Below are 57,671 nucleotides of genomic sequence, written 5' to 3'. Positions count from 1 at the left end.
ATGGCAGCAAGTCCATCAACATTTTTGCCACCAAAGAAACGATCGTCCCTTTTCCTGCTTCAAGATCTTTTGCCATTTCTACAGCATCAAAGCGCTCATACAAACGAACACTCATTCCAAGTCGCAGTGAACGCAAGAGAATTGATAATCCACTGATATGGTACAGCGGAACTGCACAAAGCCAACAATCCTCACTAGTGATCGTTAAGTTCTTTTGAGTCGCTTCGGCACTTGCTAGATGATTCCCAAAGGTTTGCGGCACACCCTTTGGATTGCCAGTCGTACCGGATGTATACATAATCGAAGCTACCTGTTCTGCTTGATAGATTGCTTTATTAGGAACAAACGAAGGATCAAAAGAACTGGCAAGAGCCTTCGCCTGCTCCATCGCTTGTCCAAAGGTCATGCTGCGAACACCTGGGACTGCAGCTTGATCTGCCGTGATCAGCCAGTCGCAGTGGGCATCTTGCAATTGGAAGGTGATTTCAGCGGCTGTCAATCGCGTATTCAACAGCTGGACTTCGATCCCCAACTCCCACAACGCAAGGATCGTAAAAACCATTTCAGGGGAGTTATTGCTAAAAAGGGCTACCCGGTTTGGCTGATCAACGAACTGGGCTTGATAATAAGCAGCGTAAGCATAAACCTCTTTTTGCAAGGCAGCAAACGACCAGCTTTTTTCATGCCAATAAAAAGCTGGTCGTTCTGGATGAAGTTGTGCTTGCCTTTGCAGCCAACTCCCAGTCATTATGGGAATTTAGGGAATTGGTCGAAGTTTGGTTGACGTTTTTCTTTAAACGCGTCACGACCTTCTTTGGCTTCATCCATCGTGTAATACAATAAGGTCGCATCGCCGGCTAATTGCTGAATACCAGCTAATCCGTCCGTATCGGCGTTCATAGATGCTTTGATCATGCGTAGCGCCAACGGGCTCTTTTGCAGCATCGTTTCTGCCCATTCCATCGTTTCATCTTCTACTTGATCAAGAGGAACGACTGTATTGATCCAGTTCATCGCCAATGCTTCTTCAGCAGTATATTGTTTTGTCATGAACCAAACTTCCTTGGCTTTTTTATGTCCGATCGTCCGTGCAAGATAGCCCGAACCATAGCCACCATCAAAACTGCCGACATTTGGTCCTGTTTGACCAAATTTAGCATTGTCAGCGGCGATCGTTAAATCACAAACCAATTGTAAAACATTTCCGCCGCCGATCGACCAGCCTTTGACCATGGCGATCACCGGTTTTGGCAACGTGCGGATCAAGCGTTGCAGATCCAATACGTTTAAGCGAGGAACCTGATCTTCCCCAACATAGCCACCGTGACCACGGACTTTTTGGTCTCCGCCTGAACAAAAGGCTTTGTCGCCGGCGCCTGTCAAAATAATCACGCCGATGCCTGGTTCATCGCGACTGATTGAAAACGCATCAATCATTTCAAACACCGTTTTTGGTGTAAACGCATTGTGGACTTCTGGGCGGTTGATCGTGATTTTCGCCACTTTTCCATGTTGTTCAAATAAAATTTCATCGTACTCTTTTAAGGTTTTCCATTCTCTCATTACTTGTTCCTCCTCAATTCACATAGCTCTATTATACACATATCTAGTCGCTTTTCGTTAGAAATTGCTTTGTTTAAGGGAATTTCTTAAGACTTCTCCACCTGTTGCTGTCTTTCTTAGAACTTCGGCTATTTCTACCAAAACTCGTGCTATAATCATGGTAACTTTCTTAGAAAAAGGAGCAAAAAATGAACTTACTAGAAGCTTTAGAAATCGAAGTAGAAGCAGCAACAGCCGATTTTGTTCGTTTACGAATGCCCATCAAAGAACAGCACAAACAGCCTTTTGGTCTCGTTCACGGTGGCATTAACGGCGTTTTGATCGAGACTGCCTGCAGCATCGGTGCCAATCAAGCTTTGGCTCAAGAAGAAGCCTTCGCCGCCGGCATTGACCTACAAGTCAACCATCTAGCCGCCGCCCAAGAAGGAACCCTGATCGTAGAAGCTAGTCCTGATCGCATCGGCGCCCGTATCCAAACTTGGCAAGCCACTATTTGGTTAGCTAGCGGGTTAAAAACTGCCGTTGGTCGCTGTACCTTGACAACAGTGCGCAAATAATTCTTTTCGCTCCTGTGTTGTAAACACGGGAGCATTTTTGGCCTGCTTTATAAGAAGAGTTTCACCAGACAACTCCTTATGGAAGAGCTTCTTTCAGTAAAGAGGATTCTAAAAGCGCGACAGTGTTTTTTCGAAAGATACGTTGTTTTTTTACAGAATAGAGGTCTTTCGTTATAATGTAGCTAAGAAAGCGAGGCTTATTATGAAAAATAACCGATTGATCCACTTTTTAGGCGGCAAAACAAGCTATTATGTCTTAGGACTGATTATCTTGTCGGCAGTTGCTGTCTTTTTGCTAAATCAGATTTCTTTTTTATTTACACCCTTTTCAGCCATACTTACAGCTATTATCCCACCCTTTTTATTTGGGCTGATCCTTTACTATCTGTTTAACCCGGTGGTCGATAAATTGGAATCGAAAAAATTCCCCGCAGTGTTTCGATTGCTGGGATCTATCTTTTGATTCTTTTGTTGATCGTCTTTGCTGGTTTCCAGCTTTACCCGATTTTGGAGCAGCAAACCACCGATCTGATCAACAGTTTACCGAGTTTGGTCAGTGACTTTGAGAAAAACGCGACCGCCTTTTTAGAAAATACCCCGTTTCAAGATGAGATGGCACAAATTACAGACACATTGCAAAATATCACCAACAACATCATGAGTTTTATTGGGGACTATTGGGAAACTGGTGCTGCTGGGCTCAGCAGTTTGTTTTCAACGATTTCGACCTTGTTCATTGCTTTATTCACTGGACCGATCATTGCCTTTTTCTTATTGCGCAACCCCAACAAGTTTTATTTTTCGGTCCTCTCATTAGTGCCACCGCGTTTTCGCAAAGACTTTAATGAAATCGTCAAGATCTCTGACATACAAGTCGGTGCCTTTTTGAAAGGACAAATCATTTCTTCCTTGATTTTAGGGGCGATCTATTGGGTCGTTTTCCTATTGATTGGCTTAGAGTATGCCAGTATTCTGGCGATCGCCGCTGGTCTGCTTTGCATCATCCCCTATATTGGTCCTTTTATCGTCTTTTTCCCAGGACTTTTCATTGCCGCACAAGACTCCACCGGGATGTTGGTTAAATTTTTGATTGCTTGGTTTGCTGTACAGTTGCTTCATGGGGATTTAGTCGTGCCCCGTGTGATGGGTGACCGATTAAAAATTCATCCTATTACGATTCTGGTTGTTTTATTAGTGATGGGTGATTTGATGGGGATCGTTGGGGTGATTTTCGGGATCCCAATTTATTGTCTGCTAAAAGTTCTTGTCGTTTACGTGTTCCGCAAATTCAAGCAGCGCTATAACCGCTATTACGGTCAAGAGGGCAAATACTTCCACAGTGCCTTCACTAGCAAAGATTACCTAGGTGACGAAGACAAAGACACCAAGAAAAAAGCCTAAAAAACTGTCGCGAATCGTTGGTTCGCGGCAGTTTTTTTGTCTATTTTATTTCAGCTCATGTTCCAAAAAGAAATGATAGAGCGCCCCTAATAAATTGGCGTCATTTTGAAATTTGCAGGCTTGGATTTCCGGCTTCGTCAAGGTCTGCTGCAAAATCGGTAAACTAGCCAGCAGTTGCTGATACTGACGGTCGATTTCTTCCACCACGATGGCTTGGGCACTGATGCCACCACCAATCACGAAGCGCTCTAAGTCAATCACGGCTTGAACATTGAGTATGACACACGCGATTTCTCGGCAATACGCTGTAAACAGCGCCCAGACCTGTGGCTCTTTTTGATTGATCGCGTCAAAAACTGCTTCACCATCCGCAAGATCAGCTAAGCCTAGCAGTTGGGCGCTACGGCGAATCATGGCGACCGCTGAACCGCTAAAACCTGCCAATTGCTGCAGGGTCAATCCCTGATTAGCTGGTTGCTCAGCGTTTTCTGGAGCATCGCTTCTCTTAGTGGCATTTAGTAGAAAACTTAACTCCCCGGCTTGAAAATGTGCACCTTGGATCAGTTTTCCCTCAACGATTACGCCACCGCCCAAACCAGTACCTAATGTTATGGCAGCCCCATTTTTAATCCCTTTAAGGTTTCCTAGCCACCATTCAGCTAATGCGGCTGCCTTGCCATCGTTGGTCACAGCAAGCGGCACTTGATACTTTGCCAGCAGCTGTTTTAAGGAGACCCCATCTAAAAAAGGCAATGCCCCGCCAAACGAGATCGTCCCTGTCTCTGGGTTGACTTTTCCTGGGGTACTAACCGCAATGCCCCGAATGCTTCCATGGACGTCCTCAACGATCGTTTCAATCCCCGTCAAAAATTCCGCAAGATTTTTTGGCGTATCCATCCGTCCTCGTGTCAGAATATTCCCCGAGCGATCAATGACAGCCGATTTGATTTTCGTGCCACCGATGTCGATGCTTAAATAGTTTTTATTCACTGAATCCCACCCTCTGCTTCTACTGCCCATCGCAGGACGGTTTTGGCTTTATCTGGTGAAACTTTTCGCGGATCAGACAAATAGATTTCTCGATGCTGGAACGTGTCCATCGTTGGACGGATCACTAACTGTTCTTGTTTTAACAGCTCCTTCATTTGCGCAAAGGTTTCCGCTTCAGTGTCAAAAGAGCCTGTATGCATCGCTTGCAGACACAATCCTTCTTCATAGCGCTCAAAGATGAGCTTTTCTAGATTTGGATTGTCTTTCTTCTCTTTGACTGCCAAGAGCTGTTCTTGAAACAGTGTTTCCGTAACGGGCTCTGGTTGGCGAATCATGATTTTGTAGATCAATTCTTCTTTGTTGACGGCACCGTCTGGCTTTGTCAGCGAGGTCCATACGCCTTCCAAAGGAAAGACCGTGTATTCAAAGGGTTCATTGCCAAAAGCCCCTTTTTTCAATCCCATCCTGAGTGAATAAGAAATCGTATATAAAGCGGCGATCTCTTCGCTAAATTCAGGACGATTCGGATTGCCGCTGCCGCTCAAACTAATAAATTGATACGTTGGCACCTCGATCACTGTTGGTTTTTTGGGAAGATAAAGCTCTTTTTCTAGTTTGCGCCATTCATACTTCATAAAAGACCCTCCTCGATTTGCTTTTCTTTATTTTACCATGAAAAAGAAGGGACATCGCAAAAACAGTTATCCCCTCAACTGCAAAGGGACAACTGTTTTTTTCTTATAGGGATAATGTAGATACTTGATTTTTTCCCAACTGCTCGTTTTATGCAGCTTCTTGTTCTTCTTTCAGCAATTTTGTGTCATAAAACTTCGCAAATGGAAAATAGATCAAGAAAGAAACAACTGCACAGACAATGGCAACGACACCTGCACGCCAGTCTCCACCGGTGCCAATAAAGCCACCAAGTCCAACGGGTGTTGGGAAAGGAATATTGGCGATCATGGGACGAATCAATTCCATCCTTGTGGCAAAATACGCGATCGTGGCGGATGCCATCGGTGCTAACAAGAAAGGAATTGCTAAATAAGGATTATAGATGATTGGCACCCCGAAAATAATCGGTTCATTGATATTGAAAATCGACGGGACGATGGCAGCTCTTCCTAATACTTTCATCTGTTTCGATTTAGCAATGTAGATCATAAATAAGGTAAAACCAAGGGTTGCTCCCGAACCACCTAACGTCACGTACCCGTTGGTAAATTGGCCTGCTAACGGGAAACTCGCTCCTTCAACATTGGCAGCTAAATTAGCTAACATGATCGGGGTGATCAGTGGACTAATGATATTGAATCCATGAATCCCTACCAACCACAAGGCATGCGCGAGGAAGTAAATCACCATGATTCCCAACCAACTATCCGTAAGGTGGGTAACAAACCCAAACGGAATTGCCACTAGTTGAAAAATATCCGTCCCCAAAACAACTAAAATCCCATTGATGGTCAGAACCACGACTGCCACTACAAAGGCTGGTATCAGTGCCGTAAAACTACGAGCCACACCTTCAGGCACTTCTTCGGGCATTTTGATGACCCAGTTGTTTTTTACACAGAGACGATACAACTGAACAGCAACGACTGCCATCACGATACCGGTGAAAATACCAACAGTTCCTAGACGTGCGACTCCATCGGCACCAATCAACCAGCCATTGATCAGCCCTTCTTCCACATCATTAATCCTTGTCATTTTTCCGCCGTCAAAAACAAGCTGAGGAATCGACATTAATGTAGCAAAAACACCTAACAATGCCCCATTGATCGGCGTCAGGTCGAGATTCTCCTCGACTTGAATGATCTTGGAATACTCATAGCCCAGAACGATACAAAAATATAATGCCAATAACCCCATGGTTGTACTATTTGCTAACATATACAAATCACTGAAATTCAAAAAAGTCGCTTCAAAAAAGTCAGCTAAAAACGGAAACGTGATTGGTAAAATGTTGAATACTAAAAACATTGAGCCTACGATCGTAAAAGGAATCGATGCCATCCCTGCCGCCATGATGCTACGAACGATTTTATATTGAGAAATCTTTCCCATCGGACCCATTACTGCTTTTTCCAAAAGTTGAAATAGTTTATTGTTCGATTCTGTCAATTCAATCACCCTTTCTTTCTATCTCTTCAAATTCGCGTATCCATTGCCAATGTTTATCTTTATTGCGAAAAATTTTCTTCAATTTTCTGACACCACTCCAAGCAAAGACGCCACTTATCCAGAGAACTATGCGAACATACTCCGTACTTTGCGAGGTAAAATAGGGGAAAATAACTTCTGTCACTCCAAAAAATGTCAATAAAAAAAGAATGATCATTGTCCCCGTTTGAAGGCGTAAATACCAAGTTGTAAAAAAGAGTTGCTTGGGGTCGATGGTTGCGTGGTGTCCATATAAGCGAATAAATTCACTGACCGGTCCCATTGAAAACAGCAACAGGCTCAGTGGAACCACACGCAGCCATTGCCCTGCCAAAGAAGCAGCCAACAACCAATATAGGTTAAAAAAGAAAAAGAATGCAACTAAGTACCGCAAAAGTAACAGACGTTGAAAATAGAGATTTTTCTTCGTCAGTTTTTGCGATGCATCTCTTTGCGCGACTTTTGCTTGCTTACTCGCCATCTGCACTCCAGCATTGGATCGCTTCTTCAAGGCGATTCATCTTTTGATAAATCCCTAGCATTTCTAGTGCAACTTCTCTGAGGGTCATGGTTGTCATCAAATGATCTTGTGCATGGATCAACAAGATATCACAGGTAAATGAAGTCCCTGAAGCATATTCTTGCAGCATTTTTGACTGGATGCGGTGGGCTTTGACTAATGAATCATTGGCTGTGTCCAACAACTCTTGCGCTTCTTGACAACTGCTGATTCGCATCTGTTCAAAGGCTTGATGAATCATCGTGCGGGCATCACCGCTTGCTAAAATAAGTTCAAAGGATATTTCTTGAATTTTTTCACTATCCATAGCCTACCTCCATTTATTTCGCACTTTTTTCTAATGCAATGCTTTCTTTGACTAGCTGTGCTAATTTCTCGATCCCGATCGGTATCGGAATATATGCTTGCGGGGGAATATTCACGATTGGTTTGCCGTATTTTTCGGCGCTTTTCTTTAAATTGGCAAAATGCATTTTCGTTTGCGGACTGACTAGATATAAATCGTACTTGTCCTTAGCGATCGTAGCGATCCCCTCTGAAGCAGAGATGGCATCGATCCTCACTGACCACCCTTCTGTTGTTAAAAAGCTTGTTCCTTTTTTAGCGATCAACGATGAAGACATGCCCGCTGCACAAATTATCAATACTTTTTTCATTTCGCTTCCTCCTTCTATGAAACGCTTCCATTTTGGTGTATCTGTTTCTTTCTTCTACCCTCCTTCGTGCTAAAAAAATCCTTGAGAACGATTCACTACCTGCTGATTCTTACAAGTAGTAATCCTTCCACATATAAATAGTATTACATAACGAGTACTTTGTAAATGTAATAAAACTCTATTAGTGATATAAAACATTAATTTCTTTCTGCTTCTATCGTGTCATAGTAGAATAATTTTGTGGAGGGGATTTCATGTTTAAAGATCGTTTAAGACAGTTGCGGAAAACGCGATCTGGTTTAACACAAGCAAAAATGGCAAAATATTTAGGAATCGCCAAAACAACCTATGCTTCATATGAGCAAGGCAATCGGATGCCCGATATTGAGATCCAAAAAGAACTTGCTGATTACTTCAATGTCAGTCTCGATTATTTACATGGACGTCCGAATGATTTGGAAGCCCTCTCTATGAAACAGATTCGTGTGGCTTCAAGAATCAACGAAGACTTTACTGAATATCAACTATCTGAAATCATTACCTTTATTGAATTTGTAAAAAATCGCCCAGAGTAAACGGTACTATTCTGACTTTTTTCTCTGGCTAACTTGTGGTGCTGCTTCGTTACCTAAAGAAAAAACTGCTGTCAATGTCTCGCAAGGAAACATTGACAGCAGCTGAAGAGCCTCGGCTCTTTTTTTATTGTCTTACGGTCTCATTAGCGGCAAAGCGTTTTGAAAAATGTTGTTCTAATCGCTTTTGCCCGGCTTCAATCAAAATGCACAACAGCCAATAGATGATGGCAACTAGCACATACATGGACATGTAATCAAAGGTTCGTCCACCAACGATCTTGGCTTTTTGAAAAATATCAGGAATCGTGATCATTGCTGCCAAGGACGTCCCTTTCAACAAATCCATTGCCACATTACTCAATGCCGGTACAGAAATACGAAAGGCTTGCGGCAAAATAATCAGACGCATCGTTTTCGTAAAGGATAACCCTAACGCATAGGCAGCATCAAATTGCCCACGATCCACACCAGCAATTGATCCTCGGTAGATTTCCCCGATAAATGCGCTGCTGGTCAATGTAAAACAGATGATCGCAGCACTAAGCGCCGACAATTGATAAGGCAAGCCAAAATACAGTAGGAACAACAAGACCAGCGCTGGGACGCCTCTTAGAAATGAGAGGTAGCCCCGCACGAACCCTCTAATGATGGGGTTTTCCAACATCCCTAAGAAGGTGAGCATGATCCCTAAGAGGTTGCCACCTAGAAACGAAACGACAGCAATGCCGACCGTATAGGACAAGCCCGACAGCAAATAGGGCAATGAGTCCCACATCAACGGCAAATCAAGGGTTGGAATATACATTAGTCTGTTTCAACCGTTTGAACCGCTTGATCAGATTTTACTGAAATATCGGTTTGAAAATACGTTTCCGCAAGTTCTTTTAAACGGCCGTCTTCTTTCATTTCTGCTAAAACAGCATCCACTTTTTCCTGCAATGCTTTATGATCTTTCACAAATAAGAAGCCCGTTTCATTCGGATTAAAGTAAACATCTTCTAAAATTTTCACAGGGATATCTGGCAAAGCAGCGACTGCCATTTTTGTAAATAGTAATCATTCAAGATCACATCCGTTCGACCATTCGCAACATCTGTCAAATACTGATCATTCGTTGCGTTGTCGTAAGTCACTAATTCTGCCCCATAAGATTCGGCTAAGCGCATGTAGCTGGTATTCGGTTCACCAGCAGCTTTTTTGCCATCCAAATCTTCTAAAGAAGCAATCCCAGAGTCATCACTTTTACGCACGATCATACTATCGAACGAGTATTTGATAGGCGTTGAGAGACTGAATTTTTCCGCTCGTTCATCCGTCAAACCAAAATCGTTGGCAGCAAAATCGGCTTCTCCACGTGTTAAAGAAGAAACTTGTCCATCGACATTGTACTCTTTAAATGTGATCTCTACGCCTAATCGTTTGGCGACTTCTTTTGCCACATCGACATCATAGCCCACTAATTCATTTTCATCGTTATAGTAAGACGATGGATACAAGGTTCCCGAAGTAGCAACAACCAATGTTTTGGCTTCTTCCACCTTGCTTAAACTGGTGTCTTCTTCCGTTGGCTTGCTGCAGGCACTTAACAAGACTCCCGCAAATAAACCTAAAAAGCCAACCATTGCAACGATTTTCCCTTTTCTAACTTGTTTCATAATATCCTCCTCTTAGTTTCCTTGTTTTGGCAACAGAAATCGTTGCTGTGTTTCAAATAAATAGCCGACTTGGAAAAGTAGATCTTCTCTGCCTTTAGACGCCATAAATTGGATCCCTAGCGGCAACCCTTCCTCACTAAGAGCAGTTGGCAAGCTGATGGCTGGCTGCCCGGTTAAATTGGCTAATTGAGTGTACGGTGTCAGAGCATAGCTCTTGGCAAACATTTCTTCGATCAACTCACCCGCAGCACTTTTTCCAAGCGTCTCGATCTCATGCAGTCTTTGGCGAATGCTATCGCTTTGTAAGTCTTCCTCAATCAAAGGGGCTGGAAAAGCCGTCGTCGGTGTTAAAAAGAGATCATAGGTCGAAAAGACTTCTTCCATTTTTTCTGCCAGCTGATCCCACCACTGCAAGGCAAGGACGTAATCGGCGGCAGGCAGTTTTTTGCCATATTGGTAAAGTGCCCAGGTCATCAATTCCATCTCTTCCCGTCTGACCGGTTCTTGACGAGCAGCATTGATTTCAGCAAACATCGCAGCTGTTTCGCCGCCATTCATGGCGTAATAGGTGGTCATCATTTGCTGACCATCCACTGGATAGCCCACTTCAACGACTTCGTGCCCCTGCTTTTCTAAAAATGCGGCTGCACTTCGGACTGCTTGGATGGCAGTTTCAGACACTTGGCCACCGGTCGGCGATGCGGTAGTAAAAGCAACCTTCAACCGCGGTTTTTGACTCGCTTGCTGATGATGCCATTCTACTTGCGGTGCCTGATAAGGGGCAGTCGGCTGTGACGTTCGCAACGCATAAAACAACTGTTCCGTATCACGCATAGAAAGCGTCAACGCAAAGTTGATGGAAGCGCCTTGCCAGCTGCGCCACTCACTAGGACCCACTGGCATCGTGCCACGGGTTGGCTTCAAACCAATCAATCCGCTAAAGGATGCTGGAATGCGGATCGATCCGCCGCCATCACTGGCACCCGCAATCGGAAACATCCCCGAAGCCACTGCCGCTGCCGCACCACCACTGGAACCACCAGCTGAATAGGCAGGATTCCACGGATTACGTGTAGGCCCATACAATGTTGGATCAGTGATATTTTTGAATCCAAATTCTGGTGCATTGGTTTGCCCTAACGGCACAAAGCCCACCTCTTCTAAACGAGAAACAAAGTGAGCCGTGCGGCTGGCTCGTGCTTTTGCAAACAGTTTGGCTCCTGACGTTGCTGGCCACCCTGCTTTGGTTTGGCCGAGTATTTTTAATGGCATGGGTTGTCCACCAAAAACCGTTTTTTGAAGATGCTGCTCGTAATGCTGGATCGCTGCTTGCGGATCAAATGTTACAAGCGCATTCAAAAGCGGATTTTGTTGATTGACTTTTTCTTCGATCATCAGCACCCGCTCGGCAAAGCTAATTTGTCCTTGCCGCAATTGTTCCGCCCAATAGGTCGCATCTCGCATGCTTGTCCCTCCTTTTTCTCAAAACCTCAAACAATTATCTAAACTGTAACACATGAAAAATTCTTCTTTATATAGACTACAATATACCAAACACTAGGAAATCTTTCAACAAAAATAGAACAGTTTCCAAACCTGTATCATATCGTTCTCAAATGTTCCCATCTTTTTACTACCAGCTGTCGACCAGCGCTTCTTCTTAGCTGCCCTCATCATTGCCTAACAAAAACGGCACATCGCCAAACGATGTGCCGTTTTGATTTACTTGTATTTTTCTTCCAGCTTGCTCATCCAAAGACCTAACCAAGCCCCCAAGACAAACAAGATAATTCCGATGACGGCCGTTATCCAAGTAAAGCCGCTATAGTTTGCCACAGGAGGAATCACGATCAAACCCGTTGAGGCAATAACGATCCCTAAAATGAAGTGATAGACTTTTGAATGATAATGGGTCAATAGCCACTCCATCAATTTCGAAAACAACAGCATCACTGCCAAACCGCCAATGGCGATCGGTAGAAAGACACCCATGATGTCAAAGCTCTTAAAGCCTTTCAACATCGGATCATAAAGGCCCAGAACGAGCAAAAGGTTTGAAGGACTCAAGCCGGGAACCAAAACACCTAACGCGATCAGACCGCCGGCGATCACAAAACCTATGAAATTGGCAGGGATCGTTCCTAAGATATCGCCCATAAAATAGAGGAACAAGAAGCCGATGACCATACTGCCGAAGAACCAAATCAAATCACCGGTTGTTCGTTTGCTTTTTAAAGTCGATTCTTTGGCAAGTGCCGGTAATGTCCCAATAATTGCCCCCGCAAAGCCCCACAAAACGATGATTTGATAATTTTGCAGCAGCCACTCTAATGGCTTCGATAAAAGACCGATCCCTACGATTCCCCCAATCCCTACTGGTAGGAAAAAGAGGAAATTCTCTTTAAAATTCTTCGTCAGATGTGCCATAAAGCGCAGCATCCGCTCATAAATGCCTAAGATGGCTGCCAATACGCCTCCTGAAACACCAGGCAAGATAAAGCCCAAGGCAATCACCACGCCTTTAAAAAAACGTGACAAAATACTTTCGTTTCTCTGTTTTTCCATTTACAATTGCTCTCCTTAGCGATGGTTTTCACCAATCGTTCTTTTTTCATCAATCCCTTTAACTATACTTGATTGCAAAAAAATGAAGTAATTTCTAATTCCTCATAAAAGCAGATTTCAAAGTTCTTTCAGCATCAAGAAATCCGTCTGCTCATCATCCCCCATAAAAAAGGAATGACTACCAACTCTTTCAAAGCCCATCGTTTGATAAAAAGCCAACGCATTGTCGTTAAATTCCCAAACGCCTAACCAGATCGACTTTTTCTGCAGCTCTTTGGCGGTCTCTTGAGCAAACAGCAGCAGTGTTTTGCCATAGCCTCTGCGCTTATGTTCTTTTTTGATATAGATTCGTTCAATTTCCAACCCCTCTGGGGCGATCGCTTCCGTCTGCGCCTCCCCCCAGTTAAGTTTGATATACCCTACGGTTTGATCATTTTCTTGCAAAAAATAAAACGCCGATTGCGGATTTTCTAACTCTCGGGTCAGTTTCGGCAGATTGTAGGCTTCTTCTAGATAGATGCGGGTATTTTCCTCCGTATTGAAAGGAGCAAATGTATCGTAATAGGTGGATACGCTGATTTCTCCCAATTCTTCTAAATCTGCCAAAGTACATCGTTTGATAGCCATCAAAACGCCTCCTCATTTTTTCAAGCTATTCTATCACATCTCCATCATCCCTTGCAAAAGCAAAAAGGACCGACAGCTTTTTCCGCTGTCCATCCTTTTCGAGACTTACTCTTTTATAACCAAGAACCAGAAAACTGATGGATCACCATCGTACTCGGATCTTCCTCGACCTCACCAGTGATATAGCTTTTTGGTGAAAACGTCATTTGCGGGAAGATTTCTACGCCCTTAACGGTTTGTCGTTGATTATTCAATTCTAATCCGTGGTTTTGCAGCAGTTCCGTCACTCGGATCACATTGGTGACGACATCTTCCGTTTTTTCTGCCCGGACAAATTTTCGGTCATCGTAATCGTGGTACCATTCTTCCATAAAGGGATGATGCGGCACCGCCCCAATGATCCCAGTAGAAATCTTGGTTTCGATCTCAAAGCCCATAAATGCCTCCAGTGTCAAGAGCTCATCTAAAGGTTTGACCACCTCGATATCGGTATCCATATAAATACCGCCTTCTGTCACTAACGCATACAAACGAACCACATCTGACACAAATGCCCATTCTTCTTGGTCATAGGCCTCTTTTAGATAAGGACCGAATTTTGAAAGGTCGATCGTTGATTCATCCCAACGTTTGATCTCATAATCCGGACAATATTTTTTCCAGGTATCCATGTATTTCTTTTCTTGTTCACCTAATGGATTGCCGCCAAACCAGCAATAATGAATAATTTTTGGAATCATCAATCTCTCTCCTTTAGTTTATTGGTCTCTTTTAAGTGTAGCGGATTTTGCAATTGTTTCAAAATCATATACACTTTTTACGGCGAAAAGAACTGTTTCCTCTGCTCTTCAGGATCAGAAAGGATCATTGAAAAAGCACCTGAGTCAACGACTCGAGTGCTTTTTGAGGGATTGCTTATAAATAACGATTGTCCCGTAAAACGGCTTTTTTGATATCTGCCACCGTTTGCGTCCCCGCAAGCTGCATGACCATCTCCAATTCTTTTTTGAAGAAATCAAAGACTTGTTGAACACCGGTAGCACCACCTAGAGCCAACCCATAGATCACTGGGCGGCCGATCGCCACTAGATCTGCTCCGCAAGCGATCGCTTTAAAGACATGCTGTCCACGCCGTACACCGCTATCAAAGACGATCGGCGCCCGACCTGCCACTGCTTCAGCCACGATCTGTAAGGAATCAAAGGAAGCTGGACCACCATCCAATTGGCGTCCCCCGTGATTTGAGACCCAAATCCCTTGTGCACCTGCCCCTAAAGCTCGTTCCACATCTTCTTCTGATTGCACCCCTTTGACATAAACTGGCAAGTCAGATTCTTTGGCGATAAAAGCGACATCCTGGGGACTTAATTTTTGTTTTGAGGAGCCGTAAACGGCATCCATCGTTTGTCCGATCCCTGATTGATAGGCCTGAACGATCGGCATTGCCAACGGAAAGGTGAAGCCATTGCGGCGATCCGTTTCTCGATTGCCCCCAACAGTTGCATCTGCGGTCAAAACGATCGCTTTGGCGCCATTGCGTTTTGCCATCGCCAAGATGTCTTTATTGATGCCATCGTCTTTACTCATATAAAATTGGAACCACTGCGGCGCTTCTTGGCCACCAGCTGCTCGGATTTCTTCCAACGTACAAGAGGCATACGAACTCGCCGTATAGATCGTGCCAAAACGTGAAACACCTTTGGCTGACGCTTGTTCTGCCGCAACATTTGCTAAGCCGTGGGCGGCAACAGGCGCCATAATGATTGGCGCTGACAACGTATCGCCGCCAAAGGACAACGTTGTGTCCGGTAATTCAATGTCCTTTAAGACATGAGGAATGATCAATTTGTGATTGAAGGCGCGTTCATTTTCTTGATAGGTAAAAATATCCCCCGCACCACTGCTGATATAGCCATACCCACCTTTAGGAATCACTTCCTCTGCCGCGATCTCCAAATCGCGCATATTGATAAAATCGATTGCTCCTTCTGCGGTACTTGCTTGATAAATTTTTTCCATGCCTTTCCCTACTCTCCAATAAGATAACGTTTACATTTTCATCCTACCCCTGATTGCAGGATCACGCAACTCATTCGCTCACTCTGTCAAATAGGCTTCTTTTACTTTCCCACTCAAGACAGCCCTCCATTGAGCTGGCTGAATTATTATTTTGCTCGTTTAACATATTCTGCCAATAACAACGGCTGAATCGTTGGATATGTCCAGCTGGTAGGCGGCTCTGCCATTACATAGATTGCTTCGATCTCTGAGGTCAATTCATCCTGTAAGGCTGTGATCTGGGCTTCGAACACCAAGCCGTAATCAGTCTCCCCGTTTTTTTCTACACCATAGATAAATAACGGTTCTAGAGTAAAGTGCTTGGCGCCTGTTTCTTCTTTTAATTCACGGGCGGCACACGCTGTGATGCTTTCTCCTAGTTCTCGCTTACCTCCGGGTATTTCTAATGTGTCTCGTTCTTTGTGTTTGACATAGACGAGCTTTTCTTGATACTTGCTGATGATCACCGCAAAAACTAGCTGCTCTTCTGCGATCTTTTCAAGCTCGAATATCGTTACGTTACTCATTTTTCTCATTCCTTTCAAAAAAGCAGACATGCTTCTAAAATAAACAGTCGTTAAATCAAAAAAAGTGCTGATCCCTTATGGAAAGGGTCAGCACTTGCAGCTTATTACTCTTCTTCTTCCGCCATGAATGTGTTGAAGACTTCTTCAATCATATCCCATTCTGCTTCTGTTTCGATCTGTTCTAATTCACCTTCAGAACCGTCTTCGTTTTCAATATAAGCGTACGCTTGTAATTCAACGTCTTCTTCTTCTGGTACGCCTGCTGGATAAAGCAAGACGTAGTTGCGGCCGAATTCTTCCGTACCGTCAACCGTTAATAGAATTTCGTATAAGGTTTCATTTCCTTGATCATCGATTAAAGTAATGTGTTCATGTCCTTCATGATCGTGATCGTGGTTATGATCGTGTGTATGTTCTGACATTTATTTTCCTCTTTTCTGTAAATTAAAACAGCTGTTTCCCAGCACCATCTAAATAATTCTGCAAAATCATTACTGCTGCTAATTTATCAATCACTTTTTTTCGTTTGGCACGCGATGTATTCGCCTGTTCTACCAGCATTCGTTCTGCTTGAACGGTCGTCAGACGTTCGTCTTGGTAAACGACCGGCAAACCGAATTGCTGTTCGATCGCTGCGCCGTAAGCCATAGAAGCTTCCGCTCTAGGTCCGATCGTATTATTCATATTTTTAGGTAGTCCTACCACAAAACGTGAGACTTCATATTCTTTCACCAATTCAGCAAGTCGATCATAACCGAAATTGCCTTCATCTTCATTGATGCGAATGATCTCAATCCCTTGTGCTGTCCAGCCCATTGGGTCACTGACCGCCACGCCGACTGTCCGCGAACCAACATCCAATCCCATGATTCTCATTATAGGTTGATCCCGTGATTGCCTAAATAATAACGGATCAGAACTTCCATGATCTCATCCCGTTCGTGACGACGAATCAAATTCCGGGCATCCCGATAACGAGGAATGTAAGCCGGGTCGCCAGAAAGGAGATAACCGACGATTTGATTGATCGGATTGTATCCTTTTTCCTCTAATGCTCGGTAGACGATAGCTAATGTTTCGCTGACTTCTTTTTTACGGCTATCATCAAAATCAAAGCGAACTGTTTCATCTGTAAAACCCATTTCACGACACCTCTCTTTTGTATAGATTTTAGCATATGTTCCTACTATATTGTACTAAACGTTTGATAAAACTACAAACATATGCTTAGATTTTCTCCATTATAACAAAGGTTTATGATGTTTTTATGAACTTTCTTAAAAAAAGCTAGAAAGCGCGATAGACATACTGATTTTCTGGTGCTTCAATCGTCTTCTCTTGGTCTGCTACCACCATCGGCAAGTCCCGTTTGAAGGGTTGATAGTACTTCGATTGGATCGTCCCTTCCACGTGGAGCCACTGGTTATTTTCTGCCGTTGTTTGTTGAGGTAATTCCACTCGCAAGCCAAAAACGCCTGAATCAGCCACACAATGGATAATGCCAAAACGAAACAAAAAGATTTCATTGGCATCATCTTGATCTGCATGGTACACAAATCCATCATAGGTGATTTTCTTACCAATGAATTCACTCGGGTACGTATAGATCAACTCCATGACTTCCAAGTAATTTTCTTCCGTTACCGCAATCGTCTCATCTTTGGCGTAACGTGCCAATGCGGCATCCATCTGAGTGTCATAATCTTCTTTGTTAAAATAAAGACTTGTATCGGGTTTCAGATATTGGGTCGTCATTTCTGGATCCCCTACAGATTCTTCACTTAGGGGGAAATTAAACCCTTTTGCTTCAACGATCGTCGTATCCAAGCTAACGGTGGGGAAAAAGAAACCCACGATGATCGGTAAGGCTAATAGAAAATACGCAATCACTCGTTGGTGTTTTTTCTCTAATCCATGCTGGTGCTCGTCGTCATGATGATGCTCGGGCTCTTGTTTGACCCAAAAGTACAGCTGGACCAAAGCCAACAATAAAGAAATGATCATAGATAAAATAGCGAGATAGCGATAATGAATGTTGATAAACTGATTGAGTTTACCCGTCACTTGCAAATACATCATCAATTCAAAATAGCCTGATAAGATCAAAAAACGAACCATTCTTTACACCACCCATGCATAAATTGAAACGACGATTGCGACTAAACCAACTAAAGAAGCGATAAAACGCCCCGAAAAGTACCGCTTCATCATCAACAAGTTTTTAATATCTACCATTGGACCAAAAACCAGGAAACCGACGACTGGTCCAGTGCCGAATAAACTCAACAACGAAGAGCCGATAAAGGCATCTGCTTCGGAACATAGGGATAACGTTAATGCTAACAGCAGCATGACAAAGACCGCTAGCAGCTTCGTGGAACCTAATGTCAGCATCAAGCCAGTTGGCAGATAGGTCTGCATCGCTGAGGCGATCAACGCACCAATGATCAAATAACGCCCAGTATCGAAAAACTCATCCAAACTATGCTGCAGCAAATGACGAATCTGCCGAAGGAGCGGATGACTGGTCTTTTCTGTTTGATGATGGGCGTGATCATGCCCATGATGGTGTGAATGAACTGACTGCTCATTCCCGCCACTTAATTGATTGGCAAGCCGTGTTTTTAAGACCTCTTGTTTGTTAAAATACGCCAGCCAGATCCCCACGACCATTGCGACCAATAAGCTGCCCAGTACACGCAAAAAGGCGAACTTCGCGGAATTTCCAAAGGCAATGAATGTAGAAAAAATCACGATAGGATTGATGATCGGCGCAGTCAGCATAAAGGCAAACGCCGTGTACACTGGCACGTCTTTTTTTTACGAACTGATTGACGATCGGTACGATCCCGCATTCGCAGGAAGGAAAAAAGACCCCCAGACCACAACCAACTGTGATCGATGCCAATTTGTTTTTTGGTAAGAGTCTCGTGACTCTTTCTGGCGTCAAGAAGACTTGTAAAGCACCTGATATCAAGCAGCCCAATAGGACAAAGGGCAAGGCTTCAATGACGATAGATAAAAAAATAACACTCATTTGCAGGACAGAATTCGGTAATGCCTGAAACATAACTTTAACCTTCTTTATCAATAAATTCGAAACGCTGGAATTACTATACGTTTTTTCCTTTTTTTATACAACGTTTTTTTTAAAGCAGTCTGTTTTTTTAATCGTTGCTTTAGATTTTCCTTATCTTTAAATCCTTCTTGTTCACCTAAATGATCAGCAACTAGCAGATATTTTGACTTTTCCTCAAGAACAGCGTACATTTTCCATGGAGGAATGACTTATGCAAAAAAATCAACCGATCCAAGAGAGGCTCGCCCAACATCCGTTGGCACTACTCTATCTCTCTCAACCAAATTGCAGTATTTGTGTTGCGGACAAACCACGCATCCAAACACTGGCACAAACCCAACAACTCCCACTATTTACCATCAACACGCTGGCAGAGCCAGAAGCAGTCAGTTTATTTTCGGTCTTGACGGTTCCCGTCGTCCTCTTGTTCGCAAATGGGAAAGAAGTGCATCGCGAAGCCCGCATCATCGATTTCACACGTTTGACTCAACAAATCTTGCGGTATCAAGAAGCACTCACAAGCGTTGAAGAGCAAGATTCCTACGAATCACTTTTTGACCAGTTAGACGAGTAAGTTCAGTGAATGAAAGCAAAAAACAGCTGTCAGATCCTTGTATATACTACGATCTGGCAGCTGTTTTTCTGGTTCCTATTTATGTGATGCGATTATTCGCTTAGTGATGGTTCTTCTACTGGTTCTTCATGTGACAAGACGTTGCCTGAATGCAAGAAATAAATCAATGTTTGCAATTCATTGGTTAAGTCAACGTTTTGAATCAGCACGCCTTTTGGTGCAGTGATCCGTGCAGGTGTAAAGTTCAAGATTCCTTTAATGCCAGCTTTCACAAGCTCGTTCACTAAATCTTGTGAATGTTGTGCGGGAACCGTCAAAATAGCCACATCGATCTGTTGGATCTTCACTTGTTCCTTCATGTCATCCATTGGATAGACCGGCACACCATCTACGATTCGACCAACTAGATCTTCGTTGACATCAAATGCGGCACTGATCCGAATGCTGTTGCTTTGGTGAAATTTGTATTTCAACAAGGCGCTCCCCAAGTTTCCGACACCGACTAAAGCTACATTCGTCATGTGGTCTTCGTTCAATGTCTTCGCAAAGAACTGCATCAAGCTTTCAACATCATAGCCGTAGCCGCGTTTTCCTAATTCACCAAAGTAGGAAAAGTCGCGGCGGATCGTCGCACTATCAACTTGAACAGCTTCACTTAGTTCGGTCGAAGAAACTTTTAATTTGCCTGCTTGGTGCAAAATACGCAAGTAACGATAATATAAAGGCAATCGCTTCGCTGTTGCCTTTGGAATTTGATGATCTTTCAAAGAATACTCCCCCATTGTGAAAAATTCACTTGTGATGAAGCTATCATAACAAATACATTGTTCAAAAATCAATTTGAATGCTCATAATTTGAAATATAAATTTTATAATGGTAAAATCAAACTTTTTCCCAATCGCCGTTTCCCCTAAAATATGATAGACTTGTAGTATTGCAACCTTGATACAGACAAGTTTCTTAAAGATAGGAATGACATACACATGATTTTATTACAAGCCAACCAAATCGCCCGTCTTTTCGGAGCCGAGGTTTTATTTGAAAATATCCAATTAGAGATTGCCAGCAATTCCCGAATCGCGCTTGTTGGGCGCAACGGTGCTGGTAAATCAACGCTACTGAAAATTATTGCTGGACTCGAAAGTCCTGATAAAGGAACGATCGCTAAAAACAAAACCGCTACGATGGGCTACTTAGCTCAAGATACCGGACTTGCTAGTCAGGCCACCGTTTGGGAAGAAATGCTGGGGGCTTTTGCAACGGTTCGGCAGATGGAGCAGCGCATGCGTACCTTAGAGATCGCCATCTCCGAAGCAGATCCTACTGCTGACTCTGGCAATCTCCTGAAAGAATACGACCAATTGCAGCATGAATTTGCAGAAAAAAATGGCTATGGCTATGAAAATGAGATTCGCTCCGTCTTGCACGGTTTTCAGTTTGATCCTTCTTTTTACACGCAAGCAATCAATACCCTTTCTGGTGGTCAAAAAACCCGCTTGGCATTAGCAAAAATGCTACTGCAAAAACCTGATATCTTGATCCTCGATGAACCGACCAACCATTTAGACATCGAAACGTTATCTTGGTTGGAAAACTATCTGCAAGGATATGCCGGTGCGTTGCTGATCGTTTCCCATGACCGTTACTTCTTAGACAAAGTCGTCAACGACGTCTACGAACTGAGTCGCCAAAAAATGCGCCACTACAAAGGCAATTACAGCCGCTATTTGACCCTGAAAGCGGAACAGCTGCAAAGTGAATGGAAAGCCTTTGAAAAGCAGCAAGAAGAAATCAATAAACTGGAAGACTTTGTTGCCCGCAACCTTGTCCGTGCGTCTACCACCAAACGCGCGCAAAGCCGCCGTAAGCAATTAGAGAAAATGGATCGGCTGGATCGCCCGCAAGGAGATGAAAAATCCGCCCACTTCCTTTTTTCCATTGAAAAGCCTTCAGGAAATGTTGTGATGCAAGTAGAAAATGCCGCTATCGGTTATTCTGAAGAAGAAGTCTTATCGGCGCCCATCGACTTAGATGTTCGGCGCAAAGATGCGATCGCTTTAGTAGGACCGAATGGGATCGGCAAATCAACCTTACTGAAATCGCTGATTCATAAAATCCCCTTTATTCAAGGAAAGGTCCATTTTGGCGCCAATGTCTCAATCGGGTACTATGACCAAACCCAATCCGATCTGCATTCAACCAAAACGATCCTTAATGAGCTTTGGGATGACCACAGCACCACACCTGAAGTCGAGATTCGCAATATATTAGGCAGCTTCTTATTTTCTGGAGAAGATGTTGAAAAGCCGATCACGCTGTTAAGCGGTGGCGAAAAAGCCCGTGTCGCTTTGGCAAAATTAGCCATGGACCATGACAATTTCTTGATTTTGGATGAGCCAACCAACCATTTAGACATCGACAGCAAAGAAGTCTTAGAAAATGCGCTGATCGATTATGAAGGCACTTTGTTCTTCGTATCTCACGACCGCTACTTTATCAATCGAATCGCCACCAAGGTCGTAGAACTGTCTGAAAACGGCAGCAAGCTCTATCTAGGCGATTACGATTATTATTTAGAAAAGAAACAAGAAGAAGCTGAGATCGCAGCGATGTTGGAAGCAAAAACAACCGAAACCACCCTCTCAGCGGGCAAACAAACCTTTGTCCAAAGCAAAGAACAGCAAAAAGCCGTTAGAACCTTACAGCGAAAAGTCGCCCAAATCGAAGAAGAGCTTGCCACGATAGAAGAAACGATCCAGCAACTGGAACAAGACATGACCGCACCAGAAGCGTTGAATGATCATGTAAAATTGACCGCGTTGAATCAGGCGTTAGAACAAGCCCGCACTGAACAAGAAGCCCTATTAGAAGCATGGGAAAATACTAGCTTAGAACTAGAGGCATTTGAAAGTTGATCGTGTCATCGGTCTGTAGGCCGATGACAATCGCCCCCTCCTTTGTTTTACTTAAAAGAACAGGATGAATACGTACAATTCGTAAAACAAGGAGGGAAAAATGCAAAAACAGACAGATGTTTATCGAAAGCGTCGGCCAATGGTTGTTTTGGCAGGATTGGTGTTGATTTGGATAGGGTTCAATCGAATCTCTCATCACGTGTTGTACGGAGAGTTGTCCGAACACGTGTCTACCGTCGTTGCCTATGATGAGAGTTATGACGACGAATATGTTTATTCTCAGGCTATCTTTAGTGATGACATCAATGCTTATTTATGGGAAATGGACATCACAACACCGATTTTCTTGCAGACGAACGAAGATTGGGCCGATAGATCCTATGGCAATGACGGCAGCCAAACCTTAGCAGAAAACGGCTGTGCGATTGCTTCTCTTGCGATGGTTCAATCCTATCTTGAAGGCTATCCCATTTCGCCACTAGAAGTCCTCGATTGGGCAGGAGATCATTATTACGTTGACGGCCAAGGAACGGACTGGCGGATTTTTTCTGACTTTGCCGATGCAAACGGCTACAACTATTATGATCTTGGCACAGATCTAGCCAGCGTTGAAGCTTACTTGCAACAAAATCATCCCGTCATCGTTTCTGTGACTCCAGGGGAATTTACAGATGGCGGCCATATTATGGTCTTAGGTGGAATGATGGACGATCAAGTGTTTGTCTTAGATCCCAATGATGATCCAGAAAAATCCCATTACGCTATCTATTACACACTAGATGAAATCGCTGATCAAAGCTTGCGCTTTTGGACCTTCAGCTGATTGATCGAAAAAAGTCCCATTGGGGGCTTTTTTCTTTGTCGTCCCGAAAGCAGCAACTGGATCTTACTTTTTTAATAAAAAAACCATTCTTTCTCCCCTTAGGAATCCGCTTTCTATTATAATGGAAGAAAGAAAGGTGTGAAGTCTATGAAAATCGGTATCCCCAAAGAAATCAAGAACAATGAAAATCGTGTGGCATTGCCGCCCTCCGGAGTCTATGAGTTAGTCCAAGACGGACACGAAGTCTTCGTTGAACAAGGCGCTGGTGCAGGATCAACCTTTTCTGATCAAGCGTATCAGGAAGTCGGCGCTACGATTGCTACCGTTGAAGAGGTTTGGGCCTCTGAATTGGTTATGAAAGTCAAAGAACCTTTACCAGAAGAATACCCCTTTTTGCATGAGGGACTGGTTTTATTCACCTATTTCCACGTAGCCGCCAATCAACAGCTTGCTCAAGCGTTGATCGACAGCAAAGTGATCGCTGTTGCTTATGAGAACGTCCAGCTGGCGAACGGCACCCTGCCTCTGCTATCACCCATGAGTGAGATCGCTGGAAGAATGTCTGTTCAAATTGGCGCGCAATTTCTCGAAAAAATATATGGTGGAAAAGGGATACTGCTTTCAGGTGTTCCCGGCGTCCGTCAAGGTCGGGTAACAATCATTGGTGGTGGCGTTGCCGGTGAGAATGCCGCGAGAGTCGCTGTAGGTCTAGGCGCACAAGTGACGATTTTAGACGTTTCGATCCCACGCTTACAAGAGCTGGATCGCCAATTTTCTGGTCAAGTCCAAACCTTGTATTCCAATCGCTTGAATATCGAACGAACGATCCAATCCGCGGACTTGGTGGTAGGAGCCGTCTTATTGCCAGGACAAAAAGCCCCGTGCTTAGTGACCCGCAACATGGTGAAACAGATGCCTGAAAAATCCGTGATCGTCGATATTGCCATTGACCAAGGCGGAATTTTTGAGACCGAAGACAAAGTCACCACCCACGACGAGCCAACCTATATCCGGGAAGAAGTTATTCACTATGCAGTGGCGAATATGCCAGGTGCTGTGCCGCAAACGGCAACCATCGCATTGAGCATTGCCACCTTACCGTATGCCCAGCAGCTAGCGAAGGATCCTTTAACAGCGTTGCGAGAAAACGAGGCCCTTGCCAAAGGGGTCATCGCCTATGAGGGCGCATTTACTTCAAAAGAAGCTGCTCACGATCTATCATTGCCTTTTACCGATCTATCGGAATTGATTTGAGCCACTCTCCCACAATAAAACCAGCAGCCGCACAAGTAATTCGCGGCTGCTGGTTTGCTTTCTATGAGAATTTCCTTTTTTGGGTAGCATGGGCTTTGGAAGTATGCTATATTCATACTTAAAAAAAATTCGACCTAGACAGGAGGAACACTGTGCTTACTCAACAACAAATCCAAGCATTTCCCAAAGTAGAACTTCACTGCCATCTCGACGGTTCCATTCGTCCAGAAACATTGATCACCATCGCCAATCAGCAAGAACTACCGATCGAGCAAGACGTAGAAGCTGTGAAAGCACAGATGCAAGCCCCCAAAGATTGTCATGACCTGAGGGATTATCTTCGCTGCTTTGATTTCGTTCGGCCGTATCTGCAAACACAAGAAGCGTTAGCAGCTGCCGCCTATGATGTGATGGAACAAGCTGCTCAAGATGGGGTCGCTTATATTGAGATCCGCTTTGCTCCCAGCTTATCGATGGACAAAGGACTTACTTGCAGCCAGACCATCCAAGCCGTGATCGAAGGCATCGCACGAGCAGAAGAACGCTACCCAATCAAAGGCAATGTTTTGGTCATTGGGATGCGTCAAGAAGACCTACCAGCTATTACGGCGATTTTTGATGAAGCGATCGCTCTTACCGATGAAAAAGTCGTCGGTATTGATCTGGCAGGTCCAGAAGAAGACGGGTACGTCCCTGATTTAGCTGCTAGCTATCAAGTGTTCCTCAAGAACCAAAGTGTCCAGCTGACCTTACATGCAGGCGAATGCGGCTGTGTGCAAAACATTTATCAAGCCATCGAAAGCGGTGCGCAGCGGATTGGCCACGGCATCGCCTTAAAAGGAGATCCTACTGCTCAAGCATTTGTTCGAGAACAAAATCGCTGTATCGAAGGCTGTCCTACCAGCAATGTTCATACGCGTGCGATTCCCACATACTCGGCATACCCATTAAGAGAATGGCTGGAAGCCAAGGTCTCTTTTTGTTTGAATACCGATAACCGAACGGTCTCAAACACGACATTGACCAATGAATACCTGCAAATGGCTCATCATTGCGACATGACCGAATCAGAGATGCGCTTCTTAAACGAAACCGCCGCTCAGCATTCCTTTGCGGAAGCTTCCGACAAAGCGGTACTCTTGAAAAAAATCCAAGAATGGCAATTCTAATAAACATGGACGCTAGTGATCCCCACTGGCGTCCATGTTTATTTCCAAAACGATCAACTTTCTTTCCTTTATGCAAAGAAGAGCCGATCGATCCGTGTTAATTCCACCTTACCTCCCATTTTCTATTTTTATGAAAATAAAAAAGCTGTTTAGATGAAATCTCATCATAAACAACTTTTCTATGCTAGATAAAAATTTGTATTCAATGTCAACGTTTTTGAAGAAAACAAGAAAACCATTCCCATGTTCTCTTACACAATCATTTACACAAGTACCCAGCTAATTTTTTAAATCTAAGCCTTCAATCAACGCCACCGCACGATCGATCCCAGCGTCTTTTGTTTCTTCTAGCACCACGTAACAGTATGGCTTGTGTTTGATCAGAAGCTGTAAAATTTCTGGATACCGTATTTGTCCTTCACCTAACGGGACAGGGATCACTTCTTCTCCCGAGAGTTGAAAGTCCTTTAGGTGCAAGCAGACGATTTTCTCTCCGAAAAGAGTAAATGCTTCTTCTACCAATGCGACTTGATCAGCAGCCGTTTTTGCGGTGATCAAATTCGTTGGATCGTAAATGATCCCTAAATAATCAGAAGGAACACGTTCAATCAGCTCGACGATGCGCTGATTCGAATACAGCGGATGATTCAGTCCAGCTTCGATCCCTACCATGATTTGATGTTTTTCTCCCACTCGAACGAGTCGCTGGATCACATGGATCAAGTCTTCAAAAACCTCATCCGAAAAATTCTCTTCGCTATATCCCAGCGCGGCAATGACTGAGCCTGTTTCTGAAGCCACCATGCTGGCACCAAAATAACGGGCATGGAATAAATAGCGCTCAAATTTCTGTAAGATTTTTTCTCGTTCCCCTGGTTCGGGATGAATCAAGTTACTATAACAACTTAACAAAGCGATTTGAACGCCTTGTTTTTGGAATTCATTCTTGAAGAAGGTCCCCATACCTGGATTCATCTTTTCAGGAGCACTTAGGTCTGGAAAAGACGCATTCAAGGCAAACTGAACGTTTTTTATTTTCTTTGCACCTACCGCTTGTGCTAGCTGCTTGGGTGTATATTCTCCTGAAAGGTCATGCCCTCGGATGGCTAAATGAATCATCTGACTCCTCGCTTTCTACTGTTTTTTCCCATTCAATAATCAAATTTTCATAAGGTTTTAGCCTATGGTTACCGCGCGTCAGCGCTTCCCCTGACAAACGTTCGAATCCGGGGAGAGGTAAGGTAAAGTCAGCTGTCGTCATACCTAAGTTACTGATCCAAAGTTGGACATGGGTCGCTGACTCTCTGCGATACTTCATCACACCTTCCGAACATTTGATCAACTGGCGATCTGATTCATAAGAGAAAAGTTCTTTGCGACAAAACGACTGCCATATCAAACTGTCTGTTAAATTGCTAGGTAGCGCACCTAAATAGATGATCTCTCCTTGAGCCAGTTGTTTCTTAGCTAGTAGCGTTTGGTCATTCCCTCGTCCTATCGTTTCCCAATCTTCTGGGCAGTGAAAAACTGTGACCAAATGATCTAAAGGTTCTTCTAGGCCATCATAGGTTAGCTGATAAGCCAGTCCTTTCACCGTAAACTGCTGGATTTGGTCAAACCCGAGCCATTCTCCTAAACGATCTAAACCATTCGTCGCTGGCCACGCCAGCTCTTTGGTCCGATCCCCCGTCATCGGGCCTAAAATCAGCTTGCCTCCTGCTTCGGTAAAGGCGGCAAATTTTTTCAGCAAAGTAGGACTGATCCAACGAACAAATGGGGCAAGAACAACATCATACTCTTCTAACGGACTATTTTCTTGAATGATTTCTACACGAATCCCTTGGCGAATCAGACTGCCGTAAAATTCGGTAAACAGGCTGCGATAATCATAAACACCCCCATGATCGATCGTGTAAAAGCGTTTCGAGTAATCCGAGTAGATAATGGCTATTTTTGCTGATACATACTTCGTTTCCGCTAAAAGTGGTGCGATCTGTTGTCTTAGTTCGCCAATCCGAACTACCTCTTCATACCCACGATCTGGCTCTCCCCAAGCAGTTAACACGGCACTATGGGGTTGCTCCACACCATAGCGATGTCCACGAAAATGCCAAAAGCAGAAGGATTTCAAATTACCTGCATAGCCAATGAACGCTTCACTTGTGACAAACCCATGAGGACGAGGTGCTGCATAGTTTTCAATATGACCAGCATTGGCAGTACAAGTTTCTAACAATAACATTTCCTTGTTGCGCGGTTTGACATTCCGCCAACGATCCAAGTTCATCGTATATGCTGGATAGTTGTCTGCCGGTGCATACGTATCAAAACCAGCAATATCTAAATCAGCAAATAGCTCATCATTTTGCAAGTTAAACCCAAAAGCGGAGTTATGGGTAATGGGTAACGCGGTCTCCATTCGGATAAAATGACAAAGATCATGCGCAAACTCATTCAACGTATCAGTGGTAAAGCGGCGAAAGGCATTCATCAAGGAAGAATTATGCAAAAATGGGGTTGTTAGCGGCAAGACGACATCCTCAAATGCGTCATACCACTCACTCCACACCTTCGTTCCCCAACACTCATTGAGGTTAGTCACGGATCGATAGCTGTCTTTTAAATACGTATGCCAACGCGTTTGGCACGTCGTACAGTAACATAGATCGACATGACATTTAAACTCATTGTCCAATTGCAACATAACGACATTTTCATGTTTTTCGGCAATCTCAGCGATTTTTCTCGTCAAACGATAGGCATAACGGCGAAAGTCCTCGTTGTTGGTACAGACATGCTGTCTTGAGCCGTGATGCATCTTCGTTCCATCTTGGTTAGTGACCAACGCTTCTGGGTACTGTTTTGTAAACCAGCGGGGTGGGGTCGGCGTTGGAATACATAAGCAAACATCGATGCCATTTGCTTGGTACTGTTCTAGCGCACGGTCCAACAACGAAAAATCATATTCTCCAGGTTGAGGCTCCAAGTCACGCCACATGAATTCCCCAATTCTAGCAAAATTCATGCCCAACGTTTTCATCGTGTGACTATCACTTTGCATGATTTCTTCCGACCAGACTTCTGGATACATGCAGGCGCCGTAATAAATATCAGGAAAAAGTGGTTGCTCATGGAAAAACGCCTGTAGACGAATCGCTACATAGCGAGCGATCATATGCGCCCCGAGCTTTGAAAAGTGGGTATCATCTGCGAGACCTGCAGGATAATTAGAGTGCTCATTCGGTACTAACCAAACAAAGAGTGCTTTGGAAGCTTCTAGTCCTAATGTGTCATAATAATGATAGGTATAGCGATTTAAATCAAACAAAACTACTTCTTCCGTTCGACTAAGTTCTCTTAAGACAGGTAAAAATGCTGACAACGTATGCGCCAGTCGTCCCTCTTCTCCTACCCGCCGTTCAACAGGTGTACACAGGATCGGGATTCCTGTTTTTTCTTTGATCTGACGGATCATGTCTGTTAAATGAGCAATGTATGCCTCCATCGTGACATGGTTTTTCTCTTTTTGGTCATTATGTCCAAATTGCAGTAGGACGACTGTATTCGGTTCGACTTCTTGCAGGAGCTGCTCAAACAACCCTTCTTCGATAAACGAACGAGTCGTACTGCCGTTTTTTGCAAAATTGCGTACGTTTACTTCTGGGGGTAGATAGCTTGGTAAGGCTTGTCCCCAGCCCATCATTGGCTGTTGATCAAGGGGATAATCCGCCACGGTTGAATCTCCGCCTAAAACGATTTTCATTTCTTTTCTTCCTCCATCTATTTACTATCAGATTTCCAACAGCTTTGACAAGTCCACTGGTTTTCTTGCTGAACATAAGCTGTATTAGAAATCGCTTTCTTTTCTATTATACAAAACATTCGCTGATGAAAACATGGAAAAATCAGAGCAAAAGCTGCGAAAATACGAGCTTTTCCGCAGCAACCAACAGTGATCAGCTCTGACCTTTTCGATATTGTCCTGGGGTCATCCCCGTGCACTTTTTAAATAAACGATTGAAGTAACTGGGATTATACCCAAGGTTTTCTGCGATTTCATTGATTTGGTGATCGGTTTCGAGCAACTGCCGTTTTGCTTCTACGATGCGAACATTAGTTAAATAATCAATAAAGTTGACCTGCTTGGCACGCTTGAACTCCTTACTCAAAAAGATTGGGTCGACTTCGAAACGATCCGCAACGTATTCTAAGGAAATTTGTTCATTGCGAAAATCAGATTGGATGTACTCCGCTACTTTTTGGATCATTTCACTATAAGAATTAGCGACATTTTCTTGCCAGAGGATGGAAACGGGCTTTAAGAAATGATGGTACAAAAAGGCTTGGATCTGATTGATGTCTAAAAGTCGTTCAATTCGCTCTAACACAACCGTTTTCGATACATAATCCGTTCCTGAGACCCCATTTTCATTTAAAAGGTAATCGACTTGATCATACAGTCGATTGACCACATAGATCACCGCAGCCTGTTGATTGTTTTCTGCCACGACCTGTTCTAAAAACCGCTGGACACTTCGTTGCAATTCTTCATGATAGCCACTTTTCAGCGCTGTTAAAATCAAATTTTCTTGCGAAAGAGAATACTTCGGCAGCGGGCGCATGTTCTCTCCTTGAAGCACTTGATTTTCGGGAATCAACTGTTGCAGATGGATTTGCTTTTTGAGCCGTTGGGCAACTTCAGGCAACTTGCGAATCTCAGTTTCTTGTTGCGAACTAACGATGGTGACATAACGGCAGACGATCAAATTGATTTGCTTGGTGACCATCGTGAAGTAATCTGTCAGTTGTTGCTCTTGATTGACCACAAAAACCAAAATCCGTCCTTCATTTGACGAAACGATGGTTGATTCTGGGAAAAACATGGCTGTGACATCCGCTATAATGTTTTCTAACGCAAACAAAATGTGGGTTTCATCTTGTGAATTTGCTTGATTGCTTAATAGATCATTGAGTTGGAAATAAAACAGGCGATACCCTTGATCACTTAAGCGCCAGTTTTTTTGCTGCAGTAATTGTTGCGATTCTTCCTCTGATAAATAGCCATAATACCCTTCCATCAAATGTTGGATCACTTGCCGCTTGAGCGAATCTTGAAAGCGTTCCGCCTGATTTTGTAGCAATCCTTTTTCACGACTTAATTGTTGCCAACGGTCCACCAAAAACTCCAGATCGTTTTCTTTTTTCCATTGGGTATTACCAAAGAGCTGATCCATCGTTTTTTCAAAAGGTCGGTATTGTTTTTTTGCCAAAAAGAGACTCATGACTGCCACACAAGCAATAAAAAGAATACTTACGACGATCAGCACTCTAGCCAAATGAGTGACTGGCTCGGTAATCAATGCTAAGGGAACGACGGTATAAAACGTCCATATTTGGTTGAGTCGCGTACTGTTTACGGCGATCATGCTATAATCATTGCCATTGATCGATTCGACCCAGGTTCCTTGATGCTCCTCACTCAGCGGTTGGATAACATTCGCTAAGTTCTGATCGCCAATAAAACGAAAACTCTCATGATTAAAGGAAATCGCTGCGAGTCCATTTTCAATTTGGGTATCATAAAAATACTTTAACAATGATTGCTCGTCGATCGTTGCAACTAAAAAAATTTTAGGCTGATCTTCGCCTTGGCTATCAATGTTTTGTACAAAAATCAATTCATCCTCTTCTTCAATGATCTTCCACTGATACTGCCTCCCATTATCGATCCGATAGCGTTCAAATGCTGTTTTGGTTTGCTCGAGCGTTAATTCATACGTACCGCCACTCTCAATCCCAAAAGGCGCCTCTCCGAGCGAATAAATACCAATTCGATTGACATAATTGGAGCTATTTGTTAAGTAAAACAATTCTTCCGACAGTTGGATCAACGTCTGATAATTTGTCGTTTCCAGTAAATCTTCTTGGTAGCGCCTTTGAAACGATTGCCCCCAAACGCTTAAAGTCACTTCCAGCTGCGAGAACTGTTGGTTGATGTTACTAACGATTCCTTCGACTTGGCGATTATTTAGTTCTTGATACGATCGTTGTAATGGTCCGATCAAATAGGCATGCAAAAAGATTGCAACGAATAATAGCGGCACGACGATCCATAGACTGGCTAGCTGCAGTTTTCGATGAAAACCGCCTGTTTTAAAGTACTTCATTCCCAAACACCCTTGTAATAGATTTTATGTAACAAATTGGCATGCGAAAAAACGCATGACAACCTATCCACAACTATTGAAGTGTATCATCCTTTGACGGATCCAATCAGCATTCCTTTGGCAAAATGTTTTTGCAAAAACGGATAGAAGATCAAAATTGGCAAAGTAGCCACAATGATGACTGCAAATTTGATTCCTTGTTCGGGCGGCATATAGTTGGGGTCCATACTTGCTAACGCATTGGCACCACTGGACGCCATCGTGATCTGTCTTAACAATAACTGAATCGGCCATTTTGCTGAATCGTTGATATAGAGCAATCCACTCATGAAGTCGTTCCAGATACCAACGGCGTAAAAAAGGGTGAAGGTCGCGATCACTGGTTTTGATAAAGGCAAAATGATTTTCCATAAGATCCCTAGTTCCGTACAGCCGTCCATCTTGGCGGATTCTTCCAATTCGATCGGCATTTCTTGGAAAAAGTTTTTGATGATCATTAAGTTGAAGGGATTGATCGCGATTGGCAAAATCAATGCCCAATAAGAATTGATCAGTCCTAAATTTTTAACCACGATAAACGTTGGGATCATCCCACCTGAAAAGAGCATTGCAAAAATCACGAGATTCAACAAGGTGTTCCGTCCTTTTAGGTGCTTGCGTGATAAAGGATAGGCAAAGGTGAAGGTACAGAAAAGCTGCACCAGCGTGCCAACGATGGTAACGCCGACCGTTACAAGCAAACTACGGATAAAGGTGTTGGTTGAAAAAATAAAGCGATAGGAGTCGAGACTGATCTCGCTTGGCCATAAGAAAAACGAGCGAGTGGTCAATTCTAACTCCGTAGCAAATGAACCGGCGATCACATAAATAAAAGGAATCACCATGAATAACCCAATTAATGCCAAAAATAGCGCATTAAAAATATCAAATATTTTCCCTGCTTTCGTATTGTGTAAAGTAGCCATCTTTTTCCTCCTTAGTATAAGCCGCTTTCGCCAAAGCGTTTCGCTAATTTATTGGTACAAAGTACGAGGATGATCCCAACGATCGATTTAAATAATCCGACGGCTGTTGAGTAACTGTAAGCGCCATTGGTAATCCCCATCATATACACATACGTATCAAAAACATCTGCTACTGTTCGGTTCAACTGATTGGTCATCAAGAAAATCTGATCAAACCCAGTAGACAAAATCGACCCGATCCGCATGATCAGCATAATGATGATCGTCGAACGAATCGCAGGTAAAGTAATGTGCCACACACGTCGGAAACGTCCTGCACCATCCATGATCGCGGCTTCGTATTGCTCCTGATCCACACCTGATAAGGCAGCTAAATAAATAATAGTCCCCCAACCGATCTCTTTCCAAATCGATTGCATCACGATCATGGGGCGGAACCATTGCGGGTCTGAGAGAAAGTCGATTTCAACGCCTGTCAACGAAGCGATAAATTGAGTGATCGCTCCATGATCGATGTTGAATAAGATATGCCAAAGACTAACGACGATCGTCCATGAAAGAAAATGTGGTACATAGACGAAGGTTTGAATGGTCCGCTGAAACAGCTTGTTGCGCAATTCATTCAGTAACAGTGCCAAAAAGATGGGTGCTGGAAACGAAAAGAAGATGTTTAAAAAGGCAATCATCAACGTGTTCCACAAGATCCGAAAGAAATCAGGATTATTGAAGAAATCCATAAAATTTTGTGTTCCGACCCATGGACTATCTGCGATTCCTAAAAAAGGCACATAATCTTTGAAAGCAATAATCAACCCATACATCGGTGCATAACGAAATACTGCAAAATAGATGATCCCGGGAATCGTCAAAATATAGAGCCATTTATTTTGTTTAAAATGGTTGAGAAAACTCCCCCATTGCTCTTTCGTTTTCGGCACTTTTTTTATTGTTGTTTCCATTCATTCTCCTCCTCTAATTCCGCTCCAATCAGTGCTAAACAACAAATCGTATTTAGTCCCCACTGTGACAACACATTGGTCGATACCCACGGCATTTCTTTTATTTTTTTCCACGTTGTCGCTGCTTCAATGGTCGCTTCGATCGGCAATGGAACACCCGATTTGTCATTATCAAGCAATAACTGCCAAGCCCTTTGACTGATTGCTCGATCGTTACGCACTCGCCCAGCAAAGGCCATCATCGTCGACGCAAACATTGGCCAGGCAAAATGAGGTTCCGTCAGTACCTCGTTTGACTCTTCTGCTTTTCTCTCAGGACTCAAGCTATAAAACCAGCCAAACTCCCCTAACATCTCTGTCCACTCGGGGTCTTCCAGCACTTGAGCAAGTTCTAACCAAACTTGCGGCGCCCCAAAGGAGATGACCATGTGATAGCCGCCAAAATTCCCTGTTCCCATATAAGACAAGGTTTTGTCTTGTAGATCAAATAATACTGTGGGTCCAGACAAAAGGCGCTGGGGCATGGCTTTGATGCAGGTGATGCCCGTGCGAATTTTTTCAAGGTAAACAGGATCATTCGTCCGTTCCCACTGGGTAAACCAGTTCGAGACTAGCGCAGCCCAATCTGGTCCGATTCGGATCGGTATCCGCTTCGTTTCTCGTTCATAAAACTCGCGCATCGGTGGTAACGCATCAAAAGCATAGGTTTCATTGTCTTTGACTTGTTCCATAACCTCCCCAATACGTTCATCCGCTGTCAAATAGTAGTAGTAGCGATGCAGACCCGCCATTGAAATTCGAACTTCTTTGGCTTGGCAGCCCCAATGAACGACATTATGCCGAGACCCCAATCCTTTGTATTCACCAGCATGATACTGATCGACTTCTGAAGTATGTCTCGTCATGCTTTCAGCCAGATAGTAGACGCTTGGATCACCGGTTCGTAAAAAATCTAACCAAAGCCACATGTTGGGGACCAATTCAGTGTTTTGCCAAGCGTACCCACCAAGATCGTAGCGCCATTGGTGTCGAAACTGATCATAGGTATGCATGACATCACCATAGTTCCAATAGCCATACCAACTTCTTTGTTGGACTTCTGCTAAATAGAATTGCCGCATCTTAGCCAATTGTTGCTCCAGCAACTGTTTCGTTTTCGTTGATTCGTCTGGTAAACTGATCCTGCCAAAAACCTTCGTCTCTTGATAACGCTCAGGCAATGAAACGATCTGGGCAGGTTCTTGGTTTTCTTGAGCTAAGCCCAGCAACACTTCTTCTGACGGGGCTTCTTCATAAAGATCCAACCAACAACGCGTCGTATTTGCTACACCAACTGCCGTCGAACGAATCTCTTCCATTCCTTCGTATCCGCTAAGCATATGATCCCGTTTGGAATAGTGCTGAAAATCCATTGGCTTGGCATTCGGTGACCACTGCCACATCGTGATTTGGGTTGCTTTTTGGGTGATGCCTGTCACCTCGATCGCAGATGGTGCTTTTTCCCAAAATTTCTCCATGCTGCAAGCAACGCCGCCGGTTTCTCCCCCAGCGTAAAAGGTACCTGAATAATGCTCGCCATCCCCAATGGGCAACCAACAGTACCCAGCTTCGGTCTGTTTTTCTAATTCAAATGACCGATGATTGATTTGATTGACCCGAAAATTGTCCCAAATAGCATTTTCCACCGCATGAGACAGCATCGGCTCGTCCGCTGGGGTCAATGAAACGAGCTGTCCACTGGCTTGTTGTTGATAGGGAATGTTTTGCTGATAGTGTCGCCGTGAAAGTAACAATTGTGCCGCTTCATGATACACAGCATCTGCAATAAATTTGACTTGTCGATTCCAATTTTCACCTGTCAACGCATAATCAAATGCTATCCCCATGCCTTCATAAGCAAGTGGTTTGATGATAATGACCGTATGAATGATTTCCAATTTGCTGATTTCGCGAAAGATGCGGAACCGTAAAATAAACTCTTGCACCACTTCTTGATCGATCTCGATGACGCCCGATACTTTGATAACGGCTTTTTCTGAACCATTTTCTTCCAACATCAAGTCCGTCACTTTGGACTGCACCTTTTTGTTTTGGTATTGCAGGATTGCGTGAAGATCTTGCAATTTTTTCTGCCCCTTGACCGCTACCCAGTCCAAAACATTTTTCCCTTCCCCATGTTTCGGGAAGAAGCCTTTGATCGTACCGTTGTCAAAATAAATACCGTTGTAAGCTTCCCTAGCAATCGCCTGTTTCTTCTGGACACGCTGTTTTCTTTGAAAAAGTAACTGCGTCGTTTCTGCCACCAGACCACTGTGTCCTGTCCATTTCACACTGCCATCTGGCCAGTAAGCCAGTACTTTCGTTTGCAGCGGCTCCTCCCCCAGCAAAAACAGTTCCTCACTTAGAACCTCAGGTTGTAAAGCTCCTTTTTCCCATGGATACCCAAAACTCAGCCCACGTTTTCCCTTAGGTTTATTTTTGAGCCATTTCAATGCCATGTTCGATTTCCTCCCCTTCTCTCTCTGCAGGTTGAACTGCATCGTTTTGTTGCTTTAGCTTTTGTTCATTTTCATCAAATAATTTCAAGTAAATCCCCATTGTGCCAATGATCCACATCCCAATACTTAAAAATGGAAGGAGACCGGGGAGAAAAAAGCTGATCGTACTACAAATCCCAAACCAAAGGACGCCTAAAAAGGTGCCAATAGGTTGAAAAAAAAGAAAGCGTAGCGAAGCGCCTAGGTACTTCTTCGTTGGAAGCACATAATATTCGTACATGCTAAGCAATGTATTGATCACAGCGATCGCTACGCATTGGCTAACGATCAATAGGATCAAGCCTGTTTGAGTCAATGCCGCTAAAAATCCTTGCTGGATCACCATCATGGGGCACAAATAAAAGAGAATGATCGGTAAGCCCAAGCGATTCGATCGCCAAAAGTTCCTGCGGTAATACCCAAAGAACGTTTGAAAAAAAGGCGGCGATTCCTGTTTAAGGGTTTTCTTTGCTACGTGGAATCCTGCTTGTACGCTAGGCGCCAGTCCAAAGATGATCCCACCTACTAGTGCACCTATAATAACGGTTACATTTATCAGCAAACAATAAAAGACAAAATCTGCTGCTTGATATGCTTTCTGCCAATTCATCACCGTTCCTCCTCTAAGGAATATACCTTCAAGTCTTTATAGCGGGCCTTCATTGGCGCCATTTGCCGAAATCCGATCGCTCCTTTAGTTAATACGGGACCAAACTGTTCCTCATCAAGGTACCTTAACACCAACAAGTCGTTGATCCAAAAGGAAATCGTTGCACCTACCTTATCGATTCTTAGGTGATAAAACCCTCGGGCATCTGCTACACTCGGAAGTGGGTCTGCGCCTTGGGCGACCAGATGAAACCCATGGCTTTTGCGCAAATTACACGTTTCAAACGCCCGTTCCTCCTCATACTTTCTTCGAAAATAAGAAAGGTGGTAAGCATTGATCCCTCCAGAATGATACTCGGGATATGCCCCGGTTCGTTTGGGTACTCCAGAATCGAAGATCGAGCCACCCTTGCGATTGGTTGCTGCAAAAAAGAGCATACATAAGCCTGGTTCAGCCAGTGGTTGAAACTGCCAGGTGATTCGTAGGTCCGCTGGAAATTGTTGAGGCAGCCATAAAACAAAATGTGGTTGTTTGTTTGATTCTTCAGAATACGTATTCGCCAGAATCATCCCGTCTTGGAAAGTAATTTTGGGCTCTCCTTCAGCAATAAAGTGTTGAATATCTGCTGCTTGATTCAGCGGATTTTCATAGATCAATTTCGCTAACATTTCTTCTTCTCCTTTTATGCGTATATGAGCTACTTTTCTCTTTTCATAGTAAACTTGACCTACATTTCTAACAATTGACTTTTTTTGAATTCCTTGATATCAAGCGTTAGATTAGGGTTTCCACTTGTTTTTTTCCATTTTTTCTTTTCTGATTTCTTACTACCTGTCTCGTCTCACCTAAATAGTACTCCATTTTATTAGCTGAATAATTAGCTGAAAAAAATTATTGAAAAAGAAAAAGGTTGAGAGCAAGATCCACTCAACCTTCTTCGACTGTCGTTATTGTGCTTGATGAAGGGCATTCGTTTCTTCCATCAGCTGCGTGCCTCCTTGATTCTTCCAAAGTTCGATCGCAGCTTCCCAACCCGCTTCATCGATTTGTCCTGCAATAAATTGAACCCGCGCATCACTAATGATCTGATCAAGCTGTGCCCCTTTTGTTACATACGTATCTGTATTATAGGAGGCTGCTGGGTTAAAGACAGCGTGCTCTAAATCAGCTTCCATCAATGACAATCGTTTTTCATAGCTTTCAGTAGCCGCTTCTGTATCAGGCTTAGCAATATAGTACAGGGTATCTTCCGTTACATTCATCCCAATTTGTGAGTACCCTTTGACCGCATTGGCTAACGCTTCAGCTTCTGATCCTTCTAGTGCGACGGACATTCCATCCACTACTTCAAAATTGATTCCTTCGATTCCGTTGTTCAGCAATACCTGTGCTTCTTTATCATTTAATTTATCAAGGAACGTCAACACCTCTTTTAGATGTTCCTCTGTCTGGACACTCGACTTAGGAATCGCCAAGAAACCAGAATAGCCATCTGTCGGTAACGCATTCATCGTACCGTTATTATCTTTCAAATTCCCTGTAAAGATGACGAGGTCTTCTTCTCCAGCTTGCAATAATTTATTACTGATTTGTGCGGCTCGTGAATACGTATCAATAATGATCCCACCACGTCCATTGATAAACGGCTCATCCCATTTATCTGCTGCCATGGTTGCAAAATCACGATTGACATAGCCTTGTTCCACCATATCTTTAACAAATTGCATTGATTCTAGGTATTCTGGTTGCATAAAGGATGGCTCTAAAGTGCCGTCTATTTCTTTCCAAGCATTTCCTGCCCCAAACCAAGTAGCTAACACATCGTAAGGACTATTTGAATTGATCGAGCCAGGCCATTGGGGAATAATCAAACCAAACGTATCATTTTCACCATTCCCATCGGGATCGTTCTCAGTAAATGCTTTGGCAACCTCATAGAGATCATCGATCGTTTCTGGTACATCTAAGTTTAAGTTTTCTAACCAATCTTTTCGGATGATCACCGCCGTCCGCATCGCATCACGTTTCCGATAAATTCCGTACACTTTGCCATTCACAGAAGAATTACGCAAAACATCCTCGTTAGATTGAGAGAGATTAGGATAATCAGCTAAATAGTCGGTCAAATCCCAAAAAGCGCCATTTTCTGCTGACTTGATAAATCCTCCTGATTTTCCTTGAATGACCATCACTTCTGGAATATCATCTGAAGCTAACGTAATATTCATTTTATCCTCGTAGGATGTATTGGGTGCCCAGGTAATATCAATGTTTTTGCCAGTGTACGCTTCTAATTGCTTCAAAATCTCGTTGTCACTTGCAGGTGGTTCAGTTTCAATGTACGGCGATAAAATCGAAATCGTATCATAATCTGTTGTGGAACCTGCTTCCTCCTTCCCACATGCCGACAAAAAGGCGACTGATAGTAACCCCAAACCAAGAATCGTACTTAATTTTTTCACTACTTTTCCTCCTTAGATTTTGTTGTTGAGCCCGATTAAATAAACCGCTTTCAATACCAAAAGCATAACGAAAAGCAGGATTTCCAGCAATTGACATTTTTTGTTAATCGTTGATATATGGCTAGGTAGGGAGTTTTGCTCTACATTTGCAGGTATCGTAAATTATAGGAAAAAAGAATAAATAGTTCTTCGTGTTCTTAGTTCGCTCAATCAATTTAATTATCGCAGTTTTTCTGATTCCTATCATTCTTAAATTCTCGTTGTAGAAAGGGTAGCCTAAGTACTGATGTTCTTATTCGTGAGAGATTTGGAAACACCTTATCATGAAAAAAAGACCAACTCATTGGTCTTCTTTGATAATTCATCAGTTTTGTAGTACTAAGCGGATCACCACTTATTCATATTTGACAGAAAGAGTACTACCGCTCATACACATCATTTTGATCCAAGGTTGGCGCTAACGCAGTGACGATCGTTTCCACCATCTTTAAGTTCTCAACCCCTGCAATCTTGCCGAACTCATCGGCATGAATGAAAAGATTTTTCAATGTTAGATTGCGGATCGGTTCTGCTGGGCTGGCCTCGATGAAAAAAGCACGCACGCTTTGTTGTCCTATTTTAGTAGCTTGCACGTTTTCAATAGTAATGTCGCAGACCTTTGCTGGACCTACTGGAATAGCTGGTTGTGCCATCAATTTGTGCCAATAGTCGGGAATCTCTTCCGCATAATCAGCTGGCAGTTCTGGATAACTATAATCTGGGTACCAATTTGTTTGTAAGAGAAAAGGAAAGCCAACATCCTTCATCGTTAAATCCGAAGCAGTGACCTTGCGTATAAATCCACCTCGATTATTGGCGGATTTGATCCGAACCCCTGCGCCAGTTTGCTCAAAGACGACTTTTTGGATCGTGATATCTTCGATCCCACCAGAAGTTTCACTACCAATAGCAATTCCTGAACCATACCCTAATTGACAGTCTTTGATCGTGATTTTCCGACAGCTTCTTTGCTGGGCTAAGGCTTCTGCCCCACGTCCCGCTTTAATCGAGATATTGTCATCGTTGCAGGAAATGTGAGCATTTTGAATGGTGACTTCTTCACAGGAATCAATATCGATGCCATCGGTACTAGGCCCTTTTCCATTGTCTATCGTGATGCCATCGATCAATATGTGGTGAGAATACGTGATTTGGGTATTCCAAAAACCCGACTGTACCGACGAAATATCTTTGATGGTTACTTGCTGACTTTCATAAACAAGGATATTTCGTGGGCGCTTGCAATCATAATCTGCTGCCCAGCGTAAGCCTTTCTTTGCGTAATCCGCCATCATCCCGCTGGCTTCATCTGTTCCCCAAAACGTTTGCCACCATATTTCTCCACGACCATCAAGTTTTCCTTTTCCAGAGATCATGACATTTTCTGCGTGAAAAACATTGATCATCGCTGCAGGCCACTTCATATTGATCCCTGCGACCCGATTATCTACTTCGGGATAATCGGCCAGTTCTTGACTACCATACAGAATCGTATCCTCTGAGACAATCAAGTGCACATTGCTTTTTAAAAACAATGCGCCGATTTGATAGGCGCCGGGTGGTGTAATCACTGTTCCCTGCACAGTTGATGCTTGGTCAATTTCTCGTTGCAATAATTGCGTGATGTCTTCCATTCTTGCTTGCCTCCTACGTTTTTGTTTTAAGCTTTTGATAGGTTTGTCGATACAAATGATTGTAAAAATTGCGCATCGCCAACCTTTTTTCATCTATCATTTCGTTGGATAGAACTGAGTGCTTCTTACTGGCGCTGTCCATCAAGTAAAGCGTTCCTCTTGGCACATCTCGTTGTCTTTTCCCATGTGCTTTCTGGCGTCCTTTTCCCTACATTCTTTACTATAGTCCCCTTATCGGGAAATGAAAGTCCTTTTTGATTTCTGGGGATCGTCTTTTTTTGCATCGTCCTTTCTTGTTAGAAAAATGCGCCTTTTTGTCTACAAAAGCAAAAAGGCGCAACCTGTCAAGGGAGGAAATAAGGTGCTTAACTAACTGTTTCTCATTGGGAGAACCAACGCAGATCATTTTCAAAAGCTTGTTCTACGTGCGTTTCTTTTGTCCCACCATGGATAGTTCGACTGTTTCTTGGCAGCTTATTGCGTCACTTATGGCCGCTCGATCAATGATCGCTGCCTCTTTAAAGCTGACCTCCTGACACTGTTCAAAAATCATTTTCTTTTGTCCTTTAGCTGATTCAAAGGCAACTGACTCAAAAGCAACGCGTTGGATCGGTGAAACCTGCTGTGCTTGTTCATCGACAAACCCTTTTAGCTCGACCAAAGGGTTCTGCCCTACGATACGGGTATTCTTGACCAAAATATCCGAAATGATCGGTAACTGTTGGGCTGCCTGACCATCGGTATTGTAAGCAACAGGATGAGCCATGAAACGATCCAACAGGCAATCGGTGATCGTCACTTGACGAATATAGCCACCACGATCATTCTGCGCTTTCAATTCTAGCCCATAAAGCGTATTGGTCAGTTGACAATCTCGAAAGGAGATATTTTCGACACCACCAGATTGCTCACTACCAATCGCGATGCCATGTCCCCCACGAATAGCCAAATCAAACAGCCGAATATTTTTCGCTGGTCTATTGATCTGATTTCCTTCTGGATTTTTGCCAGATTTGATTGCGATACAATCATCACCCGTATCAAAAACGGTGTCAAAAATCAGCAAGTTTTGCGAAGAATCTGGATCCCATCCATCGCCATTGTCGATGCCTTTGGACTGAATATTCACCCCATGGGTCACAACGGTGTCACAGTAAATCATATGGATAGTCCAGCATGGTGGATCAATCAACGTCAACTCTGTCAAATGGATGTTTTTGGCCTGCATCATACAGATCAAACGTCCCCTTACTCGTCTTCCAGGTTTTCCATCAGAAACATATTCTGGATACTGTTCACGGTCTGCATAAGAGTTTCGCATCGCCAGTCCTAATGGATTCCCGCCACCAATGATCGTCCCTTTGCCACAAAGACGGACATTTTCACAAACGATACGTCCTCGATCGCCCCGATCGATATACCCAATGTTGATCAAAGAACGGAAGCAAAACAATTCCCAGCCTTCATAACGGCTTAATGGTAAGCCCTCTTGATTCACGCTTCCTAAATACTCGTGAGGGGCAACCCGATACGTTTCTATGTCGAGGCTTGCTTGCAATGTGCCATCTACCTGAAAAATCATATTGCTTTTTAGCTCCAACGTACCAGAAAGGATCACCGCCCCTGTTGGGATCCAGACAGTGCCATTGCTAGGGCAATCGTTGATCGCTTGCTGGAGAATGGCGGTACTATCTTCTTTGCCTGCGCTATCAGCATGGTAGGGTGCTTGCGTAACATCTAACACAACACTTTTTTTTCTTTGTACGAAAGGTCGTCGTGACTGCGGTATTTGTAAGCAGGCACCCCTGATGATCGAGGCAGATGATCGTTACTTGATACGTTTGATCGGCAGATAAGTTTGTCAACGTCCAATGCGTCTTGTTTGTTGGTCTGGTTTGGATCAAATCGTTGTCTAAAAACAATTGATAACCAAAAATAGCTTGAGCGTGCAGCGGCTTCTCCCAAATAAGGGTCGCTTGATGAGCGCCGATCGTGCTTGGTACGACATGAAAATCAATTACTTGAAATGGTTCCATCGGTTTGTCCTTTCTTCAACGAATTCATTCAATAGAAAAAAGATATTCCAAAACAGCGAATATCTTTTTCCACAATTATTTAAGACCAGTCGTGCTGATGCCTTCAACAATGTATTTTTGAAAAATAAAGAAGATGATCAACACAGGCAGTAAGGAGACCACAGACATCGCGAACATCGCTCCCCAATTGGAAGTGCTGCTAGCATCTAGGAACTGCTTTAAGGCAATCGATACCGTGTAGTTTTGCGGACGTGTAAGGTACAGCATCGGTCCGATCAGTTCTTCCCATTTCCAATAGAAAGAGAAGATCGCAGCGTTTGCCAGGGAAGGCTTCATCAACGGTAGAATCACGCGGAAGAAAATACCGACCCGTCCACAGCCGTCCATTTTTGCTGCTTCATCTAAATCTGTCGGGATCGCAGAGACGAATTGAACCATCATGAAAATAAAGAAAGCTTGTCCGAAGTATGAAGGAACGGTTACCGGACGAATCGAGTTAAGCCAGCCTAATTGATTAAACCAAAGATACTGAGGCACCATGATGATCTCTTGCGGCAGCATCATCGTGACCAAGATACAAGCAAACCAAAAGCCTTTTCCTTTGAAAGGAATTCGACCAAATCCATAAGAAATGACAGCCGAAGAACAGACCGCCCCTACCATTGAAATCAACGCGATTTGCAACGAGTTGAAAATATAGCGAATGAAGGGAATCCCTGCGATCCCTTCAAACCCTTTGGTAAAGTTTTCTAACGTCCAGCTTCGGGGGATCAACTCCGTTGCCGTTCGAAAAATGTCACTACTAGGTTTAAAGGCACTAAATAGCAGCCAGAAAATCGGATAAAGCATCAGTAATGCAGCAACTAAGATCACGGCATCAAAGAAATAATTTTGTTTTTGTTCACGCATCAATCAAACCTCCTCGTTTTCTTTAAACACCCAAAATTTCGATGTTGCGAACAACAGAATCGTAATCAACCCAACGATGACCAGTAAAATCCACGCTAAGGCTGAAGCATAGCCCATTTTGAAATCGGTAAAGGCTCGTTGATACATGTACAAGGAATAGACTAACGTGCCGTTACGAGGTGAACCCGTCCCATTCGAAATGATAAACGCAGGTGTAAACGTCAAAAAGGCCATGATCGTTTGATAGATCAGATTGAAAAAGATGATTGGCGTCAGGACTGGAACCGTGATATTGAAAAACTGTCTGATTTTTCCTGCCCCATCAATTTCCGCAGCTTCGTAATAATCTTTCGGAATATTTTTCAAACCGGATAAGAAAATCAACATCGACGAGCCAAATTGCCACGCTGCTAATAAAATCAAGGTCATCAATGCTAAGCCAGGACTTTTAAAGAAGTAGATCGGGTCTAAGCCGATCGCCACTAGCACGCCATTGATCAACCCTGAATCGCCAAAAAGATTCCGCCACATGATCGAGACCGCCACGCTCCCACCTAAAATCGAAGGGATATAAAATAATACCCGATAAGCGCCGCTTAATTTCGATGGGCGGTTGATCAGCATCGCCACTGCTAATGCGACGATCAGCCGTAAAGGGACTGCCAACACAACATATTTCAGCGTAACAGTCAGTGACTGAACAAACTTGGGATCATTCGTAAAAATCGTCTTAAAGTTATTCCAGCCAACAAATTGCGCCTCTGTCAATAAATCATAGTCATGAAAAGACATAAAAAGAGAAATCCCCATCGGGACGATAATAAAAGCAAAAAAGCCAATGATGAAGGGTGAGATAAATAAGTAGCCTGTAACCATATTCTGTTTTGATTCTGGTAATCGATTAAACCAGCTTTTGAGTTTCCCAGGTTCTTTTGCCGTGGGTGATTTTGATTGTAGTTCCATAATTTTCACTTCCTACCTCCTATAGTTGATTACGCTTACAAGTTGATTTTAACGAAGTGCTTCTTAAGAATGAATAGAAAAAAAAGCACAGAAATGTGAAAAACTAGAGGACCTATATTTTTTCCTCCATTGTTTCTCCAAAAAACGCCTTTACTGAAAAAGTCAGTAAAGGCGCCGCAGCTATGCTTATTGATAGTTTTCTGCAAAAATTTCTTCGCAGCGTTGCGTAAAGGCATCATAAGTTTCTTCTGGTGTCATCGTGCCATAAGTGATCTCTGCGTACAGCTCTTTAAAGTACGTGTTGATTTCAGCAAACCCAATTGGTGGGATTGGGGATGGATCACCGACGATGTCTGCAATATCATCTAAGAAATCAGAGGACTCTTGTTCTTCTGGTGTCATGTCGGCATAAAGCAATTCTTTGATGGCATCATTGGAAGGAATTCCCCGCTCAGTACCGATGATCTTATTGGCTTCTTCACTATTCACTAAAAAGTCAACAAACTTCGCAGCTGCTTCTTTTGATTCAGAAGCATTCGCGATCGAATAAAAGAACCCTGGTCGATACGCCATCGCCCCGTTTTCTGAGTCGAATGGACGAGCCAAGTTGATTTCGACATCTTCTGCGGCGGAGGCCTTATAGGTCAAGTATTGATTGGACCAAGTCATCATATAGGCTGCTTTTCCTTGTGAAAACGGATATTGATCCATACTGTTGGCATTGCTAGTCACTTCTGCGGTTGGCATTGCTTTGGCTTCCGTAAGGTCCGCGATAGCCCCCATAAATTCAACCCAGTTTTCTTTGGAAAAACCGATCTCTGGATTGCCGTCTGCATCGTATTGGTATAGATCTTCGCCTTTAGTACGTAAAAAGTATTGTAAAATCGTACTGTTGTCATTGTTATCATTCCAACCATAATCACCGGTTGCTTCAGCGATCGCTGCCGTACTTTCTACAAGGTCATCGAAGGTATAATTGCTAAAGTCGATCCCAGTGCCCCCTTGTTCTACCAATGATGGATTGTAGAGCATCGCCATCGTATTGACAGAAGTTGGTATGCCAAAAACTTTTCCATCTAACTCGCCAGTTGCTAAAATTGATTCTTTGATATCATCGGTTTGAATCTCATTGCCGATAAATTCCGACATATCTGCTAATTGATTTTTCGTTCCATATTGCGCAATGTACTGCACATCCATCTGGATCACATCAGGTAATTCTCCAGAAGCCGCTTTTGTTGCTAGTTTTTTCCAATGGTCATCCCAAGAACCATATTCATATTCAACTTTAATGTCAGGATTTTGTTTCTCAAATTCTTTGATCGATTCGATATACTTCTCGTGTCTGACTTCTGAGCCCCACCAGGTAAAGGAAATCGTCGTTTTCCCATCTGCATCAGCTTCTGAGCTTCCGCTACTATTGCCGTTGTTGCCACAAGCTGCTAAGGTCGCCCCAAGAAACAACAAGCTCGCTGCTTTTAAAAAAGTTTTCTTCATTCTTCTACACTCCTTTTTGTTTGCGCTTACAAGGTGATTGTAATGGAAATCCTCGTTAATAAAAATGAAAAAACAAGAGCAAATATGTGAAAAACTAGACTGTCGTTTTTGCTGAAGGCTAAGCCTTCACGGGCAATAGCTAGAAAAAAATAGAAAAACAGATGAAAAATGTAAAAAAACAGACATGCTCTATTTTTTCCAATATACTATGCTATACTAGCGTTGAAAAGGCTTACTTTTCAAAAAACAAGGTAGGTGGAAACAATGAAAAAAATACAAACCGGACTGTTTCGTCTTTTTACGGTAACAGCTTATTTTGCTAAATTAAACCTTTTATGGCTTTTCTTTACCCTTTTAGGGTTGGGGATTTTTGGCTTCGGTCCTGCCACCGCTGTCACGATCAAATGTTTACATGATTTTCGTAAAACTGGTCATGACTATTCAGCTGTTGCCTTCTGGCAAGCCTACAAGCAAGCCTTTCGCACCTTTTCCCTTTTTGGCATCGGATTATTAAGTACAGTACTCCTGTTGTTGTTTAACTTACGGATTACTCATTTTTTCCCGACTGAAATGGCTTGGCTGCGCCCTGTCTATTTACTTTTAACGATTCTCCTCCTTTACACTGCATTCATCAGCTTTATGACCTATGCCAAAGCCGAACAACACGCTTGGAAACAGACCTTGTACGTCAGTATCTTTCTAGTCTTTCGCTACCCACTGCAAGGCCTTGCCTTGTTGTTTACCTGGTATTTATTGTTTCTCTTATTGACTGCCAAAACCTCCTTGTTACTCGTCTTTGGACTGGTGATTTTCTTGTTTTTCGCTGAATTTTTTCATGGTCAGATGATTGAAAAAACCAAACAATTGCAAGCAAAGCGAGGCAGTGTCCATGAAGTCCCAGAAGCTGATCAATCACTTTAAAAAGCAGCCTTTTGAGCGACAGTTACATTTTGTCTTTTTTGCGACGGTGGCAATTATCGTCTCATTGGCTGTTCTCCTGACCTTAGTTTGGCGACAAGTCTACATGGCGCAGCTGAAAGAAGCCGCGTATAAAGATGTCTCGATCATTTCAACAAATATCGCCAAACGTTTAACTGCCGTCGAAACCCTCTCTTTTCGCATTATCGATAGTGCACCGATCCAAAATGGCCTACAAAGGATCTTGGCACAAGATTCCTTGCAATCCTTAGAGGCGATCGACCAAAAGAATGCCTTAAGTGCAGAAATCAACGCCCTCGTACGCAATGAATCAACGATTCAAAACGTCTATCTCTTTACCCCAACGAACGAAAACATGATCAACTTTCTAGCCGAGACCGACCATATCTTTAATGGCCAAACCATCAAAGATATGATCGAGACTTTGCCCGATAAGCCTGCCAAAGGGAGTTGGTTTTTTGCAAAGGACCTTTCTCAAGGTGTCTACCTGCGAAAAATCTATTCAACAGCCGATCTTTCTTTGACCTATATTGGTACGGTGATATTTCTAGTCAATACGTCCTTCTTTCGTAACGAGATCGAAAGTCTTCCTATTGTCTCTGAACAAAACCAATTTTTCATGGCGTATCAGAACCAATTTTATAGTACCGCAAATGACGAGCAAACCCTCGCTGCGGATCAAAATACCTTGCAGCAGAAAATGGAATCCTTCCAGCGATCGATCGGCTCCATGACGTTTGATAATCACCAGTACTACTATGCAATGGATCGGAAGACGATGCCGAATATGACCTTCATTTATTTACTGCCTGAAAACCAAGTCTTAGCGGATCTTTATAAACTACAAGGCCTTTCCATCGCTGTGAGTTTGCCTTTTTTATGTTTGATTATTGTTGTGATTCGGAAAATAAGCAATCAGCTGACCCGTCCTTTAGCTGACTTGGCTTCGCAAATGGCCGTTCTGCGGAAAACGAAAAAACTGGCCTCTTTAAAGACCCTCGCTGTCCCAGAAAATAGTCAAGAAGAGATCATGGTCCTTTACGAAAGCTACAATACGATGATCGATGAATTAAATGCCTTGATCAAGGACAATTATGAAATGCGTATTTTGTCCCAAGAAATCGAATTTAAGGGATTGCAAGCGCAATTAGATCCACATTTTCTCTACAATACGTTAGACTCGATCAACTGGATCGCCATTGAAAATCAGCAGTGGCAGATCTCAGAGATGGTCACCTCCCTTGCCTATTTGTTTCGTAAAAAAATCGATACCAAGTCTGACTTCACGACGCTGCAAGATGAGTTAGATATCGTGCATGCCTATATCAATATTCAAAACGTTCGCTTCGGGAAACGGATCGAGTATATCGAAGTAATTTTGGTGAATGACCTGTCCTTTAAGATTCCTAAGTTACTGATTCAACCATTGATTGAAAATGTCTTTAAATACGCCGTCAATGATATGAAGGAGACGTGTCGCCTCGTCCTTACGATTGAACAACAAGCAACCTTTCTCCAAGTCAGTGTCTCTGACAATGGCCCTGGTTTTAAAGCCAACTTCTCGATTGAAAAAGAAGGCGGCATCGGATTGACCAATATTCAAAAACGATTGCAACTGCATTATGGTGATCAAGCGTCGCTAGCCATCGTCTCCTCGATTCCCTTCAAAAAGACGACGGTGCGCTTTATGATCCCCTTAAAAGGAGTGAGTGAAGCATGAAAAATATCCTCGTTGTTGACGATGAACCCTTGATAGCAAATGGTGTGGCTAACCTCGTTGCTTCTTTTGATTTCTCATTAGTAGTCAAAGGAATTTACACAGACAGTGAAGAAGCCTTGGCATTTTGTCAGCAAAACACCATCGACATCGTGATTACCGACATCAATATGCCTAAAGTCAATGGACTTGCCTTGATCAAAAAATTAAAAGCCATCAATCCTGCGATTCAAATCATTATTTTGACAGGCTTTGGCAGCTTCTCCTTTGCCAAAGAAGCGATGGCTTTAGGGGTCAAATTTTTCCTTGAAAAACCTGTTTTTCCGAGCAAGCTTTCAGAAGCGTTGGCTGAGACGATCGAACGCTCTGAACGTCGCCAAATGGAATCTACCCTCTATTTAAAACAACAAATTGAACAATACATCAATAGCTGCGGAGAAGAACCGCTGCCTGAATCGTTCGTTTTTCCATTTTGTATGTACTTATTTGATTCGAAATTCTATCACGCCATCGCTAAGCGGATCGAAAGCTATGAGAACCATCACGAGTTGGTGATCGGTCATCAAAACAAAGTTGGCTATATCCTGAACTTCAGTACGGAAAATACCTTTAATCTCTTTTTTAAAACGAAGGTACAGTCTGCGCATCTAGGAAAAGGGATCGCCATCAATTGCTGGGTCGAAACTCCCGAAAAATTTTTACTCAGTTATCATTTAGGCAAGCGAAACTTGGATAAGGAGTTTTATTTTGATACCTTTGAAGTCATCCAAGAAGCCCAAATCTCACAAGAAAATGTCTATGAAAATAGTCTCTATATGGAATACCGTGAAAAACTTTTGGCATTGATCGACAAAGGCGAACTGACTTTAGCCCAAGTTCTTACGGAAAACTTTTTTTCTACCTGTCGCATGGAGCTTTACCCTGTCCAACTATTGCGGCTGCAGGTCAACGATTTGTTATCGGCAATTTTTGAAAACCATCGCATCAAAAAAGACATTTACTTTGATGACTATTCCCCAAAGATCATGCTCTTGAATAATTGGCACGAACTCCAGTTTATGCTGCTTCACTGTATCGATTTGATGCGGGGCAGCTTAGATGATAGCGAGAACATGCAGCTGTCCCAAAAGGTCAACCTGATCATCGAAGAATATTATGACCATGAAGCATTGTCATTGAAATGGATCGCAGCCCATCTTTTGTACTTAAATCCTGAATACTTAGGAAAAACCTATTACAAAGAAACCGGGATTCGCTTCAATCAAAAATTAGCCGAATACCGCATCCAAAAAGCACAAGAACTGCTGAAGAAAAACTACAAAGTCTACGAAGTGGCAGCGATGACGGGCTTTAGCAATGCGCCTGAATATTTTGTTCAAACGTTCAAAAAGATTACTGGTATGACACCAAAGAAATTTTTGAAGCAGCAAGAAAAAGCCCTTCTCTCTTAACGTTTCTTCTATAACGAAAGCATTGTTTTGCTATTTCAACAAAAGAGGTAGTCCGCTCACGAATGTGAGCGAACTACCTCTTTGACTAACCAGTGATTGATGTCAAACAACTGATGCGACCGTGTTCGTATTAAGGAATGAGCATTTTTGTCTAGCTTACAGCGTAAAGACTTCCTTTAACTCCTGTGTCACTGGCGAATCATCAGGATTTGTTTCCATGAGTTCTGCCATGTAATGCCACCATTTTTGGTTGATCTCGGTTGCCGCTAACTGCTGCCAGCGGGTTTCATCTTCAATCTCAAGGTAGCCAAACAACGCAAGGGTTTCTGGATCTAAGAAAATCTGGTAGCTTTTCGCCCCGTGTGCTATGAGCTGCTCTTTTAGTTCTGGCCATAGTTCGCGATGCCGTTTTTCATATTCTGCTTCATATCCAGGATGTAGCTTCATCCGAATCGCTTTTTTGATCATCTTTGTTTGCTCCTCTCTTTATTGCGGAAGGTGTTTAACTTAACAAAATGAAACCAATAGTTCAGTAAATGCTAAGACTGTCAGTGATTGCCCGTAAGGCATCGCCGTAATCGCAATGTTTTTGTAGTACGCCAAGTCTTCTCCCATTCCAGTACCGATGGAAACATTTTGGACTTCTCCATCTTCTGCGACTTGTTCGATCAAACCGGCTAACGCTTTATAGGCAACATCTTCCCAAGCTTTGTCAATGTAACGCTTATGAACGGCTTTTAAAATCCCATAGGCAAAACCAGCAGTCGCGGAAGCCTCCACATACGAGCTAGGATCGTCTAACAAGGTGTGCCACAGGCCACTTTCATCTTGCATTTCTTGCAAGGCAGTTAGTTGGTCTAAGAGGGTATTGATCAAGAAGCTACGTAACGCATCTCCTTCTTGCAAGTCGAGAATGTCAATGATCTCAGGAATCGCAATGGTGATCCAGCAGTTGCCTCTTGCCCAAAGCGCTTGTGCATAATTGTGGCGTTCTTCAAAGGTCCAGCCGTGGAACCAAAGCCCAGTTTTTTTATCCACTAAGTATTTGATATGGATCATAAATTGTTGTTTTGCTTCTTCGATATAAGCCGGACGATTCAGCAACATGCCAATTTTCGCCAAAGGCAAAGCAGTCATCATCAAGGTATCGTCCCAAAGCTGGTTGCGATTTTCTGGTCCATAGGTCGCATGCTGCAGACCATTTTCATCGGTTCGCGGCATATCATGCATGACCCATTCCGCCCATTGTTCAAGGTAAGGCAAGTAACGAGAATCTTTGGTGTCTTCATAAAGATACGCCATTGCCAAAAGCGGCGCCATTGTGTTGACATTTTTAGGCGGCGCGCCTTCTAACATCCGCTGCTCAAACCATTCTTCCACAACTTGGAGCGCTTTAGGATTTTTGGTGATTTGGTAGTTTTTATAAATGCCATATAGTCCCACCCCTTGCGGCCAGTTCCAAATCTCCCAGCTTTTATCATCAACGATCAAGCCGTCAAAGTCTAATAGAAATTCACCATTATCATCCTTGATCGTCGTTAAATTTTCGATCATGCGATCAATTTTTTCTTCCACGACACGTTTTTCCACAAATAACTGTTCTAAAATCACCATTGGGTTCATCCTCTCATTTCTCTTTGATAGATTGATCGTAACACGCTTACATTTACACAAAAATAGCAGTTATTGACACTTTACTATCTATTCTTGTATGATAAAATCAAACGAGCACGAAAGGAGCCAATCATGGAGAAGCAAAATGCGGACACGATGATCAACGATCGCTTTGAGGCCTTTCATATCAAAGACATCGTAGAAGAAAACAATACCCTTTATCATTACCATAGTTTTTATGAGATTCACTGTACCTTAAAAGGATCAGCGGTCTTCTTTATCGATGGTGGAGAATTCCCTCTAGAACCTGGTACGATCATCTTGATTCCTCCGAATGTCTTGCATCGAATCGTCCATCAAACTTCTGATTTTTTCGAGCGAACCTACCTGTATATCAATCCTAGTTATCTCGCTGCCCTCTCCACTATCCAAACAGATCTCACTGCCTGTTTTCGTAGCAACGGCGGCATCAACAGTCGTATTTTATCGATCGATGCCGACCAACTAGACCAGCTATTGCGACCTTTGCGCAAAAAAACGGATAGCAATTATGGCACCGACTTACTTTATCAAAATCATTTGATCGCGTTTTTGATTTCCATCAATACGGTTGCCTATCAGGAAAAAGAACCGCTGTTTTTATCCGACTCACTCTATAAAAATAAAGACATTTTGGCTGCCATTACCTATGTCAATCAGCATTTGACCGCTGATCTCTCCTTAGAGACCGTCGCCAAAGCCCTTTTCATGAGCCCATACTCGCTTTCAAGGACCTTCAAAAAAGAAACTGGCGTCGCCTTTCATGCCTATGTCGTCAAGAAACGACTCTTAAAGAGCAAAGAAATTTTACGTAAAACCAGAAGCGCCACCGCCACCTTCGAAGCTTGCGGCTTCAACTCCTATACCCATTTTTTACGCTGCTTTAAACAAGAATTTCAGCTGACACCAAAAGAATTTTTACGAGAAGAAGCCCAAAATCAATTTGTCCGTTTTGCGCATTTTGCAGGGAAAAAATAGCAAGCCGATGAAAAGATTTGCTTAAAAAAAAGACTCTCTTACATTGACGATCGTAAGAGAGTTTTTCATTCAATCTTTTAAAAACAGCTACCCAAGTTCTTCAGCAGTTCCCCGCTCGAAATAAAGAAAATAGCGATTGCTGATCACTGATACAATCCCAATCATAACCAACAAGCCCCCTGATAGGATCATCTGCATCCCTGCTGTTTCATTGCCGCTGACTAGTATCAGCAAGCGTGATGCATAAGGTGCTAACGTGACTCCTAAATTGTAAGCAACGATCGAGACGATCGTGCCAAACTTAGCTTCCGCTTCACCACCAGTCGTCAGTAAGTGGGTGAAAAAAGGCATGATGCTGCGAAAGGCAAAGCCTAATAATAAAGAACAACCCAAGAGTAGCCCCACCGTCTGCAAGGGATAGGTCAAATAGATGCTGCTTCCTGCAAGCAATGCCGCAATGGGCAGCAACCAGCGATGTAAGCGACTGTATATCAAGCCAAAGGCATTGCCGGCGATAAATGCCCCCGTCGCAATGGCGGCAATCATGTTACTGCCTTCGGTGGCGTCCCCGATTCCTTTTTCCAACAACAACGGTGTGATCTGTAAATTGTAATTGATAAACAAGACAACGATTAGAAACAAGAGCACACCCAAAATGAATGATCGCTGTTTCCGTTCTTTTGAAACCGTGACGTTCGCCAATAACGTCTCATTAGTCACAGCCTGTGTTTCGTTTGGAATAAATAGCTGGACAAAGAAGAGACTGATCAGGGCAAAGCCATAAACCAAGAAGGACATTTCCCAACTAATCTTCACTAGCTGTCCTACGAGCAAAGTCATAAAGATACCACCTAAACCACCGACGGCACTTTCTAATCCAAGAGCTTTGGCTTTCTTTTGCGGCTCATTTTGAAACAGCAAACTAATCATTTGAATCGCCAAACGATTGAATAAGCCGATCCCGAAGCCAAGAATCCCTCGAGAAAGAAACAAGACGGGAAAGCTCCCCTGATACCATGCCGGCAGCGTGCCAAAAATCGCCACAATGACCAATCCGGTGACCATCGTGTATTTTTTGCCGATCCTTTTTTCGATCATGCTAGTAGTAAAAATCCCCAGCAAAAGAAACAATGACGGAATCGTGGTCAGTAACCCAATGTAGACCGCATCAACTTCTGGAAAGCTTGCCGCAATCGCTGGGACATTGGCAGAAATCGCCGGTGCCGAATAGACGACCATTGCCACCGACAACAGTGCCAACAACTTCATAGAAAAAAATTTCATAAATACCCCTTTCCTTAAAAACACCTTTTCTTCCTTGTCTCTGAACCCAATAGTCCAAGATGACAAGTGATCCTTTCACTACCTTATTATTCGCTAGATTATCCTCGTTGACCAATGCTTAACGCGCTTGGGCTTTATGCTTGAAAAGCATTGGTCTTCTGTATTTTGCTGCAAATCGTCACCGATTGTTTGCGAAAAAACCTTGCAGTCTGTTTTTCTGCAAGGTTTCCTTCGATCATTCATTTTTTAACAATCATATCAGCTACACAAGACACCCTAAGAGAACTTATTTCTGCAGCTGTTCTATGACATCTTTCGTAATTTCCTCAGCAGTGATACCAAGTTCAGATAAAACGTCTGCTGCCCGGTAATTATCATAAAATTTCTTTTCTAAGCCATAGTTTTTGACGGCAATCTCACGATCACCCAGGTAGCTGGCAATCATTTGTCCATAGCCACCCTCTCGTATACCATCTTCCAACGTGACAACGAGTTTGTGCGATCGTGCCACAGCATCCAACAACTCTTTGTCGACCCCTGAAATAAACTTAGGATTGATCACCGTTGGGGTAATTCCATGTTGCATCTTCAATTGATCTGCGATCTCTTCCGCTAGCGCATAAAAGTTCCCAACACCGACGATGGCTACCTGCGTGCCAGCTTGAGTCACTTCATTTTTTTGATCGCTATAGTCAGTAGAGACTGCTACTGCCGTTTCGTTGACAGGTCCAACCGGTACCCGGATCGCAACTGGTGCGTTGGTTTGTTCCAGCGACCAATCCAACATTGCCAGATATTCTTCTTTAGAGGTTGGCGCAAGATAAATAAGGTTGGGAATATGTGCCAAAAATGGAATATCAAAAATTCCCAAATGGCTCTCGTCATTCATGCCGTGAATCGATGCACCATATACCAAAATCGTTCCAGGCAGATGATTTAAGGCCAAATCATGGGAAATTTGATCAAAACTACGTTGCATAAAGGTAGAAAAAACGGCCCAGACAGGTTTCGCTCCATTTTTTGCTAACCCAGCAACCATCGATACCGCATGTTCTTCTGCAATACCCACATCTACAAATTGTTTACCTGCTTTTTCTCGTTGTTCTGGAGAAAAAAGCAGCATCGGTGTACCAGCGTTTACTGCCACAACTTTAGGATCTGTCGCCATTTTTTCTAATAAATAATCCGTCGTTAAGCTATTGTACGTTACTTGATTGCCGCCAGCAGAAATATATTCGCCGGTTTCTAAACTAAAGGGACCGCCTGCATGAAACTTTTCACGATTTTCTTCCGCAAACTTGAAGCCTTTGCCTTTGATCGTATGAATGTGTAATAAAACAGGATGATCAATGTCTTTCACTTTTTCAAATAAAGCGATCAAGGCAGCGAGATCATTTCCTTCATCCAAATAGTGGTACTCAAAACCAATCGCTTTGAACAGATTGTCTGCTGCTTGCCCCTTGGTTTCCCGCAATGCCCGCAAATTCTGATACATCCCCCCATGGTTTTCTGCAATCGATTGGTCATTGTCGTTGAGGATTACGATGGTATTGGTGCCTAATTCCACGATATTGTTCAAGCCTTCAAACGCTAACCCGCCTGATAGAGAACCATCACCAATCACGGCAACGACGTTATACGTTTCATTTTTTAGGTCACGGGCTTTCGCCACACCATTTGCCAGCGAAACTGACGTGGAGGTATGTCCGACCGTAAAGAGATCGTGCTCGCTTTCTTTCGGATTCGTGTAACCAGAAACCGCATCATACTGCGCAGCATCAAGAAAGGCATGGGCGCGTCCCGTCAACATTTTATGGATATAGGTCTGATGAGACACATCAAAAATCAGCTTATCTGTGGGAGAATCAAAGACTTTATGCAACGCGATCGTCATCTCAACCATCCCCAGATTGGGGCCATTATGCCCCCCATGGTGACTGATTTTTTCCAATAAAGCAGTTCGTGCTTCTACTACCAGTTCTTGAAGTTGCCCACTGGTCAATTCTTTTAACTCTTTAGGGCTTTTGATTTTTTCTAATAACATGTACGTACCTCCTGTAGAAATGTTTGAATGATTCGTGTGTTTACTCACAAGGAAAAAGACACGAAGTCGAAATGAGTGGATCGCTCTCTGGAATAAAAAAATGCGGCAATCGGAGATGGACGCTCTTTTTTAAATTCCTGTCAAACCAAGAAATAGCAAGTTATCCTAAAGGGAAATCGTGATTTTTCTGAGTTTCAACAATCGCTGCTCATTTCTTCTATCTAAAAAGATACCACCTAGAGTTGACTTTAGGTCAAGTGGTTTTTGAAACATTTTGAACAAAACGAGGTTGATTTTTCCTAATTATTGAAACAATTGCAGGTTTATTCTCTATAAATTTCCTTTTCTAATACATATTCCTAGAGGTTCATTTGATATGTCATAGTAAATTATAAAAAACTGCCATTAAACAGGATCCATTCCCTGCTTAATGGCAGTTTGCTTATTTCCGATACATCTTCAATTCAAAATCATATATATTTTTTGTTGATATAATAGTCTTTTATTGCCTGTTGAAAGAAACTTGGAAGACAAACTACTGTAAATTCTTTCTACTCTTGTTTAAAATAACTATACTTGGTGAGTATCTATTGCATCAATTATTCTACTATCAGATTTTGCATATAGATGTCCATAGGTTCCCAAAGTGATTTGAATATTAGAATGTCCTAGCCTCTCCATAATTGCTAATGGTTGAACATTTTGTTCAATAAGGAATGCAACATGCGAATGTCTAAGAGAATGTAATTTAATTGGTTGCACCTGTGACTTAATTGCCGCTTCTTTTAGCCAATGTGCAAAAGAGTAAGGGGGAGTAAATGTTCCATCTAATTGGATTACAAATTCAAAAATTCCTAACAAACTCTGTTCTTTTTTCCAGTCTTCAAGCTTTCGTGATAACCTTTTCCCTATAGAAATTGTACGATAGGCACTTTTTGTTTTAGGAGTTGAGAAATACCAATTATCTTTTTTTGTGTATACTAAAGTTCTCTCAACTGTGATTTGGTTTTTTTTTTAAGTTCACATTACTCCAAGAAAGTTGCGGATAGTTCACCAATCCTTAGCCCTGTATAAAATAGCAATTCAAAAACAAGTTTTCTGTGTTTAATTTTGAAAACTATTATCCTTGAAAGATTGATTACTTTTATAAAA

At 43.0% G+C, this 57,671-nt stretch carries 52 protein-coding genes and 3 pseudogenes (1 of these 55 running past the window's edge); 12 read left to right on the top strand and 43 right to left on the bottom strand.

The genetic code is table 11. The features are described 5' to 3' along the window. Together menE and menB are read right to left on the bottom strand one after the other, a co-directional pair. Positions 1-748 carry the start of an o-succinylbenzoate--CoA ligase gene (gene menE / locus FJU10_RS11455; protein ID WP_077451832.1) on the bottom strand. It extends 752 nt beyond the left edge of the window, so only the first 748 of its 1,500 coding nucleotides appear in the window; the start codon lies at positions 746-748; the stop codon falls past the left edge of the window. Next, entirely contained in the window at positions 748-1,563 is an 816-nt protein-coding gene (menB, locus tag FJU10_RS11450) for a 1,4-dihydroxy-2-naphthoyl-CoA synthase (RefSeq protein WP_077451834.1), read from the bottom strand. Before menB ends, menE begins: the two co-directional genes overlap by 1 nt. Before the next feature lie 188 nt (positions 1,564-1,751). On the opposite strand from menB, the gene FJU10_RS11445 reads away from it, so the two are divergent. Together FJU10_RS11445 and FJU10_RS11440 are read left to right on the top strand one after the other, a co-directional pair. Continuing rightward, positions 1,752-2,120 carry a PaaI family thioesterase gene (locus tag FJU10_RS11445; RefSeq protein ID WP_016612672.1) on the top strand — a complete coding sequence of 123 codons (369 nt, stop codon included), beginning with the start codon at positions 1,752-1,754 and terminating at the stop codon, positions 2,118-2,120. A 202-nt stretch (positions 2,121-2,322) separates the two neighbouring features. After that, a pseudogene (locus tag FJU10_RS11440) lies at positions 2,323-3,521 on the top strand (AI-2E family transporter). 45 nt (positions 3,522-3,566) lie between these two features. On the opposite strand, the gene FJU10_RS11435 reads toward FJU10_RS11440, so the two are convergent. The 6 genes from FJU10_RS11435 to FJU10_RS11410 all read right to left on the bottom strand — a co-directional run bounded on the left by FJU10_RS11435 (position 3,567) and on the right by FJU10_RS11410 (position 7,853). Next, positions 3,567-4,511 (bottom strand): ROK family protein, encoded by a 945-nt coding sequence (locus FJU10_RS11435; protein ID WP_096741572.1) that lies wholly within the window; start codon positions 4,509-4,511, stop codon positions 3,567-3,569. Then, entirely contained in the window at positions 4,508-5,146 is a 639-nt protein-coding gene (locus FJU10_RS11430; RefSeq protein WP_081117521.1) for a GyrI-like domain-containing protein, read from the bottom strand. The genes FJU10_RS11435 and FJU10_RS11430 overlap by 4 nt, the downstream gene beginning before the upstream one ends. A gap of 148 nt (positions 5,147-5,294) precedes the next feature. Then, positions 5,295-6,647: a PTS cellobiose transporter subunit IIC gene (celB, locus tag FJU10_RS11425; protein ID WP_086291886.1), complete on the bottom strand. Its 1,353-nt coding sequence runs from the start codon at positions 6,645-6,647 to the stop codon at positions 5,295-5,297. Beyond that, a complete protein-coding gene (locus FJU10_RS11420) occupies positions 6,640-7,158 on the bottom strand; it encodes a hypothetical protein (protein ID WP_086291885.1) in 519 nt (172 codons plus the stop codon). Before FJU10_RS11420 ends, celB begins: the two co-directional genes overlap by 8 nt. Further along, positions 7,148-7,504, bottom strand: a complete 357-nt coding sequence (locus FJU10_RS11415) for a PTS lactose/cellobiose transporter subunit IIA (protein ID WP_140965976.1) — start codon at positions 7,502-7,504, stop codon at positions 7,148-7,150. Before FJU10_RS11415 ends, FJU10_RS11420 begins: the two co-directional genes overlap by 11 nt. 13 nt (positions 7,505-7,517) lie before the next feature. After that, positions 7,518-7,853, bottom strand: a complete 336-nt coding sequence (locus FJU10_RS11410; RefSeq protein ID WP_140965975.1) for a PTS cellobiose transporter subunit IIB — start codon at positions 7,851-7,853, stop codon at positions 7,518-7,520. A 254-nt stretch (positions 7,854-8,107) separates the two neighbouring features. On the opposite strand from FJU10_RS11410, the gene FJU10_RS11405 reads away from it, so the two are divergent. Beyond that, complete coding sequence (locus tag FJU10_RS11405) at positions 8,108-8,428, top strand: helix-turn-helix domain-containing protein (protein ID WP_081117526.1); 321 nt, start codon at positions 8,108-8,110, stop codon at positions 8,426-8,428. 124 nt (positions 8,429-8,552) lie between these two features. On the opposite strand, the gene FJU10_RS11400 is transcribed toward FJU10_RS11405, so the two are convergent. The 14 genes and pseudogenes from FJU10_RS11400 to FJU10_RS19845 form a co-directional block, all read right to left on the bottom strand. Beyond that, positions 8,553-9,233, bottom strand: a complete 681-nt coding sequence (locus tag FJU10_RS11400) for an amino acid ABC transporter permease (RefSeq protein ID WP_081117527.1) — start codon at positions 9,231-9,233, stop codon at positions 8,553-8,555. Continuing rightward, positions 9,233-10,083 (bottom strand): annotated as a pseudogene (locus tag FJU10_RS11395) (transporter substrate-binding domain-containing protein). Before FJU10_RS11395 ends, FJU10_RS11400 begins: the two are co-directional and overlap by 1 nt. A 12-nt stretch (positions 10,084-10,095) precedes the next feature. Next, positions 10,096-11,547, bottom strand: a complete 1,452-nt coding sequence (locus FJU10_RS11390; protein WP_140965974.1) for an amidase — start codon at positions 11,545-11,547, stop codon at positions 10,096-10,098. A 258-nt stretch (positions 11,548-11,805) separates the two neighbouring features. Then, positions 11,806-12,648 carry a DUF368 domain-containing protein gene (locus FJU10_RS11385; RefSeq protein ID WP_077451846.1) on the bottom strand — a complete coding sequence of 281 codons (843 nt, stop codon included), beginning with the start codon at positions 12,646-12,648 and terminating at the stop codon, positions 11,806-11,808. 117 nt (positions 12,649-12,765) lie between these two features. Beyond that, positions 12,766-13,275, bottom strand: coding sequence for a GNAT family N-acetyltransferase (locus tag FJU10_RS11380; protein ID WP_077451848.1), 510 nt, complete (start codon positions 13,273-13,275; stop codon positions 12,766-12,768). 113 nt (positions 13,276-13,388) lie between these two features. Continuing rightward, positions 13,389-14,015: a glycosyltransferase family 32 protein gene (locus FJU10_RS11375; protein ID WP_010749841.1), complete on the bottom strand. Its 627-nt coding sequence runs from the start codon at positions 14,013-14,015 to the stop codon at positions 13,389-13,391. Positions 14,016-14,190: 175 nt separating this feature from the next. Then, on the bottom strand, positions 14,191-15,294 hold the full coding sequence (locus FJU10_RS11370) for an alpha-hydroxy-acid oxidizing protein (protein ID WP_010749842.1): 1,104 nt from the start codon (positions 15,292-15,294) through the stop codon (positions 14,191-14,193). A gap of 146 nt (positions 15,295-15,440) precedes the next feature. Beyond that, on the bottom strand, positions 15,441-15,860 hold the full coding sequence (locus tag FJU10_RS11365) for an NUDIX hydrolase (RefSeq protein ID WP_189372312.1): 420 nt from the start codon (positions 15,858-15,860) through the stop codon (positions 15,441-15,443). A gap of 104 nt (positions 15,861-15,964) precedes the next feature. Then, on the bottom strand, positions 15,965-16,282 hold the full coding sequence (locus tag FJU10_RS11360) for a DUF1292 domain-containing protein (RefSeq protein WP_005228559.1): 318 nt from the start codon (positions 16,280-16,282) through the stop codon (positions 15,965-15,967). A gap of 22 nt (positions 16,283-16,304) precedes the next feature. Further along, positions 16,305-16,736: a Holliday junction resolvase RuvX gene (gene ruvX / locus FJU10_RS11355; protein ID WP_005234242.1), complete on the bottom strand. Its 432-nt coding sequence runs from the start codon at positions 16,734-16,736 to the stop codon at positions 16,305-16,307. Continuing rightward, entirely contained in the window at positions 16,736-17,002 is a 267-nt protein-coding gene (locus FJU10_RS11350) for an IreB family regulatory phosphoprotein (RefSeq protein WP_005228556.1), read from the bottom strand. Before FJU10_RS11350 ends, ruvX begins: the two co-directional genes overlap by 1 nt. Positions 17,003-17,147: 145 nt before the next feature. After that, entirely contained in the window at positions 17,148-17,978 is an 831-nt protein-coding gene (locus tag FJU10_RS11345) for a TIGR03943 family putative permease subunit (protein WP_086291879.1), read from the bottom strand. 3 nt (positions 17,979-17,981) lie between these two features. Then, positions 17,982-18,644: a permease gene (locus FJU10_RS11340; RefSeq protein WP_411268840.1), complete on the bottom strand. Its 663-nt coding sequence runs from the start codon at positions 18,642-18,644 to the stop codon at positions 17,982-17,984. 97 nt (positions 18,645-18,741) lie between these two features. Continuing rightward, positions 18,742-18,897: pseudogene (locus FJU10_RS19845) on the bottom strand (permease); the annotation flags it as partial. A gap of 253 nt (positions 18,898-19,150) precedes the next feature. On the opposite strand from FJU10_RS19845, the gene FJU10_RS11330 reads away from it, so the two are divergent. Then, complete coding sequence (locus FJU10_RS11330; protein ID WP_140965972.1) at positions 19,151-19,513, top strand: thioredoxin family protein; 363 nt, start codon at positions 19,151-19,153, stop codon at positions 19,511-19,513. 92 nt (positions 19,514-19,605) lie between these two features. Here the strand turns inward: FJU10_RS11330 and FJU10_RS11325 are convergent, their stop codons facing one another. Continuing rightward, positions 19,606-20,280 carry a redox-sensing transcriptional repressor Rex gene (locus tag FJU10_RS11325; protein ID WP_005228549.1) on the bottom strand — a complete coding sequence of 225 codons (675 nt, stop codon included), beginning with the start codon at positions 20,278-20,280 and terminating at the stop codon, positions 19,606-19,608. 217 nt (positions 20,281-20,497) lie between these two features. Between FJU10_RS11325 and FJU10_RS11320 the strand changes: the two genes are divergently transcribed. From FJU10_RS11320 to add, 4 genes are all read left to right on the top strand, one after another. Continuing rightward, positions 20,498-22,429 carry an ABC-F family ATP-binding cassette domain-containing protein gene (locus tag FJU10_RS11320; RefSeq protein WP_140965971.1) on the top strand — a complete coding sequence of 644 codons (1,932 nt, stop codon included), beginning with the start codon at positions 20,498-20,500 and terminating at the stop codon, positions 22,427-22,429. 100 nt (positions 22,430-22,529) lie between these two features. Beyond that, positions 22,530-23,252, top strand: a complete 723-nt coding sequence (locus tag FJU10_RS11315) for a C39 family peptidase (RefSeq protein ID WP_140965970.1) — start codon at positions 22,530-22,532, stop codon at positions 23,250-23,252. 147 nt (positions 23,253-23,399) lie between these two features. Then, positions 23,400-24,506, top strand: coding sequence for an alanine dehydrogenase (gene ald / locus FJU10_RS11310; protein WP_140965969.1), 1,107 nt, complete (start codon positions 23,400-23,402; stop codon positions 24,504-24,506). A 152-nt stretch (positions 24,507-24,658) separates the two neighbouring features. Continuing rightward, positions 24,659-25,675 carry an adenosine deaminase gene (add, locus tag FJU10_RS11305; protein ID WP_140965968.1) on the top strand — a complete coding sequence of 339 codons (1,017 nt, stop codon included), beginning with the start codon at positions 24,659-24,661 and terminating at the stop codon, positions 25,673-25,675. Between the two features lie 279 nt (positions 25,676-25,954). Here add and FJU10_RS11300 read toward each other — a convergent pair whose 3' ends face one another. From FJU10_RS11300 to FJU10_RS11225, 15 genes are all read right to left on the bottom strand, one after another. Then, positions 25,955-26,794 (bottom strand): sugar phosphate isomerase/epimerase family protein, encoded by an 840-nt coding sequence (locus tag FJU10_RS11300; protein ID WP_140965967.1) that lies wholly within the window; start codon positions 26,792-26,794, stop codon positions 25,955-25,957. After that, positions 26,766-29,438 carry a beta-galactosidase gene (locus tag FJU10_RS11295; protein ID WP_140965966.1) on the bottom strand — a complete coding sequence of 891 codons (2,673 nt, stop codon included), beginning with the start codon at positions 29,436-29,438 and terminating at the stop codon, positions 26,766-26,768. The genes FJU10_RS11300 and FJU10_RS11295 overlap by 29 nt, the downstream gene beginning before the upstream one ends. A gap of 193 nt (positions 29,439-29,631) precedes the next feature. Next, the gene (locus tag FJU10_RS11290; protein WP_140965965.1) at positions 29,632-31,842 is read right to left on the bottom strand and encodes a helix-turn-helix transcriptional regulator; all 2,211 of its coding nucleotides are present in this window, start codon (positions 31,840-31,842) and stop codon (positions 29,632-29,634) included. A gap of 86 nt (positions 31,843-31,928) precedes the next feature. Then, positions 31,929-32,807 carry a carbohydrate ABC transporter permease gene (locus FJU10_RS11285; RefSeq protein ID WP_140965964.1) on the bottom strand — a complete coding sequence of 293 codons (879 nt, stop codon included), beginning with the start codon at positions 32,805-32,807 and terminating at the stop codon, positions 31,929-31,931. 11 nt (positions 32,808-32,818) lie between these two features. Then, the gene (locus FJU10_RS11280) at positions 32,819-33,766 is read right to left on the bottom strand and encodes an ABC transporter permease (RefSeq protein WP_005234199.1); all 948 of its coding nucleotides are present in this window, start codon (positions 33,764-33,766) and stop codon (positions 32,819-32,821) included. After that, entirely contained in the window at positions 33,751-36,264 is a 2,514-nt protein-coding gene (locus FJU10_RS11275; protein ID WP_140965963.1) for a hypothetical protein, read from the bottom strand. Before FJU10_RS11275 ends, FJU10_RS11280 begins: the two co-directional genes overlap by 16 nt. Next, positions 36,239-36,913 carry a YesL family protein gene (locus FJU10_RS11270; protein ID WP_140965962.1) on the bottom strand — a complete coding sequence of 225 codons (675 nt, stop codon included), beginning with the start codon at positions 36,911-36,913 and terminating at the stop codon, positions 36,239-36,241. Before FJU10_RS11270 ends, FJU10_RS11275 begins: the two co-directional genes overlap by 26 nt. After that, positions 36,913-37,581, bottom strand: coding sequence for a DUF1961 family protein (locus tag FJU10_RS11265; protein ID WP_016608835.1), 669 nt, complete (start codon positions 37,579-37,581; stop codon positions 36,913-36,915). Before FJU10_RS11265 ends, FJU10_RS11270 begins: the two co-directional genes overlap by 1 nt. Before the next feature lie 279 nt (positions 37,582-37,860). Then, positions 37,861-39,375 carry an extracellular solute-binding protein gene (locus FJU10_RS11260; RefSeq protein ID WP_140965961.1) on the bottom strand — a complete coding sequence of 505 codons (1,515 nt, stop codon included), beginning with the start codon at positions 39,373-39,375 and terminating at the stop codon, positions 37,861-37,863. 419 nt (positions 39,376-39,794) lie between these two features. Then, positions 39,795-41,048, bottom strand: a complete 1,254-nt coding sequence (locus FJU10_RS11255; RefSeq protein ID WP_140965960.1) for a glycoside hydrolase family 28 protein — start codon at positions 41,046-41,048, stop codon at positions 39,795-39,797. A gap of 421 nt (positions 41,049-41,469) precedes the next feature. Next, positions 41,470-42,792 carry a glycoside hydrolase family 28 protein gene (locus FJU10_RS11245; RefSeq protein ID WP_223273040.1) on the bottom strand — a complete coding sequence of 441 codons (1,323 nt, stop codon included), beginning with the start codon at positions 42,790-42,792 and terminating at the stop codon, positions 41,470-41,472. Continuing rightward, entirely contained in the window at positions 42,758-43,084 is a 327-nt protein-coding gene (locus FJU10_RS19390; protein WP_223273039.1) for a fibronectin type III domain-containing protein, read from the bottom strand. The genes FJU10_RS11245 and FJU10_RS19390 overlap by 35 nt, the downstream gene beginning before the upstream one ends. A gap of 75 nt (positions 43,085-43,159) precedes the next feature. After that, positions 43,160-43,993, bottom strand: coding sequence for a carbohydrate ABC transporter permease (locus FJU10_RS11240; protein WP_005234188.1), 834 nt, complete (start codon positions 43,991-43,993; stop codon positions 43,160-43,162). A 3-nt stretch (positions 43,994-43,996) separates the two neighbouring features. Next, complete coding sequence (locus FJU10_RS11235) at positions 43,997-44,956, bottom strand: carbohydrate ABC transporter permease (protein ID WP_140966019.1); 960 nt, start codon at positions 44,954-44,956, stop codon at positions 43,997-43,999. 186 nt (positions 44,957-45,142) lie between these two features. Next, complete coding sequence (locus tag FJU10_RS11225) at positions 45,143-46,453, bottom strand: ABC transporter substrate-binding protein (RefSeq protein WP_140965958.1); 1,311 nt, start codon at positions 46,451-46,453, stop codon at positions 45,143-45,145. 264 nt (positions 46,454-46,717) lie between these two features. Here FJU10_RS11225 and FJU10_RS11220 point away from each other — a divergent pair, with 264 nt between their 5' ends. Genes FJU10_RS11220 through FJU10_RS11210 form a run of 3 tightly spaced genes read left to right on the top strand, consistent with a single transcriptional unit; the run spans position 46,718 to position 50,560 of the window. After that, entirely contained in the window at positions 46,718-47,374 is a 657-nt protein-coding gene (locus FJU10_RS11220; protein ID WP_010749870.1) for a DUF624 domain-containing protein, read from the top strand. Then, entirely contained in the window at positions 47,343-49,112 is a 1,770-nt protein-coding gene (locus FJU10_RS11215; RefSeq protein WP_140965957.1) for a sensor histidine kinase, read from the top strand. The genes FJU10_RS11220 and FJU10_RS11215 overlap by 32 nt, the downstream gene beginning before the upstream one ends. Then, entirely contained in the window at positions 49,109-50,560 is a 1,452-nt protein-coding gene (locus FJU10_RS11210; protein WP_140965956.1) for a response regulator, read from the top strand. The genes FJU10_RS11215 and FJU10_RS11210 overlap by 4 nt, the downstream gene beginning before the upstream one ends. A 156-nt stretch (positions 50,561-50,716) precedes the next feature. Here FJU10_RS11210 and rhaM read toward each other — a convergent pair whose 3' ends face one another. Both rhaM and FJU10_RS11200 read right to left on the bottom strand, forming a co-directional pair. Further along, positions 50,717-51,028, bottom strand: coding sequence for an L-rhamnose mutarotase (rhaM, locus tag FJU10_RS11205; protein ID WP_060791390.1), 312 nt, complete (start codon positions 51,026-51,028; stop codon positions 50,717-50,719). Between the two features lie 39 nt (positions 51,029-51,067). After that, on the bottom strand, positions 51,068-52,174 hold the full coding sequence (locus FJU10_RS11200; protein WP_140965955.1) for a glycoside hydrolase family 105 protein: 1,107 nt from the start codon (positions 52,172-52,174) through the stop codon (positions 51,068-51,070). Between the two features lie 132 nt (positions 52,175-52,306). On the opposite strand from FJU10_RS11200, the gene FJU10_RS11195 reads away from it, so the two are divergent. Beyond that, positions 52,307-53,191, top strand: a complete 885-nt coding sequence (locus tag FJU10_RS11195; RefSeq protein WP_140965954.1) for an AraC family transcriptional regulator — start codon at positions 52,307-52,309, stop codon at positions 53,189-53,191. Between the two features lie 87 nt (positions 53,192-53,278). Here the strand turns inward: FJU10_RS11195 and FJU10_RS11190 are convergent, their stop codons facing one another. From FJU10_RS11190 to FJU10_RS19385, 3 genes are all read right to left on the bottom strand, one after another. Beyond that, positions 53,279-54,475, bottom strand: coding sequence for an MFS transporter (locus FJU10_RS11190; RefSeq protein ID WP_140965953.1), 1,197 nt, complete (start codon positions 54,473-54,475; stop codon positions 53,279-53,281). A gap of 286 nt (positions 54,476-54,761) precedes the next feature. Beyond that, positions 54,762-56,519, bottom strand: a complete 1,758-nt coding sequence (locus FJU10_RS11185) for a 1-deoxy-D-xylulose-5-phosphate synthase (RefSeq protein WP_140965952.1) — start codon at positions 56,517-56,519, stop codon at positions 54,762-54,764. A gap of 570 nt (positions 56,520-57,089) precedes the next feature. Beyond that, positions 57,090-57,431, bottom strand: coding sequence for a tyrosine-type recombinase/integrase (locus FJU10_RS19385; protein WP_411268841.1), 342 nt, complete (start codon positions 57,429-57,431; stop codon positions 57,090-57,092). Between the last annotated feature and the right edge of the window lie 240 nt (positions 57,432-57,671).

This window comes from Enterococcus sp. OL5, assembly GCF_006491895.1.
Classification (GTDB): Bacteria; Bacillota; Bacilli; order Lactobacillales; family Enterococcaceae; genus Enterococcus_D; species Enterococcus_D innesii.
The sequence above is the reverse complement of the archived record's forward strand: the minus strand, read 5'-3'. Positions and strand labels throughout refer to the sequence as shown.

Bases quoted from the DNA above. Each gene is read 5' to 3' on its own strand.
- FJU10_RS11375 (WP_010749841.1), bottom strand. From the start codon at position 14,015: ATGATTCCAAAAATTATTCATTATTGCTGGTTTGGCGGCAATCCATTA.
- FJU10_RS11225 (WP_140965958.1), bottom strand. From the start codon at position 46,453: ATGAAGAAAACTTTTTTAAAAGCAGCGAGCTTGTTGTTTCTTGGGGCG.
- FJU10_RS11215 (WP_140965957.1), top strand. From the start codon at position 47,343: ATGAAGTCCCAGAAGCTGATCAATCACTTTAAAAAGCAGCCTTTTGAG.
- FJU10_RS11385 (WP_077451846.1), bottom strand. From the start codon at position 12,648: ATGGAAAAACAGAGAAACGAAAGTATTTTGTCACGTTTTTTTAAAGGC.
- FJU10_RS11300 (WP_140965967.1), bottom strand. From the start codon at position 26,794: ATGATTCATTTAGCCATCCGAGGGCATGACCTTTCAGGAGAATATACA.
- FJU10_RS11315 (WP_140965970.1), top strand. From the start codon at position 22,530: ATGCAAAAACAGACAGATGTTTATCGAAAGCGTCGGCCAATGGTTGTT.
- FJU10_RS11265 (WP_016608835.1), bottom strand. From the start codon at position 37,581: ATGTTAGCGAAATTGATCTATGAAAATCCGCTGAATCAAGCAGCAGAT.
- FJU10_RS11190 (WP_140965953.1), bottom strand. From the start codon at position 54,475: ATGAAATTTTTTTCTATGAAGTTGTTGGCACTGTTGTCGGTGGCAATG.
- FJU10_RS11280 (WP_005234199.1), bottom strand. From the start codon at position 33,766: ATGGAAACAACAATAAAAAAAGTGCCGAAAACGAAAGAGCAATGGGGG.
- FJU10_RS11285 (WP_140965964.1), bottom strand. From the start codon at position 32,807: ATGGCTACTTTACACAATACGAAAGCAGGGAAAATATTTGATATTTTT.
- FJU10_RS11340 (WP_411268840.1), bottom strand. From the start codon at position 18,644: ATGCTGACTGCGCCGATCATCAATCCTATCGTGATTTTTTCTACATTC.
- FJU10_RS11330 (WP_140965972.1), top strand. From the start codon at position 19,151: ATGCAAAAAAATCAACCGATCCAAGAGAGGCTCGCCCAACATCCGTTG.
- FJU10_RS11420 (WP_086291885.1), bottom strand. From the start codon at position 7,158: ATGGCGAGTAAGCAAGCAAAAGTCGCGCAAAGAGATGCATCGCAAAAA.
- FJU10_RS11380 (WP_077451848.1), bottom strand. From the start codon at position 13,275: ATGGCTATCAAACGATGTACTTTGGCAGATTTAGAAGAATTGGGAGAA.
- FJU10_RS11290 (WP_140965965.1), bottom strand. From the start codon at position 31,842: ATGAAGTACTTTAAAACAGGCGGTTTTCATCGAAAACTGCAGCTAGCC.
- FJU10_RS19390 (WP_223273039.1), bottom strand. From the start codon at position 43,084: ATGGAACCATTTCAAGTAATTGATTTTCATGTCGTACCAAGCACGATC.
- FJU10_RS11400 (WP_081117527.1), bottom strand. From the start codon at position 9,233: ATGTATATTCCAACCCTTGATTTGCCGTTGATGTGGGACTCATTGCCC.
- FJU10_RS11240 (WP_005234188.1), bottom strand. From the start codon at position 43,993: ATGCGTGAACAAAAACAAAATTATTTCTTTGATGCCGTGATCTTAGTT.
- FJU10_RS11345 (WP_086291879.1), bottom strand. From the start codon at position 17,978: ATGGTTCGTTTTTTGATCTTATCAGGCTATTTTGAATTGATGATGTAT.
- FJU10_RS11195 (WP_140965954.1), top strand. From the start codon at position 52,307: ATGGAGAAGCAAAATGCGGACACGATGATCAACGATCGCTTTGAGGCC.
- FJU10_RS11405 (WP_081117526.1), top strand. From the start codon at position 8,108: ATGTTTAAAGATCGTTTAAGACAGTTGCGGAAAACGCGATCTGGTTTA.
- FJU10_RS11390 (WP_140965974.1), bottom strand. From the start codon at position 11,547: ATGCGAGATGCGACCTATTGGGCGGAACAATTGCGGCAAGGACAAATT.
- FJU10_RS11255 (WP_140965960.1), bottom strand. From the start codon at position 41,048: ATGGAAGACATCACGCAATTATTGCAACGAGAAATTGACCAAGCATCA.
- ald (WP_140965969.1), top strand. From the start codon at position 23,400: ATGAAAATCGGTATCCCCAAAGAAATCAAGAACAATGAAAATCGTGTG.
- FJU10_RS11445 (WP_016612672.1), top strand. From the start codon at position 1,752: ATGAACTTACTAGAAGCTTTAGAAATCGAAGTAGAAGCAGCAACAGCC.
- FJU10_RS11275 (WP_140965963.1), bottom strand. From the start codon at position 36,264: ATGGCATTGAAATGGCTCAAAAATAAACCTAAGGGAAAACGTGGGCTG.
- FJU10_RS11360 (WP_005228559.1), bottom strand. From the start codon at position 16,282: ATGTCAGAACATACACACGATCATAACCACGATCACGATCATGAAGGA.
- FJU10_RS11410 (WP_140965975.1), bottom strand. From the start codon at position 7,853: ATGAAAAAAGTATTGATAATTTGTGCAGCGGGCATGTCTTCATCGTTG.
- menB (WP_077451834.1), bottom strand. From the start codon at position 1,563: ATGAGAGAATGGAAAACCTTAAAAGAGTACGATGAAATTTTATTTGAA.
- FJU10_RS11220 (WP_010749870.1), top strand. From the start codon at position 46,718: ATGAAAAAAATACAAACCGGACTGTTTCGTCTTTTTACGGTAACAGCT.
- FJU10_RS11210 (WP_140965956.1), top strand. From the start codon at position 49,109: ATGAAAAATATCCTCGTTGTTGACGATGAACCCTTGATAGCAAATGGT.
- FJU10_RS11370 (WP_010749842.1), bottom strand. From the start codon at position 15,294: ATGGAAAAAATTTATCAAGCAAGTACCGCAGAAGGAGCAATCGATTTT.
- ruvX (WP_005234242.1), bottom strand. From the start codon at position 16,736: ATGAGAATCATGGGATTGGATGTTGGTTCGCGGACAGTCGGCGTGGCG.
- rhaM (WP_060791390.1), bottom strand. From the start codon at position 51,028: ATGATCAAAAAAGCGATTCGGATGAAGCTACATCCTGGATATGAAGCA.
- FJU10_RS11270 (WP_140965962.1), bottom strand. From the start codon at position 36,913: ATGAATTGGCAGAAAGCATATCAAGCAGCAGATTTTGTCTTTTATTGT.
- FJU10_RS11235 (WP_140966019.1), bottom strand. From the start codon at position 44,956: ATGGAACTACAATCAAAATCACCCACGGCAAAAGAACCTGGGAAACTC.
- FJU10_RS11365 (WP_189372312.1), bottom strand. From the start codon at position 15,860: ATGAGTAACGTAACGATATTCGAGCTTGAAAAGATCGCAGAAGAGCAG.
- FJU10_RS11350 (WP_005228556.1), bottom strand. From the start codon at position 17,002: ATGGGTTTTACAGATGAAACAGTTCGCTTTGATTTTGATGATAGCCGT.
- FJU10_RS11430 (WP_081117521.1), bottom strand. From the start codon at position 5,146: ATGAAGTATGAATGGCGCAAACTAGAAAAAGAGCTTTATCTTCCCAAA.
- FJU10_RS11295 (WP_140965966.1), bottom strand. From the start codon at position 29,438: ATGAAAATCGTTTTAGGCGGAGATTCAACCGTGGCGGATTATCCCCTT.
- FJU10_RS11200 (WP_140965955.1), bottom strand. From the start codon at position 52,174: ATGGTGATTTTAGAACAGTTATTTGTGGAAAAACGTGTCGTGGAAGAA.
- FJU10_RS11185 (WP_140965952.1), bottom strand. From the start codon at position 56,519: ATGTTATTAGAAAAAATCAAAAGCCCTAAAGAGTTAAAAGAATTGACC.
- FJU10_RS11320 (WP_140965971.1), top strand. From the start codon at position 20,498: ATGATTTTATTACAAGCCAACCAAATCGCCCGTCTTTTCGGAGCCGAG.
- FJU10_RS11415 (WP_140965976.1), bottom strand. From the start codon at position 7,504: ATGGATAGTGAAAAAATTCAAGAAATATCCTTTGAACTTATTTTAGCA.